This is a genomic window from Nocardia sp. NPDC004415, assembly GCF_053602435.1.
Genome location: NZ_JBSGDP010000053.1, coordinates 1 through 43737, shown reverse-complemented (window position 1 = coordinate 43737; position 43737 = coordinate 1). Strand labels below are relative to the sequence as shown.

General features: G+C 68.7%; 38 protein-coding genes. 27 read left to right on the top strand and 11 right to left on the bottom strand.

The features are described 5' to 3' along the window. The first annotated feature begins 114 nt into the window (after positions 1 to 114). From ACWEMY_RS22410 to ACWEMY_RS22385, 6 genes are all read left to right on the top strand, one after another. Complete coding sequence (locus ACWEMY_RS22410) at positions 115 to 1398, top strand: ABC transporter substrate-binding protein (RefSeq protein ID WP_375931716.1); 1284 nt, start codon at positions 115 to 117, stop codon at positions 1396 to 1398. 43 nt (positions 1399 to 1441) lie between these two features. Further along, positions 1442 to 2419 carry a carbohydrate ABC transporter permease gene (locus ACWEMY_RS22405; RefSeq protein WP_452391575.1) on the top strand — a complete coding sequence of 326 codons (978 nt, stop codon included), beginning with the start codon at positions 1442 to 1444 and terminating at the stop codon, positions 2417 to 2419. Positions 2420 to 2511: 92 nt separating this feature from the next. Beyond that, on the top strand, positions 2512 to 3318 hold the full coding sequence (locus ACWEMY_RS22400; protein ID WP_375935555.1) for a carbohydrate ABC transporter permease: 807 nt from the start codon (positions 2512 to 2514) through the stop codon (positions 3316 to 3318). Positions 3319 to 3436: 118 nt separating this feature from the next. Further along, positions 3437 to 5740 carry a transglycosylase domain-containing protein gene (locus ACWEMY_RS22395; protein ID WP_452391574.1) on the top strand — a complete coding sequence of 768 codons (2304 nt, stop codon included), beginning with the start codon at positions 3437 to 3439 and terminating at the stop codon, positions 5738 to 5740. 152 nt (positions 5741 to 5892) lie between these two features. Next, on the top strand, positions 5893 to 6354 hold the full coding sequence (locus tag ACWEMY_RS22390) for a GyrI-like domain-containing protein (RefSeq protein ID WP_375931725.1): 462 nt from the start codon (positions 5893 to 5895) through the stop codon (positions 6352 to 6354). 2 nt (positions 6355 to 6356) lie between these two features. Beyond that, positions 6357 to 6788, top strand: coding sequence for a GyrI-like domain-containing protein (locus ACWEMY_RS22385; RefSeq protein ID WP_375931728.1), 432 nt, complete (start codon positions 6357 to 6359; stop codon positions 6786 to 6788). A gap of 61 nt (positions 6789 to 6849) precedes the next feature. On the opposite strand, the gene ACWEMY_RS22380 is transcribed toward ACWEMY_RS22385, so the two are convergent. Then, the gene (locus ACWEMY_RS22380) at positions 6850 to 7959 is read right to left on the bottom strand and encodes an inositol-3-phosphate synthase (protein ID WP_452391573.1); all 1110 of its coding nucleotides are present in this window, start codon (positions 7957 to 7959) and stop codon (positions 6850 to 6852) included. Then, entirely contained in the window at positions 7952 to 8509 is a 558-nt protein-coding gene (locus ACWEMY_RS22375) for a PadR family transcriptional regulator (protein ID WP_278261035.1), read from the bottom strand. Before ACWEMY_RS22375 ends, ACWEMY_RS22380 begins: the two co-directional genes overlap by 8 nt. Positions 8510 to 8892: 383 nt before the next feature. On the opposite strand from ACWEMY_RS22375, the gene ACWEMY_RS22370 reads away from it, so the two are divergent. From ACWEMY_RS22370 to ACWEMY_RS22360, 3 genes are all read left to right on the top strand, one after another. Next, positions 8893 to 9312: a DUF5318 domain-containing protein gene (locus ACWEMY_RS22370; RefSeq protein WP_375931734.1), complete on the top strand. Its 420-nt coding sequence runs from the start codon at positions 8893 to 8895 to the stop codon at positions 9310 to 9312. A 480-nt stretch (positions 9313 to 9792) separates the two neighbouring features. Then, the gene (locus ACWEMY_RS22365; RefSeq protein WP_452391579.1) at positions 9793 to 12414 is read left to right on the top strand and encodes a transglycosylase domain-containing protein; all 2622 of its coding nucleotides are present in this window, start codon (positions 9793 to 9795) and stop codon (positions 12412 to 12414) included. Between the two features lie 81 nt (positions 12415 to 12495). Further along, complete coding sequence (locus ACWEMY_RS22360) at positions 12496 to 14175, top strand: glycosyltransferase family 87 protein (protein ID WP_452391578.1); 1680 nt, start codon at positions 12496 to 12498, stop codon at positions 14173 to 14175. 17 nt (positions 14176 to 14192) lie between these two features. On the opposite strand, the gene ACWEMY_RS22355 is transcribed toward ACWEMY_RS22360, so the two are convergent. Continuing rightward, positions 14193 to 15719 (bottom strand): TerD family protein, encoded by a 1527-nt coding sequence (locus ACWEMY_RS22355; protein WP_452391572.1) that lies wholly within the window; start codon positions 15717 to 15719, stop codon positions 14193 to 14195. A gap of 6 nt (positions 15720 to 15725) precedes the next feature. Then, positions 15726 to 17087, bottom strand: a complete 1362-nt coding sequence (locus ACWEMY_RS22350) for a TerD family protein (RefSeq protein ID WP_452391571.1) — start codon at positions 17085 to 17087, stop codon at positions 15726 to 15728. A 158-nt stretch (positions 17088 to 17245) separates the two neighbouring features. Between ACWEMY_RS22350 and ACWEMY_RS22345 the strand changes: the two genes are divergently transcribed. The 4 genes from ACWEMY_RS22345 (at position 17246) to ACWEMY_RS22330 (ending at position 20503) form a co-directional block, all read left to right on the top strand. Beyond that, on the top strand, positions 17246 to 17869 hold the full coding sequence (locus ACWEMY_RS22345) for an AIM24 family protein (RefSeq protein ID WP_278261031.1): 624 nt from the start codon (positions 17246 to 17248) through the stop codon (positions 17867 to 17869). 7 nt (positions 17870 to 17876) lie between these two features. Further along, the gene (locus ACWEMY_RS22340; RefSeq protein WP_375931746.1) at positions 17877 to 18575 is read left to right on the top strand and encodes an AIM24 family protein; all 699 of its coding nucleotides are present in this window, start codon (positions 17877 to 17879) and stop codon (positions 18573 to 18575) included. A 4-nt stretch (positions 18576 to 18579) separates the two neighbouring features. Continuing rightward, positions 18580 to 19344, top strand: coding sequence for an AIM24 family protein (locus ACWEMY_RS22335; RefSeq protein ID WP_375931749.1), 765 nt, complete (start codon positions 18580 to 18582; stop codon positions 19342 to 19344). A gap of 109 nt (positions 19345 to 19453) precedes the next feature. Then, positions 19454 to 20503 (top strand): alpha/beta hydrolase, encoded by a 1050-nt coding sequence (locus ACWEMY_RS22330; protein ID WP_452391570.1) that lies wholly within the window; start codon positions 19454 to 19456, stop codon positions 20501 to 20503. 29 nt (positions 20504 to 20532) lie between these two features. Here the strand turns inward: ACWEMY_RS22330 and ACWEMY_RS22325 are convergent, their stop codons facing one another. Genes ACWEMY_RS22325 through ACWEMY_RS22310 form a run of 4 tightly spaced genes read right to left on the bottom strand, consistent with a single transcriptional unit; the run spans position 20533 to position 26236 of the window. Beyond that, a complete protein-coding gene (locus tag ACWEMY_RS22325; protein WP_452391577.1) occupies positions 20533 to 21339 on the bottom strand; it encodes an HAD family hydrolase in 807 nt (268 codons plus the stop codon). A gap of 38 nt (positions 21340 to 21377) precedes the next feature. Continuing rightward, positions 21378 to 23870, bottom strand: coding sequence for a phosphoribosyltransferase (locus ACWEMY_RS22320; protein WP_452391569.1), 2493 nt, complete (start codon positions 23868 to 23870; stop codon positions 21378 to 21380). Beyond that, the gene (locus tag ACWEMY_RS22315; protein WP_452391568.1) at positions 23867 to 25078 is read right to left on the bottom strand and encodes an HpcH/HpaI aldolase/citrate lyase family protein; all 1212 of its coding nucleotides are present in this window, start codon (positions 25076 to 25078) and stop codon (positions 23867 to 23869) included. Before ACWEMY_RS22315 ends, ACWEMY_RS22320 begins: the two co-directional genes overlap by 4 nt. Positions 25079 to 25120: 42 nt before the next feature. Then, positions 25121 to 26236: a hypothetical protein gene (locus tag ACWEMY_RS22310; protein ID WP_452391567.1), complete on the bottom strand. Its 1116-nt coding sequence runs from the start codon at positions 26234 to 26236 to the stop codon at positions 25121 to 25123. Between the two features lie 284 nt (positions 26237 to 26520). On the opposite strand from ACWEMY_RS22310, the gene ACWEMY_RS22305 reads away from it, so the two are divergent. Next, positions 26521 to 27096: a TerD family protein gene (locus ACWEMY_RS22305; RefSeq protein ID WP_019049996.1), complete on the top strand. Its 576-nt coding sequence runs from the start codon at positions 26521 to 26523 to the stop codon at positions 27094 to 27096. 70 nt (positions 27097 to 27166) lie between these two features. Further along, positions 27167 to 28276 (top strand): DUF475 domain-containing protein, encoded by a 1110-nt coding sequence (locus tag ACWEMY_RS22300; protein ID WP_452391566.1) that lies wholly within the window; start codon positions 27167 to 27169, stop codon positions 28274 to 28276. A 60-nt stretch (positions 28277 to 28336) separates the two neighbouring features. On the opposite strand, the gene ACWEMY_RS22295 is transcribed toward ACWEMY_RS22300, so the two are convergent. After that, complete coding sequence (locus ACWEMY_RS22295; RefSeq protein ID WP_452391565.1) at positions 28337 to 29704, bottom strand: hypothetical protein; 1368 nt, start codon at positions 29702 to 29704, stop codon at positions 28337 to 28339. Between the two features lie 171 nt (positions 29705 to 29875). Here ACWEMY_RS22295 and rpsF point away from each other — a divergent pair, with 171 nt between their 5' ends. From rpsF to ACWEMY_RS22260, 7 genes are all read left to right on the top strand, one after another. Continuing rightward, positions 29876 to 30163 carry a 30S ribosomal protein S6 gene (rpsF, locus tag ACWEMY_RS22290; RefSeq protein ID WP_375931770.1) on the top strand — a complete coding sequence of 96 codons (288 nt, stop codon included), beginning with the start codon at positions 29876 to 29878 and terminating at the stop codon, positions 30161 to 30163. Between the two features lie 96 nt (positions 30164 to 30259). Next, entirely contained in the window at positions 30260 to 30820 is a 561-nt protein-coding gene (locus tag ACWEMY_RS22285; RefSeq protein ID WP_218718404.1) for a single-stranded DNA-binding protein, read from the top strand. Positions 30821 to 30851: 31 nt separating this feature from the next. After that, a complete protein-coding gene (gene rpsR, locus ACWEMY_RS22280; protein WP_056823934.1) occupies positions 30852 to 31103 on the top strand; it encodes a 30S ribosomal protein S18 in 252 nt (83 codons plus the stop codon). Positions 31104 to 31120: 17 nt separating this feature from the next. After that, a complete protein-coding gene (rplI, locus tag ACWEMY_RS22275) occupies positions 31121 to 31573 on the top strand; it encodes a 50S ribosomal protein L9 (RefSeq protein ID WP_375931775.1) in 453 nt (150 codons plus the stop codon). Positions 31574 to 32198: 625 nt separating this feature from the next. Further along, entirely contained in the window at positions 32199 to 33581 is a 1383-nt protein-coding gene (gene dnaB / locus ACWEMY_RS22270) for a replicative DNA helicase (RefSeq protein ID WP_452391564.1), read from the top strand. A gap of 235 nt (positions 33582 to 33816) precedes the next feature. Further along, positions 33817 to 34518 (top strand): hypothetical protein, encoded by a 702-nt coding sequence (locus ACWEMY_RS22265; RefSeq protein ID WP_452391563.1) that lies wholly within the window; start codon positions 33817 to 33819, stop codon positions 34516 to 34518. A gap of 178 nt (positions 34519 to 34696) precedes the next feature. Beyond that, complete coding sequence (locus tag ACWEMY_RS22260; RefSeq protein WP_452391562.1) at positions 34697 to 35221, top strand: hypothetical protein; 525 nt, start codon at positions 34697 to 34699, stop codon at positions 35219 to 35221. 4 nt (positions 35222 to 35225) lie between these two features. Here ACWEMY_RS22260 and ACWEMY_RS22255 read toward each other — a convergent pair whose 3' ends face one another. Further along, entirely contained in the window at positions 35226 to 35999 is a 774-nt protein-coding gene (locus ACWEMY_RS22255; RefSeq protein WP_452391561.1) for a class I SAM-dependent methyltransferase, read from the bottom strand. A gap of 208 nt (positions 36000 to 36207) precedes the next feature. Between ACWEMY_RS22255 and ACWEMY_RS22250 the strand changes: the two genes are divergently transcribed. Then, a complete protein-coding gene (locus ACWEMY_RS22250; RefSeq protein ID WP_452391576.1) occupies positions 36208 to 36969 on the top strand; it encodes an alpha/beta hydrolase in 762 nt (253 codons plus the stop codon). A gap of 2 nt (positions 36970 to 36971) precedes the next feature. Here ACWEMY_RS22250 and ACWEMY_RS22245 read toward each other — a convergent pair whose 3' ends face one another. Next, the gene (locus tag ACWEMY_RS22245; RefSeq protein ID WP_452391560.1) at positions 36972 to 38093 is read right to left on the bottom strand and encodes a TerD family protein; all 1122 of its coding nucleotides are present in this window, start codon (positions 38091 to 38093) and stop codon (positions 36972 to 36974) included. 159 nt (positions 38094 to 38252) lie between these two features. On the opposite strand from ACWEMY_RS22245, the gene ACWEMY_RS22240 reads away from it, so the two are divergent. The 4 genes from ACWEMY_RS22240 to ACWEMY_RS22225 all read left to right on the top strand — a co-directional run bounded on the left by ACWEMY_RS22240 (position 38253) and on the right by ACWEMY_RS22225 (position 43634). Next, entirely contained in the window at positions 38253 to 39974 is a 1722-nt protein-coding gene (locus tag ACWEMY_RS22240; protein ID WP_452391559.1) for a cutinase family protein, read from the top strand. A gap of 163 nt (positions 39975 to 40137) precedes the next feature. Next, complete coding sequence (locus ACWEMY_RS22235; protein ID WP_452391558.1) at positions 40138 to 40974, top strand: hypothetical protein; 837 nt, start codon at positions 40138 to 40140, stop codon at positions 40972 to 40974. A 145-nt stretch (positions 40975 to 41119) separates the two neighbouring features. Then, positions 41120 to 42472: a WS/DGAT/MGAT family O-acyltransferase gene (locus ACWEMY_RS22230; protein WP_452391557.1), complete on the top strand. Its 1353-nt coding sequence runs from the start codon at positions 41120 to 41122 to the stop codon at positions 42470 to 42472. A 43-nt stretch (positions 42473 to 42515) separates the two neighbouring features. Beyond that, positions 42516 to 43634 (top strand): NAD(P)H-dependent flavin oxidoreductase, encoded by a 1119-nt coding sequence (locus ACWEMY_RS22225; RefSeq protein WP_452391556.1) that lies wholly within the window; start codon positions 42516 to 42518, stop codon positions 43632 to 43634. Positions 43635 to 43737 lie beyond the last annotated feature (103 nt).

Here is a 43737-nt window from a genome sequence, read left to right as displayed (position 1 = left end):
GGCCCCCCAGGGGCCGCGAACAACGCGGCGCCCGCGCCGCCACAAATACTGTATGTTGCCTGTTGCACCGCATGGTGTGCTGCTGCTCACTGTCTCTACCCTGGAGTGTCTGCGATGGCCTTGAAGTTTGTCCCCCGAGCGGCGATGGCTGCTGCCTCGATCGCCTTGCTGACCGCGTCGTTCGCGACGGCCTGCTCCAGCGACGACGGGGGCAACGCGCTGGGCCAGAATCTGACCGGCCGTGGCCCGATCACGTATGTGGAGGGCAAGGACACCACCGAGACCGGTGTGGTCCGCCAGCTCATCGATCGCTGGAATGCCGCGCATCCGGACGAGCAGGTGACCTTCAAGGAGCAGTCGGCCGACGGCACCCAGCAGCACGATGATCTGGCCGAGCACTTCCGCGCCAAGCAGGACGGCTACGACGTGGTCGCCCTCGATGTGCCGAACACCGCCGAGTTCGCGGCGAAGGGCTGGATCCAGCCGCTCGAGGACAGCTTCGCGATCGACACCGCGCCGCTGCTCGCGCCGACCGTGGCCAGCGCCACCTACAACGGCAAGCTGTACGCGGCGCCGAAGAACACCAACGGTGGCCTGCTGTACTACCGCAAGGACCTGGTGCCCACCCCGCCGAAGACCTGGAGCGAGATGCTCGGTCAGTGCCCGGTGGCCAAGGAGAACAACATCGGCTGCTACGCCGGTCAGCTGTTCCCCTACGAGGGTCTGACGGTGAACACCGCCGAGATCATCAACGCCTACGGCGGCAGCTTCGTCGGCGCCGACGGCAAGACCCCGACCGTGAACAGCCCGGAGTCGAAGGCGGGCCTGAAGGTCCTCGTCGACGCCTACAAGAACGGTGACATCCCCAAGGAAGCCATCACCTTCAAGGAGGGTGAGAGCGCCAGCGCGTTCGAGTCCGGCAAGCTGCTGTTCCTGCGCAACTGGCCTTACCTCTACGGCCAGGCCAACGCCGATTCCTCGGTGGTGAAGGACAAGTTCGGCGTGGCCCCGCTGCCCGGCAACACCGGTGTCGGCGCCTCGACCCTGGGCGGCTACAACGCCGCGATCAGCGCGTTCTCCAAGAACAAGGCCACCGCCGCCGATTTCGTGCGCTTCCTGATCAGCGAAGAGGCCCAGCAGATCATCGCCTCCGGCGCCCTGCCGCCGGTGCGCGCCTCGCTCTACGACGACCCGGCCCTGATCGCCAAGATGCCGTACCTGCCCGCGCTCAAGGAATCCATCGCCAGCGCGGTGCCGCGTCCGGTGACTCCGTTCTATCCCGCGGTGTCGAAGGCCATCCAGGACAACGCCTATGCTGCCCTGAACGGCACGAAGTCGGTCGACGACGCGGTGGCCGGAATGCAAAAGGGAATCGAGACCGCAGGTTCCGGTTCGTAGCGCAGGCAGCGGACCCGACCAGACCGTAGGAGAGTAGTTAACGGTGTCGGATCCTTCGGGAGCCAAGCAGCGCGGGCTTGCGCTGGAACTGCGACGATCCGGCAAGGCATGGCTGTTCGTCGCGCCGGTGCTCGTGGCACTGGCGGTGGTCATCGGATATCCGGTGTTCCAGGCGCTCTGGATGTCCTTTCAGAAGGACGCCGGAATCGACCCGGCCACCGGCATGTTCGTCGAGGGCGGCAGCGCCGGGCTGAGCAACTACACGCACTGGCTGCTGCAGCAGTGCTCGACGCTCTCGGGCACCGAGTCGTGCCCGACCGGCACGCTGGGTTCGCAGTTCTGGGCGGCGGTCGGGGTCACTCTGTTCTTCACGGTGGTGACCGTGTCGCTGGAGGCCGTGCTCGGCCTCGGCATGGCCATCGTGATGGGCAAGACCTTCCGCGGCAGGGCGCTGCTGCGCGCGGCGGTGCTGATCCCGTGGGCGATCCCGACGGCCGTCACCGCGCGGCTGTGGGAGTTCATGTTCCAGTACGACGGTGTGGTGAACCGGATTCTCGGCACCCACATCCTGTGGACCTCGGACCCGTGGGCCGCGCGGTTCGCGGTGATCTTCGCCGATGTCTGGAAGACCACCCCGTTCATGGCGCTGCTGATCCTGGCCGGCCTGCAGGTGATCCCCAATGACGTGTACGAGGCGGCCAAGGTCGACGGCGCGTCGGCGTGGCAGCGGTTCGTGCACATCACGCTGCCGCTGCTCAAGCCCGCGCTGCTGGTCGCGGTGCTGTTCCGCACCATGGACGCGCTGCGCATGTACGACCTGCCCGCGATCATGACCGGCGCCAACCCGGCCACGAGCACGCTGTCGATCCTGGTGGTCGATCAGGTGCGTCAGGGTCCCAACAGCGCGGCGGCGCTGTCGACGATCACCTTCCTGCTGGTCTTCGCCATCGCGTTCGTGCTGGTGAAGGTGCTGGGCGCCAACGCTGTTCGCACCCAGGAAGAACAGCGGAAGGCGAACTGATGAGCATCTCGATGACCAAAGAGCCGTCCGTGCGGCCCGAAGCGCCCGCCGTGCAACCGGTGTCGTGGCGCAAGCGCCTCGGGACCGTCCGGATGTATCTGGGCGTGCTGATCGTGCTGGTGTGGGGCCTCGGCCCGTTCTACTGGATGACCGTGGTGGCCTTCCGCGACCCGGCGCACACCTTCGACTCCACGCCCTGGCCCACGCATCTGACGCTGGAGAACTTCCGCAACGCGTTCGATACCAGTCGCGGCAACGACTTCGGCAAGGCGCTGCTGAACTCCGTCATCATCGGGTCGGCGACCACGGTGATCGCGCTGGTGCTCGGTGTGCTGGCGGCCTACGCGCTGGCGCGGATGACCTTCGCGGGCAAGTACCTGGTGTCGGGGCTGATCCTGTCGGCGTCGATGTTCCCGGCCGTGGTGCTGGTGACGCCGCTGTTCCAGCTGTTCACCGATCTGGGCTGGATCGGCGAGTACCAGGCGATGATCATCCCGAACATCTCCTTCGTGCTGCCGATGACGGTCTACATCCTGGCCTCGTTCTTCGCCGAACTGCCGTGGGAGCTCGAGGAGGCCGCGCGGATCGACGGGGCGAGCAAGGCGCAGGCGTTCCGGCTGATCATGCTGCCGCTGGCCGCGCCCGCGGTGTTCACCACCGCGATCCTGGCGTTCATCGCCGCGGTCAACGAGTACCTGCTGGCCCGGCTGCTCTCGGGTGAGGACACCCGGCCGGTGACCGTGGCCATCGCCAGTTTCTCCGGCAACGACCCGCTGGTGCAGCCGTACGCGGCGATCATGGCGGCAGGCGTGATCGTCACGGTGCCGCTGGTGATCATGGTGCTGATCTTCCAGCGCCGGATCATCTCCGGGCTCACCGCGGGCGGCGTCAAGAGCTGACGGCCGGGGGCGGCACGGTCGCCGCCCCCCTCGCGGTTCCCGGGTTCGGCGGTGCGCGCCGGGTAGAGTCGCCTGCATTGCTGGACAGGTGTTCTCCTCGCGCGGGAAGGGGATGGTCGTGGCCTCCGACGGTGCAGCACGCGGCCAGCCACGCAAAGGGGCCGCCCGGCGCGCGCAGGCCGCCCGATTGGCCTCCGTCGATCCCTCCGACGACGATCCGCGGCCCGTCGTGCGACCGCGACGGACCAGGGCGCAACGCATCCGGCGGTTGCTGCTGGCGCTGTTCATCATCTTCTTCTGCGTGCCGACGCTGCTGTTCGCGGCGATCTACTGGAGTGCGGAGATCCCGGAACCGGCCGAGGTCGCCGTGGAGCAACCGGCCACCGTGCTGGCCTCCGACGGCACCACCGAGCTCACCAAGTTCATTCCGCCCAAGGGCAACCGGATACCGATTCCGCTGACCGACGTGCCGATTCCGGTGCGTGACGCGGTGCTCGCCGCCGAGGACCGCAATTTCTACACCAACCCCGGCTACTCCACCAGCGGCTTCCTGCGCGCGGCCCGCGACAATGTGCTGGGCAACGACAACGCGGGCGGTGGTTCCACCATCACCCAGCAGTACGTGAAGAACGCCTTCCTGAGTTCCGAGCGCACCGTCACCCGCAAGATGCGCGAGCTGATCATCGCGGCGAAGATGGCGCGGCAGTGGAGCAAGGAAGACATCCTCGCCGCCTACCTCAACACCATCTACTTCGGGCGCGGCGCCTACGGCATCGCCGCGGCGGCCAAGGCGTACTTCGGCAAACCGGTGCCGGAACTGAGTCTCGGTGAGGGCGCGGTGCTGGCCGCGGTGATCCGCTCGCCCTCGGTGCTCGACCCGGAAACCCACTTCGACCAGCTGCGGGCGCGCTGGCAGTACGTCCTCGACGGCATGGTGGAGATGAATGTGCTCGCCCCCGGCGACCGCGACGCCACCGAGTTCCCGACGATCCTGCCGCTGGCCGACCTGCCCGCCGAACCCACCGCGCTCGGGCCCGAGGGCCACATCCGCACCCAGGTGCTGCGCGAACTGCGCGCCGCGGGCCTCACCGACTCCGACATCAACACCGGTGCCCTCCAGATCACCACCACCATCGACGCCGCCGCCCAGGCCGGCGCGGTGGACTCGGTGCGCGAGCGATTGTCCTGGCAGCCACCGCAACTGCGCGCCGCGGTGGTCTCGATCGATCCGCGCAGCGGCGCGGTGCGCGCCTATTACGGCGGCGAGGACGGCACCGGCTTCGATTTCGCGAACGCGCCGCTGCAAACCGGTTCCTCGTTCAAGGTTTTCGCGCTCGTGGCCGCCCAGCAGCAGGGCATCCCGGTGACCAGGGCGATCGACAGTTCCCCGATTCGCGACCGCGGCACCGAGATCACCAACGACAGCGGCGATTCCTGCGGGCAGTGCCCGCTGACCGAGGCGCTCAAGCGCTCGCTGAACACCAGTTTCTACCGGCTCACCATGACCATGGCCGACGGGCCGCGCTCGATCGCCCAGGCCGCCCACCTGGCCGGCATCCCGGAGAACATTCCGGGACTCGAGCACGAGACGCTCACCGAGGCGGGTGGTCCGCCGCTGAACGGGATCGTGCTGGGCCAGTACCTGGTCCGTCCGATCGACATGGCCTCCGCGTACGCGACGCTGGCCGATCGCGGCGTCTACCGGCAGCCGTATTTCGTCGAGCGGGTCACCAAGGGTGACGGCACGGTGCTGCTGGATCGCGGGGCGGACTACGGGGTCGGGCGCGGGGTGCCCGAGCCCGAGCAGCGCATCCCCGCGAGCATCGCCGACAACACCACCCAGGCCATGCTGCCCATCGCCAACTACTCCAACGGGCACGGCCTGGCCGAGGGCAGGCCGTCCGCGGCCAAGACCGGCACCACTCAGCTCGGCGAGAGCAAGGACAACAAGGACGCCTGGATGATCGGCTACACGCCCTCGCTGTCGACGGCGGTGTGGGTGGGCACCGAGCAGCCGCAGCCGCTGCGCACCGGCGGTGGCGGTGCGATCTACGGCTCCGGCCTGCCCTCCGACATCTGGAAACAGGTGATGGACACCGCCCTGGCCGGGACACCGGTCGAGCAGTTCGAGGTGCCGCCGCTGGGGAATCCGACCGGCCCGGTGCCCTCGCGCACCGGCGGCGACTACGACATCCTGAATCCGCCGACCAGCAGGCGCAGCCCGCCGCCACTGATCATCACCCCACCGGCGGCCGTGCCCGGCATCACCGACCCGGTGACCCCGCCGACCTCGACGCCCGGCCTGTTCGACCCGCCCACCTCCGTGCCGCGTACCGCGCCACCAGTGATCATCATTCCGCCCGCGCCGCAGCCGGAACAGCAAGGAGAACTCTTCCCCGGCCTCGGCGGCGGGGGTCGGTAGATCACGGATTGGCCACCGGGACCCCGCGCTCGAGCGGACATGGCAACATCGTTGGCCAGAGCGCGAACGAGCCCGGCGCGGAACCTGTCGTAGCGATGCGGGAAGATGGACGCGCTCGAGCGACGACGAGACTAGACATAGGGGCTACGCAGGTGGATTTCAATGTCGTTGACCGTCCCGAGACGCTGATCGCGGGCACGGTGCTCCGCAGTCCGGCGCTCGCCGTCGAGGGTCCGCGGCGAGCCAAAGTGGTGGAGGCGTGGAGGCATCTGCTGGCGCGGCCGCAGTTACCGGGACCGGTCGCGACCGGGTACGTCGACTTCGCCGCGGAGATCAACTCCTACCTGACCCATATCGTCGGCTACGAGTGCAAGACCCTCGCCGATCTCCAGGTCGGTGACGTGCTCGCCCGTATCCCCGGGGGCCGCTATGCCCGTTTCGCCGCCAGCGGTGAGAACCGGGGCGACGTCATCGTCGCGCTGTGGCGCCAGATCTGGGATGCCGAGGCGGCCGGGGAGTTCGACCGCGCCTACGCCGGTGACTACGAGCTGTACCCGGACGATCACTCGGTGGAGATCTTCGTGTCGCTGAACGGCGAGAAGGGCGGCGAATAACCATGGCTGTCGATTTCGAGATCGTCACCCTCGACGACGGGCTGATCGCGGGACTCACCGTGCCGCTGACCGGTCGCGAGGTGACCGCCCGCGACCTGGACCTGGTGAACTTCACCTGGGACCGCTACCTCTCGCGGGAGAAGACGGTGCCGCGCGCCGCCGCCTACATCGGCCAGAACGACCACGCCGTCGCGGTGCTGGGCTACGAGGTCGAGGGCCTCGACGACATCGACGAGGGCGACGTGCTCACCCGCGTCCCCGCGGGCCGATACGCCAAGTTCGTCGTCTCCGACAAGCCCTACGACCTGCTGCGCACCGCCTGGGCCCAGGTGATCAAGGCCGAGAACGCGGGCACCATCACCCGCTCCCACACCGCCGAACTCGAGCGCTACACCGGCCCGACCAGCGTCGAGGTGTACGTCTCCCTGGACTGAGCGACCGAAAAGGGCCGGGCCCCACGGATTTCCGTGGGGCCCGGCCCTTTTTCCCTGTGTCCTACTCGGCGCCGATGATGAAGGCTTCGAGCTGGGTGCGGGCGACGTCGTCGGCGATCTGCTCCGGCGGGGACTTCATCAGGTAGGCCGAGGCCGGGATGACGGGTCCGCCGATGCCGCGGTCCTTGGCGATCTTGGCCGCGCGGACGGCGTCGATGATGATGCCTGCCGAGTTGGGCGAGTCCCACACCTCGAGCTTGTACTCCAGGTTCAGCGGGGCGTCACCGAAGGCGCGGCCCTCGAGGCGCACGTAGGCCCACTTGCGGTCGTCGAGCCACTCCACGTAGTCCGAGGGACCGATGTGGACGTTGCGGTCGTGCACCTTGCCCGCCAGCGAACCGGTGAGGTTCGAGGTGACGGCCTGGGTCTTGGAGACCTTCTTGGACTCCAGGCGATCACGCTCGAGCATGTTCTTGAAGTCCATGTTGCCGCCGACATTGAGCTGGTAGGTGCGGTCGAGCACCACGCCGCGGTCCTCGAACAGCTTGGCCATCACGCGGTGGGTGATGGTCGCGCCGACCTGGGACTTGATGTCGTCACCGACGATCGGCACGCCCGCGTCGACGAACTTCTGCGCCCAGACCGGGTCGGAGGCGATGAACACCGGCAGCGCGTTGACGAAGGCGACACCCGCGTCGATGGCGCACTGGGCGTAGAACTTGTCGGCCTCTTCGGAGCCCACCGGCAGGTAGGAGACCAGCACGTCGACCTGGGCATCCTCGAGCGCCTTGACGACGTCGACCGCCGGGGCCTCGGACTGCTCGATGGTCAGCGCGTAGTACTTGCCGATGCCGTCGAGGGTCGGGCCACGCTGGACCGTCACGTCGGTCGGCGGCACGTCCGAGATCTTGATGGTGTTGTTCTCGCTGGCGAAGATGGCCTCGGCCAGGTCGAAGCCGACCTTCTTGGCGTCGACGTCGAACGCGGCGACGAACTTCACGTCCTTGACGTGATAGGGACCGAACTTGACGTGCATGAGGCCGGGAACGGTCGAGTTCTCGTCGGCGTCCTTGTAGTACTGCACGCCCTGCACCAGCGACGACGCGCAGTTGCCCACACCGACGATCGCGACGCGAACTTCGCCGGACCCAACCTTGTTGACATCACTCATGGCCGCTCTTTCCCTCTTTCTGTGGTGCCGCCTTCGTCGATTGCTCCGCCGCAATCAACTCGTTGAGCCAGCGCACTTCGCGCTCGCTTGATTCCAATCCGAGCTGGTGGAGCTGGCTCGTGTAGCGATCCAGCGAGCCGGAAGCCCGTTTGATCGCCTCGCGCAGTCCCTCTCGGCGCTCCTCGACCTGGCGCCGCCTGCCCTCCAGAATCCGCATCCTCGCCTCGGCAGGGGTGCGGCTGAAGAAGGCGAGGTGAACGCCGAAGCCGTCATCGGTGTAGTTCTGCGGACCGGTGTCGGCGAGGAGTTCGTTGAACCGTTCCCGCCCGACCGGCGTCAGCCGGTAGACGCGGCGCGCACGGCGCGCGGTCGCGCCCTCCGGAATCTCCTCGGCGATCAACCCGTCGGACTGCATCCTGCGCAGCGTGGGGTAGAGCGACCCGTAGGAGAAGGCCCGGAACGCACCGAGCAGGCCGGTGAGCCGTTTACGCAGCTCGTAGCCGTGCATGGGCGCGTCCAGGAGCAGGCCGAGAATCGCCAATTCGAGCACTGCCGACCTCACTCCCTGCACTATGTCGGCCCGACAGACCGAACAGACCTAACCGATGGATGCGAGTACCAACTATATCGGGCCGATATAACAACGCATAGCCGAATGACGCACATCACTCCGTTGTCGCTGGTGAGGAGTCCGCGCGCGGTACCGATGCCGTCTCCCGCGTCAAGCACGGTCGACATCCGCGCGCGATCGATCTCACGCGCCCGTCACGCCGGGCGGGCGGTGACCGGGGACCGGCCGGAATCGGCCGTTGCGCTGGTGCACTTCCCCTGCGAAAACACCCGGACGCGAACCGGTGAGCGGTAGACCGGGTGGCCCGACCGATGATGCGGTGCCCACGACGGCCCGATTCAAACCCCGCTACTCTGGTGATCGTGCGAATTCAGCGGCAGGTGGTCGACTATGCGCTCCGGCGCCGGTCGCTGCTGGCCGACGTCTACGCGGGCCGGGTGGGCGTCGCCGAGGTGTGCGACGCGAATCCGTACCTGCTCCGGGCCGCCAAGTTCCACGGCCGGGGCAGTGAGGTCACCTGCCCGATCTGCCGGAAAGAGCAGCTGACCTTGGTTTCCTGGGTGTTCGGCGACGGGCTCGGCCAAGCGGCCGGCTCGGCTCGGACCCCGGAGGAACTGATCAGGATGGCGGAGTCGAACGAGGAGTTCTCGGTGCATGTCGTCGAGGTGTGCCGCTCGTGCAGCTGGAACCACCTGGTGCAGTCGTATGTGCTCGGATCGGCGCCCGCGCCGGCCCGGCGCCGGACGAATTCGCGAGCGGGGCGGCGCTCTGTCGCCGAGTGACAGCGCCACCCCCGTGAGGCACTGCTGTTCAGGGTGCAAGGTATCCGCGCCGGTCCTCCGGCGCGGATGTCGTGTGCCGGTTGAACCTTACGAGTTATGGAGATCTGGTCAGTGAGTTCGCCCTACGAGCCCTCCCCCTTCGGTGACGATCCGCGCGGTGGTCAGCCGCCGCGCAGGCCGGTGCCGCCGAACGGGCCGCGCCAGGGCGGACCCGGCCAGGGCGCTCCCGGACCGGGCGGACGCGGGCCGGTGCCCGGTGGCCGCGGTCCGCAGGGCGGGCCGCCGCCGAATCGTCAACAGGGACCGCCGCCGGGTGGCATGCCGCCACGTCGGCCGGGACCGCCGCCACAGCGTCCCGGCGGCCCGCAGGGCGGTCCGGGCCAGCGGGCGGGCGGGGGCGACCCCACTCAGCGCGCCGGTGGTCCGGGGAACGGGCCCACCCAGCGCGTCAACGGGCCGCAGAGCGGGCCGACGCAGCGCGTGGGCGGGCCGCGTCCGAACGGTCCGCAGGGCGGGCCGGGCAGGCCGCCGCAGCCGGGTCGTCCCGGTGGCGTGCCCGCGGCCGGGGCCACGCAGAAACTTCCGCGTCCGGGAACGCCCGACGAACCGACCGTGCGCGCCGGGCAGACCGGCGCCGGACGCACCGTGCGCGACGGCGCCGACGATGTGAACCGCACCACCCGCGCGGGTGCCGCGGCGGCGGGCGCGCGGCCCGGTGCCGGACGCCGTCCCGGCGGCCCGACCACCGGTGAACGCCGCGCGACGGGCACCGGCGGCACCCCGCCGCCGACCGGTCCGCGCAACCGCCGCGACGGTGGCGGGGGCGACGACGGCTCCGGTAGTGATGGTTCGGTGACCAAGAAGAAGTTCCCCTGGCGGGCGATCCGCCGGACCATGTACGTGCTGATGGCGCTGGCCGTCGTCGTGCCGAGCGCGGTGTTCCTGGTCGCCTACACGGCCGTGTCGGTGCCCAAGCCCGGTGACCTCGAGACCAACCAGGTCGCCATGATCTACGCCGCCGACGGCACCACCGAGATCAGCAAAGTGGTTCCGCCACAGGGCAACCGGACCGAGGTCTCGATCGATCAGATCCCGCCGCACGTGCGCAATGCCGTGATCGCCGCCGAGGACCGCGACTTCTACACCAATCCCGGTTTCTCGGTGTCCGGCTTCGCCCGCGCCGCCCGTGACAACGTCCTCGGCAAGGAAAGCGCCGGTGGTGGTTCCACGATCACCCAGCAGTACGTGAAGAACGCGCTGGTCGGTGACGAGCGGTCGATGACGCGCAAGATGCACGAGCTGGTCATCTCGGCCAAGATGGCCCGGCAGTGGAGCAAGGAAGACATCCTCGCCGCCTACCTCAACACCATCTACTTCGGCCGCGGCGCCTACGGCATCGACGCCGCCGCCAAGGCGTACTTCGGCAAGCCGGTGCAGGAACTGACCGTGGCCGAGGGCGCGGTGCTGGCCGCGACCATCCAGCTGCCCTCGCTGCTTGACCCGGAGAAGAACCCCGAGGGCGCCAAGTCGCGCTGGAACTACGTGCTCGACGGCATGGTCAGCGGCAACAACCTGCCCGCCGCCGAACGCGCCTCGATGCAGTACCCGCAGGTGGTGACGCTGGCCTCGCTCAACGAGGGCGACGAGGACGAGGGCCCGGGCGGCCTGGTGAAGAACCAGGTGCTCAAGGAGCTCTCGGCCGCGGGCATCAGCGAGCAGCAGCTCAACACCGAGGGCCTGCAGATCACCACCACCATCGACCCGAAGGCGCAGGAGGCGGCGGTCAACGCGGCCCAGAAGAACCTCGACGGTGAGCCGGAGAACCTGCGCACCGCGGTGGTCTCGGTCGACCCGCGCAGCGGCGCAGTGCGTGCCTACTACGGCGGCAACGACGGCCAGGGCTTCGACTTCGCCAACGCCGGCCTGCCGACCGGTTCCTCGTTCAAGGTGATCGGCCTGGCCGCCAACCTCGAGCAGGGCATCCCGCTCTCGCAGCTCTACGACAGCTCGCCGATCACCGTCAACGGCATCGAGATCGGCAATGTCGAGGGCGAGTCGTGTGGCATGTGCACCATCGCCGAGGCGCTCAAGCGCTCGCTGAACACCAGCTTCTACCGCATGCAGCTCGACATGCAGGGCGGCCCGCAGAAGATCCGCGAGATGGCCTACAAGCTGGGCATTCCCGAGGAACTGCCGGGCATCGGCGAGACGCTGACCGAGCCCGGTGGCGCCGGTCCGAACAACGGCATCGTGCTGGGCCAGTACCAGACCCGGCCGCTGGACATGGCCTCCGCCTACGCCACGCTGGCCGCCTCGGGCGTCTACCACGCCCCGCACTTCGTGCAGCGCGTCGTCACCGCCGACGGGCAGGTGCTGCTCGACCGCGGCGAGCCCGCCGGTGAGCAGCGGGTGAGTGCGGCCGTGGCCGACAACGTCACCGCGGCGATGAAGCCGATCGCGGCCTACTCGCGCAACCACAACCTGGCCGGTGGCCGGGAGTCGGCGGCCAAGACCGGTACCCACCAGCTCGGCGACACCGGCAACAACCGCGACGCCTGGATGGTCGGCTACACGCCGTCGCTGTCCACCGCGGTGTGGGTCGGTACCGAGCAGGGCGATCCGCTGCGCAACTACGGTGGCGGCAGCATCTACGGTTCGGGTCTGCCGTCGGATATCTGGAAGTCCACGATGGACGGCGCGCTGTCGGGCACGAGCAACGAGTCGTTCCCCAAGCCCGCCCCGATCAAGGGCCAGGCCGGTGTGCCCGAGTGGTCGGCGCCCTACACCGCGCCCTCCACCACCGCCCCGACCTTCGCCCCGCCGGTGATCGTGCCCTCGGAGGTGGAGATCTTCCCCGGCGTGCGCATCCCGGTGCCCGGAGTGCAGCAGCAGCCCGCCACGCCGCAGTCGCAGCAGACACCGGAGACGACCGGCGCGGGCCCGCTGCCCGGTCAGCCGGTGGCGCCGCCGGACGGCGGCTCGCCCGGCAACGGCGGAACCGGCGGCAACAACGGCGCCGCCCCGACCACCAGGCCGGGCGCCGGCGGCGGCAACGACGACGAGAGCAGCGGCGCGGGAGCCACACCGACCCGTTCGCGATAGTCACCGGTAGCCTCGAATGTCGTGACCGATCAGCAACTCACGGACCCGCCGGCGTCGAGTGGTAACCGGCCGGGCCGTGCGGTGCAGTACGTCGCGCCCGCCACGCTCGCCGCCGACCTGCGTTCGGCCGATGCGCGCGACCGGCCCAGCCGCAACGATTCGCTGACAGCGCAGCTGTCGAGCGTGGTCGGCGGGCCGGTCGGTGAGCACGCGCTGATCGGCCGGGTGCGGTTCTGGACGCCGCTGCGGGTGATGTTCGCCTTCACCGTGGTGTTCCTGGCGCTGGGCTGGTTCGCCAAGGCGGGCTGCATCCAGCAGACCGACGACGGCGCGGGCGGGCTGATGCTCGACTGGAACAACGGCCGCCAGTACGTGGCCATGTGCTACTCGGACACGGTGCCGCTCTACGGCGCCGAACGCCTCGACGAGGGCGCCTTCCCGTACAAGAAGTTCTGGATCGAGAAGACTCCCGACGGCGGCACCGAGACCAGGTACATGGAGTATCCGGTGCTCTCGGGCCTCTACCAGTACGCGGCGGCGCAGATCGCCAATGCCTGGGACCATCTGCCGCTGCCGGGCGCGCTGTCGGTGGTGGTGTACTTCAACATCGTCGCGCTCGGGCTGTCGATGGGCTGGCTGATCACCGTGTGGGCCTCCTCGCGACTAGCCGGGCGCCGGGTCTGGGACGCCGCGCTGATCGCGGTCTCGCCGCTGGTGATCGTGCACGCCTTCACCAATTTCGACGCGCTGGCCACGGCGTTCGCGGCCACCGGCCTGCTGGCCTGGGCCCGGCGCAAACCGGTGCTGGCCGGCATCCTGCTCGGTCTCGGCGGCGCCGCGAAGCTGTATCCGCTGCTGCTGCTCGGCCCGATCGTGGTGCTGTGTCTGCGCGCGGACCCGATGCAGCGTCAGCCCGCCGCGCGTGCCGGGCTGCGGCTGCGCGATATCGACAGCCTGGACGCGCTGAGCGTCTACCTGCGCGAAACCCCCGCGCGGACCCATCTTTTCGCGTTGCGCCCGCTCGGGGCCGCCACGCTGACCGTGTGCGCCGCGGTGGGCACCTGGATCGCGGTGAACCTGCCGATCGCGCTGCTCTACCCCGAGGGCTGGCGGGAGTTCTTCCGCCTCAACACCACCCGCCACGCCGACCCCGACTCGATCTACAACGTGATCACCTCGTTCACCAGCTGGGGCGGTTTCGACGGACAGCTCGAACACGGCCAGCCGCCGACGGTGCTGAACTCCGTCTCGCTGCTGCTGTTCGCGCTGGCCTGCGCGGGCATCGCCTACCTGGCGCTCACCGCGGCCCGGCGCCCACGCGTGGCGCAACTGTGTTTCCTGGTGGTGGCCGCGTTCCTGCTGACCAACAAGGTGTGGAGCCCGCAGTACTCGCTGTGGCTGGTGCCGCTGGCCGTGCTCGCGCTGCCGCATCGGCGCATCCTGCTGGCCTGGATGACGATCGACGCGCTCGTCTGGGCCCCGCGCATGTACTACTACCTCGGCGAGGACGCCAAGGGCCTGCCCGAACAGTGGTTCACCGGCACCGTGGTGCTGCGCGACCTGGCGGTGCTGGGCTTGTGCGCGCTGATCGTGCACCAGATCCTGCAACCCGGCGACGACCTGGTCCGCCGCGAATTCGTCGACGACCCGGCCGGGGGCATCCTCGACCGCGCCCCCGACCCGCTGCTGGCCTGGCTGCCGGAATTCCTGCGCCCCCGCCACGCCTGCACCAGCTCGCGTCCGGCCTCGATGCTGGAGTAGCCAGGCCGGTGCGCCGGCTACATCCGCAGGTAGCGCGCCTGTAGTTCGGGTTCGGCCGGGAGCATGTCCAGGTCGAGTTCCCACGGGTTGCCCGTCCACGGATCGAACAGCGGCGTGCCGGGAATGGTCGGCAGATGACGGCAGGACTGGGCCAGCAGCGCCAGCGCGCCGTCGGCGAACTCGGTGCCGCCGCTGCCGACGACCACCAGCGACAGCCCGATCAGGTCGCCGCGCACCATCAGCTGACCCAGGTGCACCACATCGCTGGTCTGGTACCCGTGCGGGAAATCGGCGGCCACCAGGATGCGGTGTTCGGCCGGTGGCACGGCTTGTCCACTGTGGTAAGCGATTTCGGCGAGTTCGGCGGCGTGCGCGAGTTCGCCGAGCCGGGCGGAGATGTCGCTGTGGTCGCTGATCACCGGACCCGCCAGCAGCGGGGCCAGCGGTGCGGCCAGCCCGCGCAGACCACCGGAGAGGTCGATCAGGTCCACCTTGGTCGGCTTGTCCGGCAGCGCGGCGACCAGCCGGGCCAGCAGCGCGCCGACCACCCGGGACGCGGCGGCGCTGGACTCGGTGTCCACCCACAGCGGCCGGTTCAACGGCACCGGAACGCAATACGGCACGCGCAGCGCGCCACGGTCCAGCGCGTAGAGCTCGCCGAGCCGGATGCCGTCGGCCCGCTGGGCGCGGGTGGTCCAGGCCGGTGCCAGCCACGACGCCAGTGCGGCGGGCATGACGGCGTCGGCCTCGGCGATCTCGAGCCCGAGCTGATCGCTGTCGCGCCGGTGATCGGCGTCGGCCAGGGCGACCAGCTCGTCGTAGCGGCGCTGGGCGGCGGCCCTGGCGGCGTCGGCGGCCGGGGTGTTGCGGGTCGCCGGATTCGACACCGCCTCCGACATCTCCTGGTCGAGACGCTTGGTGGCGTAGTCGCGGGCCGAGACCAGCGCGGCGGCCGAGCGGGCGGCGTCCTCGAAAATCATCCACATGCGCTGCAGGCCGTGATCGATCTCGAGCGGGATACCCGACGCGGGCGGGGCGGCCGGACGCGGCGCGGTCTGGGTCGGCGCGCTGGCCTGCGCGGGCACCGGCACCGGCACCCCGTGCGTGCTCAGCAACTGCGCGCTGCCACCGGCATAGCCCTGGCCCAGCGCACGCAGCTTCCAGCCGCCACCGCGCCGATACACCTCGAGGCAGATCAGCGCGCTCTCCCCCGCGCTGGGGGTGATGGCGAATTCGGCTGCCGGACTGCCGTTCTCGGCCAGCGCCGCGGTGACGGCGCCGAGCACCTGCCCGGCGACGACATAGAGCAGCACGGCATGGGTGTCGGCCCCGACCTGCGAGAGCGTCAGTTCGACCGCGTCGCCCGCGTAGCGCACGCCGGGCGCCGCGGGCCGGGCCGCGCTCACGTGGCCGAGTTCGTCACGAACCCGCAGATCCTCGCCGACCGCGAGCGCGCCGAGTTCGACAGCGCCCGCGGTCCGCGCGGTGAAGCGCACGATATCGGCGGTGAGCCCGATGTTCTGCCCCGCCTCGAGCTGGATCACGATCGTTCAGTTCCCGCCCAGGAACCGGCCGAGCTGCGGGACGGCCTCACCGGGGTGCTTGGCGTGGAAGCCCTCGCCGAGCGCCTGCATCTTCCAGTCGCCACCCACCCGGTACACCTTGGCCATCGCCATCGCGGTGAACGGCATGCCGCCCGCGAGGGTGTAGCGGGCCAGCTCGCCGTTGTTGCCACCGTCGATCAGGCGGCAGAAGGCGTTCTGCACCTGCTCGAAGGTGTGCCCCTTGTAGGAGGTGACGATGAACAGCAGCGTGGAGATGTGCGCGGGGATGCGGGTGAGATCGACGAGGATCATCTCGTCGTCGCCGTCGCCCTCGCCGGTGAGGTTGTCGCCCTGGTGGCGCACCGAACCGTCCTTCGACGACAGCTGGCCGTAGTAGGCCACGTCGACGAGGTTGTTGTCGGCGAACAGGCACACCGAGGCGTCGAGATCGATGTCGACGGTGCGGTTGCCGAACATGCCGCGGGTCTGCACCGGGTCCCAGCCCAGGCCCATCTTCACGAAGGTCAGCGCGGCGCCGCCCTCCTTGCGCAGCGTGACCCGCTGGCCCTTCTGCAGGCTGACCGGCCCGTTCTTGCTCAGGCTGATCTCGCCGGACGGCTGCTGCGGCGGCGGGGGCGCGGCCTGGGTGGTCGGCGGGTACCCGGCACCGGGCGGCGGCGGGTAGCCACCACCGGTGGGCGGCTGCTGCGGGGGCGCGGGCGGCGGATAGCCACCACCGGGCGGGGCGTAGGCGGGCGCGGCCTGCTGCGGATAGCTCGGCGCGGCCTGCTGCGGATAGGCGGGCGGTGCCTGCGGCGGAGGCGGCGGCGCGACCGGCTGCGCGGCGGCGGCGGGCGCGGGCGAATCATCCACCTGCACACCGTGATCGGTGACCAGCGCGGCGAACCCCCCGGCGTACCCCTGACCGACCGCGCGCACCTTCCAGCTGCCCTGACGCCGGTACAGCTCGAGCGCGATGACGATCGACTCGGCGTTCAGCCCCTCGATCCGGTACTCGAACAACTGATTTCCGGCGGCGTCGGACACGATCGCCGTGGGCGGCGCGGAGCGGCCGAAGTTGCTGGTGGCGTCGTCGAGGGTGATGACGGCGCGGATCTGATCGATGTCGGCGGGCACCGACGGCAGCGAAACGGCAAGGGAGGCGGGCTGACCCGCCGGACCCGGCCGCAGATCCACACCCGGCCCGCTGGGCTGGTTGTAGAAGACGAAATCTGCGTCGGTCCTGACCTTGCCCTGCTCGGTGACGAGGAGTGCGGACAGATCGGCCGGAGCCGTGAGCTGGAGCGAGATCACGACGTCACTGACGGCCAGTGGTCCGTTCTGGCCCTTGGCGAGTGTTGCGGACAAGGTTGACCCTTCGCTTGTCGTTATGGCTTGCCGGTGGTCTTGCTAGTCACTCTACGAGAAAGCGGCGGGTGGCGTCCCCGCTCCGTGGCCACCGCAGGTTCGGCCGGAATCGGTTAGGGTGACCTCGCACTAGCGGAGAAGGGGCATCAGGGCCGGTCATGGCGCAATTGTTCGAACAGTCGAAGAAGGTGATCGAGGCGCATCTCGCGGGGACGAGCATCCGCGCGATCGCCGGCTCGATGGTGGCCTACGAAGGCAATGTCCAGTTCAAATCGGCCGGGTTCGGCGGCGGTGAGGGCGTGCTCGCCGGGCTCAAGCGCCGCGCCACCGGCGAGAAGCTGTCGCTGATGGAGTGCGCGGGCAACGGCCGGGTGTTCTTCGCGGTCAACGGCCAGAACGTCACGGTGGTGAACCTGAACAACGAGACGTTGCAGGTGGAGTCGCAGCAGTTGCTCGCCTTCGCGGGCAATCTGCGCACCGATGTGCGCTTCGCCGGGGTCGGCGGGATGTCCTCGGGCAACGGGCTGTTCACCACCACGGTGTCGGGTCAGGGCCAGGTGGCGCTGCTGTCGGCCGGTGGGCCGCTGATCCATCTGGAGGTCTCGCCGCAGTATCCGCTGATCGTGGACCCGGACGCGTTCGTCGCCGCGCGCGGCAATCTGAACCAGTCCTTCGTCACCGATGTGTCGTGGCGGACGGTGGTCGGGCAGGACGCCGGCGAGGCGTTCTCGCTGCGATGGGACGGCCAGGGCGTGGTGCTGATCCAGCCGGCGGAACGGTAGGCGGGCGATGTTCGAGAAGGTCAACGGCAAGGTCGTCAAGGTCGACGTCGGGCAGGCGGGCGGCGTGGTCGCGCGCACCGGCGCGATGCTGTTCTACACCGGTCAGGTCGCGTTCGCACCGCACCAGATCCCCGGCGCCGGTCCCGGCGCGGGTGGTGGCGGGTTGATGCGGATGGCCGGGGCGATGATGGCCGGTGAGCACGAGCGCACCATGCTCGCGCGCGGAAACGGCGTCGTCCATTACGGTTTCGCCGGGCTCGAGGTGCACGTGGTGCAGATGCAGCCGGGTGCGGTGCTGCGCGCGGAGGCCTCGCGGCTGCTGGCCAACACCGCCGGGTTGCAGGCCTCGGTGGTCTCGGTGGCCAGTTCCGGCGGTGGCGGGGGCGGTGGCGGTCTGATGGGCGCCCTGCGCGGCGCGGCCGCCGGCGTGGCGACCGGCCAGGGCATGTTCACCACCCAGCTCAGCGGCCACGGCGCGGCGGTGCTGCTGGCGCACGGCGGATTCCTGGAATTGCAGGTGGGCGGGCCGAATCCGGTGGTCGTCGACCCGCAGGCGTTCGTGGCCGCTTACGGCAATGTGCAGACCGAGCTCAAGGCCGCGATGAGCTGGCGCGACGCGGTGGGCCGCGGCGCGGGCGAGGCGATGCAGCTGCATTGCCACGGCCAGGGTGTGGTGTACGTGCAGGCCTCCGAAGAGAAGTTGTGAACCGATGAGCCAAATCCTGTCCCCGATGAATCTCGGTGCCAGCGACAACATTCCGGGCAACGACTACGCCTACTGCATCGACCTGACCGGTCCGTGGTTCATGCGCAAGGGCGCGATGATCGCCTACTACGGGCAGATCCAGTTCCAGCTGCTCACCCACAATCTGCAGGGCCACCTGATGAACATGGTGAGCAGCCAGTTCTCCGCGCCGCTGTTCACCGGTGACTACGTGGTGGCCGAGGGCCACGGCAAGCTGATCATCGGCGACCGCGGCTACGACATCAATTCCTTCGATCTCGACGACGGCAACCTCACCATCCGCGCCGCCAACCTGCTCGCCTTCGAGCCCGGCCTGGCGCTCAAGCAGTCGATCGTGCCCGGCTTCCTCACCCTGATCGGCACCGGCAAGTTCCTGGCCTCCTCCAACGGCCCGGTGATCTTCGCCGAGCCGCCGCTGCGGGTGGACCCGGAGTCGCTGGTCGGCTGGGCCGACTGCCCCTCGCCCAGCCACCACTACGACCAGGGCTGGATCAGTGGGTTCCTGGCGGCGGGCGCGGCCAGGATGGGCGCCAACTCCGGCGAGGAGCGCCAGTTCGATTTCACCGGCGCCGGGACGGTGCTGATCCAGTCGACCGAGAAGATCATGAGCGACAACGCGCTGGTCCGCACGATCGAGGGCCAGTTGCAGAGCGGGATCAGCGTGGGCGGCCTGCAGCGCATCCACGGCGTGATCACCCAGCAGTTGGCTGGTCAGCAGCACCAGTACTGATGTGAAACGAGAACGCGCCAAAATCTGACGCCAGCGGTGCCGGTACCGCTACGGTGAGCTCCGCCGGGAGAACCACGCCGGTGGGAGTTCGATCAGAGGAGTGGGCGCAGTGCAGCGTCGCAGCATCCGACGGATCGTGGCGGCCGCGCTGTGCGCCGTCACGGTGTCCTTCGTCAGCGGGACCGCCGCGTTCGCGGTCCCGGCCACCGCGCCGGGCGTGGACATCACCGCCGCCACCGCGCCCGACGGGTCCTACATCGAGAGGATCGAGGTCACCGACGCCCGGCACCTGCGCCTGTACGTGCACTCCGCGGCCATGGACAAGACCTTCCCCGTGGACGTGCAGCGCCCCGCCGACACCAGCGCGTCCAAGCCCGCGCTGTATCTGCTCAACGGCGCGGGCGGCGGGATGGACCGCGCGTCCTGGCAGCTGCGCACCGACGCCTTGGACTTCCTGGCCGACAAGGACGTCAATGTAGTGCAGATCATCGGCGGCGCGTGGAGCTTCTACACCGACTGGGAAAAACCCGACCCGGTGCTCGGGGTGAACAAATGGCAGACCTACATCGGCGAGGAACTGCCGCCGCTGATCGACGCGGCCCTGGGCACCAATGGCGTCAATGCCATTGCCGGACTGTCGATGTCGGGCGTGCCGGTGCTGAACCTGGCCATCGCCCATCCCGGACTGTTCCGCAGCGCGGCGGTGTACAGCGGGCTCACCCAGGTCAGCGATCCCGCCGGGCGACAGGCGGTGAAGATGACCGTGGAGATGTACGGCGGTGGCGACGTGCGCAACATGTGGGGCCCGCTCGACGGACCCGGCTGGCCCGCCAACGATCCGCTGGTCAACGCCGAGAAGCTGCGCGGCACACATCTTTTCGTGTCGACCGGCAATGGCATTCCCGGCATCCACGACCAGCCGGGCGGGCCGTTCCGGATGGAGAAGCCCGCCGACACCCCCAAGACCGTCGCACTGGGCGCGCTGATCGAGGGCGCGGTGTGGCTCTCGGCGCAGAATCTGCGCGCGCGTCTCGACCAGCTCGGCATCCCCGGCACCTTCGTCTTCCGCGACAGCGGCACCCACTCGTGGGGCTACTGGCAGGACGACTTCAAGGCGTCCTGGCCGGTCCTGGCCGAGGGCCTGTTCCCCCGGGAGTGACCGTATGCCGTGCCGGGTTTTCCCGATCGTCAGGCCGGATCGGCGACCGGCAGGGCGGCGCGCTCGGCGGCGGTGTGGAACCAGTCCAGGATCTCGACGCCTGCCAGGATGCCCGCCGTCTCGGTGACCGTGAGCGCGGGGGCGGTGAAGCCCAGTTCCTCCAGCTCGCCGTGCCGGGGGCGGATCGCGGCGTCGGCGATCTCGAGCATGGGCGCGTCTAGGGCACCGTCACCGGCGGTGAAAAGCGCCGCGCCCTCGGTCAATTCGCCCGCGTCGACCAGGCGCCGGCGCACCTCGGTGACGGCCAGGCTCTTACAGACCGCGTCGGGCATGGTGTAGATCTTGCGGCCCTGCTGGGAGGCCGACCAGCCGTGCGCGCGGCACCAGGTGTCCCACTCGGCCAGGAAGCCGGTGGGCACCGCGTCGATGCGCACCACCAGGTAGCAGAACAGCTCGTCGGCCTCGCGGTACTTGGTGACCCAGGAATCGTCGATGCGGGCGCGTAATTCGGCGCCCACCTCGGCGAGAGTGGCGCCCGAGGCGCGCACCTGGTCGTCGATCCCCAGGCGCCAGGCCGGATCGGGGATACCGTCGACCAGGATATTGCCGCCGTTGCTGATGATGGCGTAGCGCCAGGGCGCGCCCGGCAGGGTGATCCGCTGGAACTGCTCGATGGTGCGGGTGGTCGTCGGGATCACCGGCGCGCGACCCGCCAGCGTGCGCAGGCTCGCGACGGCGGTGGTGGTCATGTACGACAGGGGCTCGCCCTCGTAGTACTCGACGCATTCCTTCTCGACCTCCTCCGCGCCACCGAAGGCGTTGCGCGAGAAGATCATCGTGCGATCCAGATCGGTGGCGAACAGTGCCGTTGCGGTCACCGGGGTAACTCCTTGATCAGGCCCATGCAGGAGTAGGCCAGGTCGGGTACCACTTCCACCGGGACATTGCGCGCCGCGGCGAGCAGGCGGATGTGGGCGTGCTCCGGCGCGTCCGCGTCCCGAACCAGCACCCGCCACGGTACGCGGCGCAACAGCACCCGGGTCGTCTCGCCGACCCCGGGCTTCACGAAATTGACTGTGCTGATGCCGTATTCGGCCCGCACCCGCTCCACCGACGCCCAGCCCGACCAGTCCGGGGTGCGATCGGATTCCCGGATGGCGGCGACCGCCGCGGGCACCTTCTCGCCGATGGCGCCGAACGCGGCGGTGACGGCATCGATCAGCTGATTGGAGACGTCGGCGTGGGCGAGTTCGCGATAGAACTTGGCGCCGTGGAACTCACCGGGACCGATGAGCGTGTCGTTGAGCACGGTGCGCGAAACCAGTCCGGAGACAGTGGAATTCAGGCACGCCGAGGCGATGAGGAAATCGTCACGGGTGCCGTAGGTGCGCACACAGTTGCCGGGGTCGGCCAGCACGGCGAGCTCGTCGTCGAACCTCGCGCCGCCCGCCGCGTGGTAGGCGTCGAGGGCTTCGGTGAGCTCGCGGGTGATGGCACCCTTGCCGGTCCAGCCGTCCACGAACACGATCGAGGACGGATCATGATGCTGGGCGAGGTAATCGAGCGCCGCCGCGTCGATCCCCCGGTCGCGCACGATCGACACCGCGTAGTGCGGCACCTCCAGCGCGGGGCGGCCGATGCCACTGGCCAGCCACCGGCGCATGAGCACACCGACCGGGGTGCCCGCCCTGGCCAGCGACACCAGCACGATGTCCGTACCGCGTTCGGCGACAACGAGTTCGGCGACGGTCGCCACTGCCAGCGCCAGTCGCTCGGCGCTCTCGGCGAGCACCTGGTCGAACAGCTCGCGGTACTCGGCGTCGGGCTGGAACTCCACCGGCAGCGATTCGGCATAGTGCGCGAGACCGGCCTGGATGCGCTGCTCCCGTTCGGCCACATCGGCTTCCAGGTCGACATCGGAGAGGTCCTTGAGCAGCCAGGAGACGTCTTCGGCGGCGTAAGAACCGAATTCGGGGCCGTGCAGCGGGGGAAGGGAGGTCGACGGGGCAGCCGCGATCGGCGCGGTGTCGCTGCTGGCAGAGTTCGACCCGGCACTTTCGACCGGCATGGCCGGGGCGGTGCGGTAGGCGTCCAGCGCGCGGGGGTCGGCGCCGGGGACGACGGCGAGCAGGACATCGGCGCCGGAGGCGGTGAGGACGTCGACCAGGCCGCCCGGGGCGACCAGTTCGGGGGTGTCGGCGGGTGGGTCGAGGACGAACAGCAGCAGTGGCGGCTCGGTGCTGTCGGGCCACTGGGCGTTGTAGAGGTAGCGGGCGGCAGTGGGGTCGGGTTCGGGGGCGGTGAAGCGGAAGCCGCGGCGCAGGGGGTAGCCGGGTTCGTCGAGGACGTAGGCCGGGGAGCGGGTGGTGGTCTGGAAGCGGGTGGGGGTGCCCGCGGCGGCGAGTTCGGCGGCCAGGCGCAGCGGGAGGTACATGAGTTCTTCGTGGCCGAGCACGATCACCGGGCGGCCGGGGAATTCCGCGTCCAGGCGGGCGCCGAGTTCGGCGGTGGCCGACTTCAGGGCCAGGTCGAAGGCGCCGGAGTCCGAGCGCAGGGTGCCGTGCCTGCCGCCCTCGGGGACCTCCGAAGGCCAGGTCAGCTCGATGCGGCCCGACGAACCACGCTGGGCGGCAACCGGATTGAGCTGCGGGTCGGGCAGGGCGGTGACCGTGCCGATCAGGCCGTCGGGCAGATCGGTGCGGCCCGCCGCCAGGCAGACGGTGTCGATGCGGGCACCGAGCTCGGCGGCGACGGCCTCGAACTTGGCGTGATCGGCGGGGGCGCGCATGTCGACCAGGGAGGCCAGGACGTAGTGCGCGCGCGGGGCGAAGGCGTGCAGGGCGCGCACGGCGTCGATGGCGGTGTCACCGGTGGAGATCTCGTCGTCGACGAGCACCAGCGGCTGGTCGTTGACGAAGATGCTCGCCGGCGCGGGCTGGAGCAGATGCGAGGTGGCGTGCGAATGCCCCTCCTCGAAGCCGGTCAGCGTGGTGGCGCGCGGCTCGTGCCTGCGGGTGGAGTGCAGGTAGCAGGCGGCATCGAGGCGCGCGGCGACGCAGTGGCCCAGACTCGTCGCGGTCTCGGCGAACCCGAGCACCACCGGTTCGCGCTCACCGAGCTTCTCGCGCACGAGATCGGCCAGCCGCTCCCCCGCGCCGATCACCACGCGCGGATCGGTCGGCAGATGCTTGCCCAGCACCGTCGACACCAGCAGATGCGCGCGGCGCGGATTGCGCCGCAGGCCGGGGACGACCAGCCCGCCGATCGTCAGCTCGCCGGGCAGCCCGTCACCCTCCGTGAAGGACTCGGTGTGGTGCAGTTCGATGCCCAGATGGGCAGTGGCCCAAGGGGTTTCGACGGCGCTCATTCGGCGATCATCGCTGTCAGCAGATCCACGAAGGACACTCCCTTGTTCGCGACTCCGAACGCGCGGGCCCGGACCAGGGTCTGGCGGGCCCAGCTGCGGTGCGGGCGCATCTCGTTCATCTTGTTGCGGTATTCCGAGGCGGCGACGCCACCGACGTCGGCCTCCATGATGTGCAGCGCGTCGGCGTATTCCTCGTGGGTCACCACCGACAGCGCGTGCACGGCGGCCACGTGCGAGGGGTGGATCACCGTCTTGCCCTGGATGCCGTTGGCGCGGTCCAGGGTGATCTCGCGCAGCAGGCCGTCGAGATCGCGGCTGACCAGGTACTGCCGGAACGGCACCGCGTCGGACTCCTCGAACGGCGCGGTGCGCAGCAGCGGCCGGAACATCCGCTCGTGATCGGCGAAGTACTCCCACACCGGTCCGGTGATGATGAAGCCGGTGCCGTCGGCGCGGCCGAGGTAGTTGACGATGTCGGCGATCACGTCGGCGACCACGCGCACGTCGTAGATGGTGAGGTCGCGGTCGCGGCGGATGCCGAAGGTCGAGCACATGTCGGTGGCGCCGATGCGCACGGCCAGCAGCCGCTCCCGGTGCGCGGCCAGCAGTTCGGCGATGGCGGCCAGCTGCTCGTCGCGGGTCTGGCGGTGCACCAGGTTCGCCGACTCGAGCACCGGCATGCCGTAGACGCGGCGGCCGAGCACCCGGCTCGCGCGGTCGAGCGCGTCGAGGTAGGCGGGCCCGGTCACGGCGTCGAACTTGGGGAAGACGAAGCCGGTGAGCACCTCGCCGCCGCGGCCGAGCCGCTCGGCCAGCTCCACGACGGTCCGTGGCTCGCGCACCCGCACGAACAGCAGCGGATTGGGGTCGCGGCTGTGCGCGAGCAGGTCGAGGGTGTCCACCGCGTGTTGTTCGGCGGCCTCGACCTGGTGATCGGCGACGGCGTCCTCGAGGTCGATGACCATCGAACACACGCCGCGCGCGGCCCGTCTGCGGATCGTGGCGGCCAGGTCGGGCCTGGTCGCGGGGACGTACAGGGTCGCGCCGAGCGCGGTGGCCAGTAGTTCGCGGTCGTCGGAGCCGACCAGCGGCTCGGGTTCCACCAGGAACAGTTCCCGGCTGCGTGGGCCCTGTAGCTGACGGAAATGTCGCAGCGGCACCTGCTTGTGCAGGCAAACCTCTGTCGCTACGGCGTACCCCGCGGTCATTCCCCCCACCTCATTCGTGCCAAGTCATCTCTGCTGAAGGTCCTATGTGCTGTCGTGTTTTCTCATGCGGTCGACCACTCCGGCGATGAACGTCGCGACGGTATCCAGTTCCGTCACGTACGCCCAATAGTCTGGATGACGACCCGTCAGTCCGGAAGCTATGCGATCGAGGCGTTCGGCTTGCGCGTCGAGCACCGAACCCCACTCGGCGACCAGTCCTCGGTCGACCGCGAGCATCTGCGCGTCCCGCAGCCGGAATCGTACGGTGCGGGCCTTCGCGTCGGGGTCGGCACGCACCCCGCGCAGCAGATCCAGCCGTCGGGTGACGGCGTCGACGAGCTGCTCGGCCTCGGCGAGGTGCTCACGCGCGGTGGCGGTCAGGTCAAGGGCGGTCTCCGGGTCGTGGTCGGCGGCCGCGACCCGCGCTCCGGCCAGCGCAACGTCTGCGGCGTCGATGTCGCGGCGGCTGTCTCGCTCATTGTTGGTCAGATCCGCCGAACTCGCAGCGTTGAACTCACGCAGTAACGCCGAGTACGCCGGGCCCAACGCCGCCCCGCGATTGCGCACCGCGGCCAGCCGGGTGGTCACCGAGGCGACCGCCTTGCTCGCCGCCTCGGCGCGAGAAGGGGCCTGCGCCAACGCATCCGAGAGATCCTTGGTGGCCTGCTGCACCCCCGCCGCGGCCTCGCGCGCGGCCGCGACCGCGCTCAGCGGGTCTACCGCCGAGGCTGTGACCAGCGCCTCATTCAGCCGGGCGACACCGGCCACGATCGACGGATACGCCGCGAACCCCGAGGACTGCGCCGCCGCCAGCGCCCGCTCGCCGTCCTGGCGGACCTGCTGGAGCAACTGCGGCACCGAGCTGCGCACGCTCGCCGCGTGCTCGAGCCCCGCGCGCTGAGCGTGATAGAAGTCGTCGACCCCGCGCGCGGCCTCGGTGAGCTGACGGACCAGCGCGTCGGCCCTGGCGGGACCGTCGGGGATCGGCGTCCCCGCGGCCTCGGCGGCGTCGAGTTCGTCGGTGAAGCTCAGGTAGGCGCCCGCGGCCGCGTAACAGCGCGCCCGCACCGGCTCCCACAGCGCCTCGACCCGGCGTTCCGGGAAGACCTGCTCGCTGGCCACCACACCCGCCTCCGCCGCCGTCTGTCTGCGATCCATGTCGAGGAACGCCGCCGACGTCGCGGCTCGCGCACCACTGATCCAGCCATGATCCGCCCCGGACCTGAACCAGCCGCGTCTGCGAGGTGTCACCGTCACGTCCTTTCCCCAACCGTGCGCCGTCGCCGGGCGCACACTGCCCGATGGTAGGAGATTCCCCCGCTTCACCTGGGCTGCAGACGGTTCCTACGCAAGATCCGCGAAACCTATTACTGTCGTAGCCGTACCCGGCGATTCGGACATGCTGGGAAACGACACACCGGACTAACCGAAGGGATTCCCGCATGGGTGTCAGTCTGTCCAAGGGCGGCAATGTTTCGCTGACCAAAGAGGCCCCGAACCTGACCGCGGTCGCGGTCGGCCTCGGCTGGGACGTGCGCACCACCACCGGCACCGACTTCGACCTCGACGCGAGCGCGATCGCCACCGGCGCCGACAAGAAGGTCGTCTCCGACAAGCACTTCGTGTTCTTCAACAACCTGAAGTCCCCGGAGGGTGCCATCGAGCACGCCGGTGACAACACCACCGGTGAGGGCGAGGGCGACGACGAGGTCATCAACGTCGACCTGGCCAACACCCCGCCGACCATCGAGAGCATCTTCTTCCCGGTCTCGATCTACGACGCCGAGACCCGCTCGCAGTCGTTCGGCCAGGTGCGCAACGCCTACATCCGCGTCGTGGACCGGGCCAACGGCACCGAGCTGGCACGCTACGACCTGTCCGAGGACGCCTCGACCGAGACCGCTATGGTCTTCGGCGAGCTGTACCGCAACGGCGCCGAGTGGAAGTTCCGCGCCATCGGGCAGGGTTACGCCTCCGGTCTGGCCGGCATCGCCCGCGACTACGGCGTCAACGTCTAGTCACCATCGCGGATAGGGGGCTCGACATTTTCGGGCCCCCTGTTCGTGTGACACAGAAAGGTCCCTCCGCGTGATTACGCGCATCTTCGGCCTGTCCATCGTCATCACGGTGGTCTCGCTGGTCGTCGCCTACCTCTACGGTGGCGCGACCGCCCTGGCACTGTGTGCGATCCTCGGCATTCTCGAGGTGTCGCTGTCGTTCGACAACGCTGTCATCAACGCCACCGTCCTCGAGCGGATGAGCGAGTTCTGGCAGCGGATCTTCCTGACCATCGGCGTCGTCATCGCCGTGTTCGGCATGCGACTGGTCTTCCCGCTGGCGATCGTGTGGATCACCGCCGGACTCAACCCGGTCCAGGCGTTCGATCTGGCCCTCAACCCGCCCGCAGACGACGCGGCGTACTTCCCCGACGGCAGCCCCAGCTACGAGACCCTGCTCACCGACGCGCACCCGCAGATCGCGGCGTTCGGTGGCATGTTCCTCGCGCTGCTGTTCCTGAACTTCATCTTCGAAGAGCGTGAGATCACCTGGCTGAGCTGGCTGGAGAAGCCGCTGGCCAAGGCGGGCAAGCTCGACATGCTCTCGGTGGTCGTCGCCGGTACCGGCCTGGTGCTGGTGGCGGAGTTCCTCGCCGCCGACGACGACCGCTCGACCGTGCTGGTCGCCGGTCTGCTCGGCATGATCGTCTACATCCTGGTCGACGGTCTGGGCTCGATGTTCCACACCGAGGAGCTCGAAGAGGGCCCGCAGGGTGGACCGTCCACGCTGGTCAAGGCGACCGGTAAGGCCGCGTTCTTCCTGTTCCTCTACCTCGAGGTGCTCGACGCGTCGTTCTCCTTCGACGGCGTGATCGGCGCGTTCGCCATCACCTCCGACCCGATCATCATCGCGCTGGGCCTCGGCCTGATCGGCGCGATGTTCGTCCGGTCGATCACGGTGTACCTGGTGCGCCAGGGCACGCTCTCGGAGTACGTGTACCTCGAGCACGGCGCGCACTGGGCGATCGGCGCGCTGGCGACGATCCTGCTGGTGTCGATCGGCGTGCACGTCGACGAGCTGATCACCGGCCTGGTCGGCGTGGCGTTCATCGGCGCGGCGCTCATCACGAGCATCGTGCGCAATCGCAAGGCCGAGCCCGACGAGGTCGACGAGGCCAAGGCGACCGCGCCGGTCAGCTGATCGGTTCGTGCTCGACGACGGCGGCGGCTCCCTTCGGGGAACCGCCGCCGTCGTCGTCTGTCAGGCCACCGGTTCCAGCACGCGCGGCGGTGCGGCGGCCTGGACCGCGCCGCGCAGCCGGGCCCGCAGGAACACGAACAACAGCGCCAGCAGCAGCGCGCTGCGCAGCCAGACGCCGAACTGCACGACCCCTTCGAGGGCCTCCCAGCCCTCGCCCTGGCCCATCGACCAGAAGTAGCGGAACACCCCGATGCCCACCGCCGCGTCGGCCACCAGATACGCCGCGACCATCGACCAGGGCACCTCGAGCAGCACCAGGAACGGGATTATCCACAGGGTGTACTGGGGTGAGTGCACCTTGTGGAAAAGCAGGAAACCGGCCAGCATCGCCGCGCTCACACCCACCCACGGGAACGGCGCGGCCGGGGTCCAGCGGCGCCACCCCAGCCACAGCGCCAGCGCGAACGCCCCGGCCATCAGCCCGGGCGAGGCCACCGCGACGAAGTCGTGCCAGGTCTGGGTGGTCTCGGCGTCGCGCCCGAAGATCGCCTGGTGACCCCAGTACCAGATGGAATTGGTGGTGATGTCGGCCTGGCGCAGCCGCTGGAAGGTCACCGAGGCCCGCCAGCCCTCCACCCCGGCCAGCACGAACGGCAGATTCACCGCGGCCACCGTGGCCATCGCGGCCAGCAGGGTCTGCGCCGCGCCCGCCACATCGAGTTCGCACAGCCGCCGCCCGTCGCGCGGGGCGCCCTCGGTGAGCACGTAGATCGCCAGCGGGATCACGAAGATGCCCGGGTAGATCTTCAGGCAGAAACCCAGCGCCAGCAGCACCGCGGCGATGATCCCCCGGGTGCGCACATTCATTCGCGACGGCAGTGCGAGCACCGCCACCGCCGCCACCGACATGGCCACCACCGGCAGTTCCCAGTTGTGGAAGGCGTAGAACACCAGCGGTGGTCCGGTCGCCCAGAGCAGGGCGGCGGGGCCAGCCATCCGGGCCAGCAGCCAGGCGGTCAGCAGCGCGAAGGGCGCGAGCAGCAGCGCCGAGTGCCAGAGGAAGTCGGCGTCGTTGTCGACCCCGATCGCCCCCAGCCACATGAGCATCCCGCTGAGCACCGGATACTCCACCGCGCCACCGACGAGCACGCCGTCGTCGGTGATGGCGCCGTCGACGTAGGGGAACACGTGATTGTCGATTTCGCGTCCCTGCCACAGGAATTGGATGTCGGAATAACAGACATCCCTGTCCTTGCGCACATCGAATACCAGACTGCGACCGTATTCATCGACCGGTCCACCGGCACAGCGCGCCTTGTTGGCATAGGCCATGGTGAGCGTGAGCCCGCACAACAGCAGAACGACGAAAGCCAGCACCGTGGCCCGCGCCGCGCGCGGTGCCGCGCGGTGCTGCGGGTCGGTCGTCATGGCGACCACCCTATGCGTGGCGGCGGCGAGCACCGGGGGACAACCCGCGCGCAAGATCGATTTCGTCGCGGCCGGGGCGCTCAGGTAGCCTTGGCGGGTTGCTGACGCAACGAACCCTCCTGCCATGGAAAGTCCATGGCCGTTTCCTAGTCCACAGGAGGTGATTGGTCCGTGCGTCAATATGAAGTGATGGTCATCCTCGACCCCAGCCTGGACGAGCGCATCGTCGGGCAGTCCCTGGATAACCTGCTCAACGTCGTCAAGACCGAGGGCGGCAAGGTCGACAAGGTCGACATCTGGGGCCGTCGCCGGCTCGCCTACGAGATCGCCAAGCAGGCCGAAGGCATCTACGCCGTCGTCGAACTGACCGCGACCCCGGCCACCGTGAACGAGCTCGATCGCCAGCTGGGCCTGAACGAGACGGTGCTGCGCACCAAGGTTCTGCGCAACGACAAGTAGTCCGCAACCACTTCTCGAATTTCGTGTCAGAGCCTAGCTTTAGGCTCGAGCGCAAAATCCCGAGATGCGGACTGCACCCCGAGCAGGAGGAACCCCATGGCAGGCGACACGGTCATCACCGTCATCGGCAATTTGACGGCAGACCCCGAGCTTCGTTTCACGCCCGCGGGCGCAGCGGTGGCGAATTTCACCGTCGCTTCGACTCCCCGCGTGTTCGATCGCAATTCGAACGAATGGAAAGACGGCGAGGCCCTGTTCCTGCGCTGCAACATCTGGCGTGAGGCAGCGGAGAATGTCGCCGAGAGCCTGACCCGAGGCGCTCGCGTGATCGTGAGCGGACGGCTCAAGCAGCGCTCCTACGAAACCCGCGAGGGTGAGAAGCGCACAGTCGTCGAACTCGAGGTCGACGAGGTCGGCCCCTCGCTGCGCTACGCGACGGCCAAGGTCTCCAAGGCCGGTCGCGGCGGCGGAGGCGGCGGCTTCGGTGGTGGTTCCGGTAATGCCGGTGGTGGTGCGAGCGCAGGCGGCTACAACGCCAACAACGGCGGCGGACAGTCGGGCGGCGGCAACGCAGGCAACGACGATCCGTGGGGTAGCGCGCCCGCGGCCGGCTCCTTCGGGGGCGGCGGCCGCATGGATGACGAACCGCCGTTCTGAGGAACGGCACTCATAGTACGGAGAGAAGACCATGCCTAAAGCGCCCGCGCGCGAAAAGGTACTGAAGAAGAAGGCCTGCGCTTTCTGCAAGGAAGCGAAGTCCGGAATCGTCAATATCGATTACAAGGACACCACGCTGCTGCGCAAGTACGTCAGCGACCGCGGCAAGATCCGCGCTCGCCGCGTCACCGGCAACTGCGTGCAGCATCAGCGTGACATCGCTGTGGCCGTCAAGAACTCGCGTGAGGTGGCCCTGCTGCCTTACGTGTCGACCGCTCGCTGAGAAAGGGAGTCAGACAGATGAAGCTCATCCTCACCGCTGATGTCGACAACCTCGGTGCGCCGGGCGACCTCGTCGAGGTCAAGGACGGTTACGGCCGCAACTTCCTGCTGCCCCGCGGCCTGGCCATCGTGGCCACCCGTGGCGCCCAGAAGCAGGTCGAGGGCATCCGTCGCGCCCAGGACGCCCGCAAGGTGCGCGACCTGGATCACGCCAACGAGCTGAAGCAGGCCATCGAGGGCCTGGAGTCGGTGTCGCTGGCCGTGAAGACCGCCGACAGCGGCAAGCTGTTCGGTTCGGTCACCACCGCCGATGTGGCCGGCGCCATCAAGGCCGCCGGTGGCCCCGTGGTGGACAAGCGCAGCATCGAGCTGCCGAAGTCGCACATCAAGGCGACCGGCAAGCACGGCATCGTGGTGCACCTGCACCCCGATGTGGCTGCCAAGTTCAACCTCGAGGTTGCTGCGAACTGAGTGTTCGCGTGGTGGGCCGAGAACCGCGGCGCCAGCCGCGATGACACAGCTCGCTGGGAAACCACCCCTGTGTTCACATGGGGGTGGTTTCCCTTGCCTTCAGCGGTGTTAGCTGACCGGTAACCGCCCGTCAGGGCGTTGTGAGCCACCCCAGGTGGCCCTCGGTCGGCAACTCGCTGACCTCCTGTTATTCCGCCTGTGGATTACCGTGGAAACCGACCGGCACATTTGTGACTCCGGTCATACCGTGCACGACCGCTGTTTACCCAACACGCCCGGCTGTTCACCTTTACCGACACGCCGGAACTTCTTTCATCCACAGGTCGAGAGTTGGGTATTACCGGGCCTAGCAGGGCATTCCACCGCACTGACCTGGGTTTTCCCCATGTTTTCCACAGGAGCTGCACAACTCTGGGTGAACTACCCCCAAGTTATCCACAGTTGTGTGCACAGGTCGGCTTGGCGCATCCCGAAAACGTCGCCTAGGTTCGTCGCATCGCCCTGCGCGCGACCCCGGGAATCACGCAGGCAACCGATTGCTGACTTCGTGTCGGAGCCCGGGAGTACAACGAGTTCATCGATGTGAAACCCCCGGTTCTGTGGGCAGAGAGGACGGTCGATTCTGGTGACTACCACCGGTGACCGCGCGCATACCGACTTCCCGCCCGAGCCCCCCGGCGAGGACTTCGGCAGGCAGCCACCCCACGACATGGCGGCCGAGCAGTCGGTGCTCGGCGGCATGCTGCTGAGCAAGGACGCCATCGCCGACGTGGTCGAGGTGCTGCGCCCCGGCGACTTCTACCGTCCCGCGCACCAGGCCGTCTACGACACCATCCTCGACCTGTACGGCCGCGGCGAGCCCGCCGACCCCGTCACCGTCGCCGCGGGCCTGGACCGGCGCGGCGAACTCAAGCGCATCGGCGGCGCCCCCTACCTGGTGACCCTCACCCAGACCGTCCCCACCGCCGCCAACGCCGGCTTCTACGCCGAGATCGTCGCCGAGAAGGCCATCCTGCGCCGCCTCGTCGAGGCGGGCACCCGCATCGTCCAGTTCGGCTACGCGGGCGCCGACGGCCAGGATGTCGCCGAGGTCGTCGACCGCGCCCAGGCCGAGATCTACGAGGTCACCGAGCGCCGCACCACCGAGGACTTCACCCCGCTGGAAGAACTCCTCCAGCCCACCATGGACGAAATCGACTCCATCGCCTCCCGCGGCGGCATCTCCCTCGGCGTCCCCACCGGCTTCACCGAACTCGACGAACTCACCAACGGCCTCCACGCAGGCCAGATGATCATCGTCGCCGCCCGACCTGGAGTTGGCAAGTCGACCCTGGGAATGGATTTCATGCGGAGTTGCTCGATCAAGCATGGAATGGCCAGCGTCATTTTCTCGCTCGAGATGAGCCGGACCGAGATCGTGATGCGTCTGCTCTCGGCCGAGGCGAAGATCAAGCTCGGAGACATGCGCTCTGGGCGCATGAGCGATGACGACTGGACCAAGCTGGCTCGGCGGATGAGTGAGATCAGCGAGGCGCCGTTGTTCGTCGACGATTCGCCGAACCTGACGATGATGGAGATCCGGGCCAAGGCGCGGCGGCTCAAGCAGCGCCACGATCTGAAACTCGTTGTGGTGGACTACCTCCAGCTGATGAGCTCGGGTAAGAAAGTCGAATCCCGGCAGCAGGAAGTCTCGGAATTCTCGCGCCATCTGAAACTGCTCGCCAAGGAACTCGAGGTTCCGGTGATCGCGATCTCGCAGCTGAACCGTGGTCCGGAACAGCGAACGGACAAGCGGCCCATGGTCTCCGACCTTCGCGAGAGTGGATCGCTCGAGCAGGACGCCGACATGGTCATCCTGCTGCACCGGCCCGATGCGTTCGAGCGTGACGACCCGCGTGGCGGCGAGGCCGACCTGATCGTCGGCAAACACCGTAACGGCCCCACCGCGACCATTACCGTGGCGCATCAGCTGCATCTGAGCCGGTTCGTGGATATGGCCAGAGGCTGAGTTTCGTACCTCGGTCCGATAACTGAATCTTGTAGATATACGCCGAGGCCCTGGCCGGAAGCGGAGCTACCAGCAAGAGCCTCGGTGCAGTCTTGGCGGACGCCCCGATGGTACGTCACACCTGTATCGACTGTGCGCATGTCAGGCAGGTGCGACTTCTCGAAACTGCTCCGCTCGACCGATTGCTTCGGTAATCGCTGTCCAGCACGACCCACGGGTCTGAACGGAGTTGAGCGTGAATCGAGGCAAGTCGGTCCGTCCCGAAGACGCGGCGAGAGCGGCAGCGTTGGCTGATGCGTATCGCCGAGGGAAAGGACCTGTCGCGTTCCTCGACGAGTCCTATCAGATCGCCGACGGCACAGTGCGGCAGAACGAGACCTTCTACGTGCTCACTGCGGTAATCGTTCGAATTCCTGACATGGACGAGTTGCGTGAGAACTTGCTCGCCATCGTCGGCAGTTCGTACTGGCATTCCACCGAAGCCCTTCGGGACGGCGGCAGCGGCCCGGACATCATGCGTGCCATGCTCGAGTATCTCAGCGAGGGCGTCGAGCCCGTTATGATCGCCCATCGTGTTTCGGTCGCGGAAGGTGACAAGGACGGCGAAGCCGCGCGGAGGGATTGCTACCGGAGTCTGGCGGTCGAGCTCAGCCGTGGAGGAACAGGACGCGACCCAGTCGAGCTGCTGGTACTCGAAGAGCGCAACCAGTCGAACCTCCGCAATCGAGACAAGCGGAACCACCGCGACCTGGTCTCTGAACAATTGATCGGTCGGAACAGCCGGCTGGTGCAAACGTCACCGCGATACGAGACGCTCTTGTGGCTGCCTGACGTGGTTTCCTCGGCCTACCGACGTAGTTTGACCCACCGGGACGAGACATCAACGATGTTCGACATCGTTCGCGACTACGTCGAGTTCGTCACGCCGCAGGCTTGAACCCCCATCCGAGGGGGCAGAAACGAAGCAGCCCCCGGCTGCCGTAGCTACACCGAGGGCCAGACCGACTGTCGAGGGATCACCCTGGAGGGCCGGTACCTTTGCTGTCGTCAATCTAGCACGGCAACGTTGCCATGTCGATGTCGGTGCGTCGCCGTCTGGAAGGGAACTGGTTCGGGTGGGGAAGACGAAGTTGCTGGTCAATCCGGTGGTGTTCGGGTATTGGGTGGTGTCGGCGGTGGCGGCGGTGGGGTATTTCTCGGTGGTGTTGCGGGGGGTGGTGTGGGTGGGGCAGCGGGATGGTGGGGCGTTGATCGGGGTGGCGCTCATTGTCGGGTTGGTGTTCGGGTTGGTGAGTTGGCCGTTCGTGTTGGGGGTGGTGTGGTGGGGTCGGCGGGCTTATCTGCGCAGGAATGGTGAGGCGGTCGTCGCTACGGTGGTCGGGGCCGGGCGGCGGGTGACGCGGTCGTCGAACAATCCGTTGTCGACGCATCGGGTTCGGCTCGAGGTGCGGTTCACGCATCCGGCGACCGGGGCGGAACACGAGATGAAGAAGGAGTTCGCCTTCAACGAGCTGCGGAAGTCCACGGCCTCGGCGTTGATGGATCGGTTTCCGGTGGGGGCGGAGTTGCCGATGTTGGTGCGGGGGCGGGCGGCTGGGTTCGATGTGGCGGCACGGCCGCAGTGGGTTGATATCTGGTGAGGGGCTATTCGGTGCGTGATAGTTCGGCGCGGAGCTGGAGGAATCGGAACAGTCCTGGTGTGCCGGTGACGGATTCGTAGCGATCTACCACCTCGGCGACGAAGGGCGGGATTTCGGTGGGGGTCAGGTGGGCGGTCCAATCGGTGAATCCGACTGTGCACCACTGGGTGAAGGCTTCTCGGGAGCCGAAGTCCCATGTGCGGTCGGTTACCGATTGCGCGAGGACCACGAGGTTCGCGGCGGCGGTGATCGTGGGCAGGGTGGCGGGGTCGAGGTGGAGGTAGGGGCGGGGGAAGTCGGTGAAGGCCGGTGACCAGCGCGGGTCGGCGGTGACGGCCATGGCGGTGTCCTCGATGCTCGGGCGCGGGCCGGCGCAGACGTACTGCACCAGTGCCCGGCCGTGGGGTGCCAGGGCCGCCGCGATGTGCTGGTAGGCGGTGGTCTGGTCGATCACCCAGTGCAGGGCGTTGAAGGAGACGATGAGGTCGAACTCGCCGGCGAAGGTCATCGTCGTGACATCGCCGACCTGGAAGTCGACATTGCGGAGCTGATCGTCGGCGGCGCGGGCGGTCTCGATCATGCGTGGTGACGGGTCGAGGCCGAGTACCGAACCGGTGGGTACGCGTGCCGCGAGCAGGCGGGTCACGAAGCCGTCGCCACAACCCACGTCGAGTACACGCTCGGTGCCCGCGACCGGGACCGCGGACACGGCGTCGGTGGCCATCGCGCGTTGGAGTCCGCTGATGTGCGCGTAGCCCGCGCCGTCCCAGTCGGCCATCGCCTCACCTTCCTGGCATTCGACTGTCCCGGAATTCGCCGGTACACGCATCGCTCGAACAGCTGATTCCGGGTGTCAGCGGGCATCAGGGATGTGTCAGGGCGGTGTCAGGTGCGGGCGCGACAGTGGTCTCGATCAACGAACACGACCGAGAGGGGTGGTCATCATGACCGCGCGACACATCGAACCGACCAGCACGTGGACTGGGATGGTGAGCGTCGACGATACGGCGTTGACCGTCACCGATACCGGGGGTGACGGGGTTCCGGTGATTTATCTGAACGGGCAGTTCGCCACGCAGGGGTACTGGCGCAGGACGATCGCCGAGTTGGGGGACGGGTTCCGGCACATCACCTTCGATGAGCGGGCTCGGGGACGGAAGTCGGGGTTGTCGTCGGACTATTCGTTCGAGGCGGCGGTGCGGGATGTCGACGCGGTGCTGGCGGCGCGGGGTGTGGAGCGGGCAGTGCTGGTGGGGTGGTCCTACGGGGCCGTCGTGGGAGCGCACTGGGCGGCGCGGAATCCGGAGCGCACGATCGGCACGGTGCTCGTGGACGGCGCCTTCCCCTACGACTGGCTCGACGACGCCATGGAGGAGCGCATCCGCACCCTGTTCAAGCGGCTGAGCTGGTTCATGCCGCTGCTACGGCCGACGGGGCTGGCACCGCGGATGACCGCGGCGCAGCAGGCCGAGAGCAATATCGAGCTGGGCAGGTACTCGCGTACCGATGAGCTGGGTCCGGTGCTGGACGCGATCAGCACGCCGGTGCGCTATGTGGTGGCCTCGGGTGCCTCCTTCGGCAGCAAGGGCGACGAGCAGGAAAAGATCCGTGGCGGGCTCGACGCGGTGACCTCGCGCAATCCGAACATCCGCGTGGCCGCGAAGGTGCCGAGCAATCACGGTGCCATCCTGCGCAAGGACTTCCTGGCCATCGCGGATTCGGTGCGGGAGGTGGCCGGGATCGGGTGAGCTCAGCGCAGCAGGAACTGGCCCAACTGTGGGATGGCGTCGCCGGGGGTGCGGGCCTGGAAGGGTTCGCCGATGGCGCGCATGGTCCATTCGCGGCCGGAGCGGGAGACCTTCGCCATGGCGATGGCGGTGTAGGGCATGCCGCCGGTGAGGGCGTAGCGGGCCAGTTCGCGGTCGGTGGTGTTGTCGACGAGGCGGCAGAAGGCGTTGGTGACCTGCTCGAAGGTGTGGCCCTGGTAGGAGGTGACGAAGAAGAGCAGGGTGGTGACGTGCACGGGGACGCGCACCAGGTCGACCAGGATCACCTCGTCGTCGCCGTCGCCCTCGCCGGTGAGGTTGTCGCCCTGGTGGCGGATGGCGCCGTCCCTGGAGGTGAGCTGGCCGAAGCAGACGAGGTCGACGAGGGTGTGCTCGGCGAACATGGCGACCGAGGCGTCGAGGTCGATCTCGATCGGGCGGCGGCCGAACAGGCGGCCACGCATGACCGGGTCCCAGCCGAGGCCCATGCGGACGAAGGTGAGGGCGGCGCCGCCGTCTTTGCGCAGGGTGACCTGCTGGCCCTTGGCCAGGCTGACGGGCCGATGGCGGGGCAGGCCCGGCGTGGCAGCCGGATGCTGCGGGACCGCTGGACGCGGGGCCTCGATCAATCGTCCGCCGTGATCACTGACCAGCGCTCCGAACCCGCCTGCGTATCCCGCCCCGAGCGCCCGGACTTTCCAGGCGCCTTGACGTCGATAGAACTCGACCGCCAGCACCGCCGACTCCGTACTCAATCCGTCGATGCGGAAGTCGTAGAGGGCCGTCCCGTCGGCCCCGGCGACGAGCACCGAGGGCGGTGCGATCCGGCCGAAACCGCCGGTGGGACCGGCGAGTGCGATCACCGTCCTGACCTGGGCGATCTCGGCAGGAACCTGGGACAACGTGATCGTGATCGTCGCGCCCTGCAATCGCACACCGGGCGCGAACGGCTGGTACTCGCACACGAGATCGCCGTCGGAGCGCACCCGGCCCTGCTCGGTGACGAGCAGCGCCGCGACCGTCACCGGTGCGTTCACCCGCGCCGAGACGACCACCACATCGGTGCCGACCGGCCCGTTCTGGCCCTTCACGAATGCCGCTGACATGCGCGTTTCCCCCCTGCCCACTGCCGTGCCCCCGGAATCGGGGGCACGTGACTGCTCTTCGCGGTAGTAACGATCCGCAGGTGGCCCACGACAGAGTTCGTGACATGCGGCCCGTCGGGGGGCCTGCCCACCTGTAGGTCATTCGAACGGGATCATGACATGAATCTGCGTGAGTTCCTTGCGAAACATCGCATCGCATCGGCTGTCGCCGCGCCGGCGACCCTGGGTGTCGCGGCGATCGTCGCGGCGATCGTCGCGGCGGCGTTCGCGGTGACGTCGCAGCAACCCGAGTCCCCCAGCTACGAGCTCACCACCTCGGTGACCGAGTGCCGCGAGATGGTGACCATCTCGGTGGCCGGGCGCAACGACACCCCGGTCGAGGGCACCACGGCCATGCTGCTCGACGCCAACGGCAACCCGCTGCCCGCGGCGCTGTCGGGTGACCACAGCAGCGTCTGGGTGGACCCGGTGGTGAACGCGCCCGCCAGCGCGGTGGCCGACGGCCAGTACGCGGCGGTCTACATCGCCTACCCGGCCGACATGCGGACCTACGAGGACGCCGTGAACACCGGCGTCGCCAACACCCAGCAGGTGATGCGGGAGATCTCGGCGGCCTGCCCGGACACCAAGTTCTCCATCGTCGGCTACAGCGAGGGCGCCGATGTGGTGCGTCGGGTGGCCGAGGGCATCGGCAACGACGACCCGGCCGACGGCTACTCCGTCGTCGACCCCGACGACGTGCTGGGCGTGGTGATGTTCGCCGACGCCGGGCGCGCGGCCGGGGACGGCCCGTTCATCGGCGCGGAGGACCCCTTCGCCAACCCGGACGGCTTCGACCAGAAGTACCAGAACGGCGTCGACCCGATCTCGGGCAAGGGCGTGACCACCGGCGGCGACTTCGGCGCGCTCAACGGCAAGATCGCCTCCTTCTGCTCCGAGGGCGACCTGACCTGCGCGGCGCCGGAGAACATCTCGCTGCTGCAGCTGGCCGCGAACGTGGGCCGCCAGATCAATATCGACGACCTGCAGCGCGACGGCCTGACCCCGGCCACCGGCCAGGACATGGCGTTCACGCTGGGCCGCATCGCGATGGCCGCCTTCTCCGATATCGCCGCCAACCCGAACTGGATGGCCAGCGACGAGACCTTCCTCGAGGTGCTGCTCAAGGTCTCCGATCCGGACTACAAGCCGGGCGAGACCAAGGCGCCCTCGCAGGCGGACACGATCGCGGCCGAGCAGGTCTCGCCGCTGGCATATCTGCCGCAGAAGGTGTTCAACGAGATCGTCGGGCTGATCGTGACCAACCAGAACACCATTCCGGTGGCGATGAGCGATCCGTACCAGCTGACCCTCGGCCCGAACGGCACCGGTCACCACTTCGACTACTGGCGTGATTCCGACGCGGCCAACGGCAAACCGCTGACCTCGGCGGAGTACGCGGCGGCCTGGCTGACCCACCTGGCCAAGCAGGCCCAGGCCGGTGAGCCGGTGGACAAGAAGTCCGCGCCCGCCGACGAGGACGTGACCGCCGCGCTGGCCGCGCCGACCAAGCCCGCCACGACCACCACCGCGGCGCCGACCTCGACCACGACGAAGAAGTCGACCACGACCAGCAAGACCACCACCACCGCGCCGTCGACCACCAGCAAGACGACCACCACGACGCCGCCGACCACCACCTCGACCACGGGCACGACGACCACGCCGTCGACCACCACGGCCGAGCCGACCACCACCACCCCGGCCCCGGCACCGGAGCCCGCGACCAACCAGGCCGCCGCTCCCGCGCCGACGACCACCACCACGACCCCGGCCCCCACCACCACGGCGGCCCCGACCACCACCACCGGCGAGCCGACCACCACGACTCCGGCGAACTGACAACAGCGAGAACGAAAGTCCCCGGCGCGACGACCGAACTGGTTGCCGCACCGGGGACTTCGTCGCTTCCGGACGGCGTCGGCGAGGGCGACACCCCGGTGCGATCTTCGGGCAACGCGCCGATCATGGTGACTGATGCTTGTCGCGATGCAATGATCGGCGGGTGACTCAGTGGCTCCCTCTCCTCGGCTCGCTCCCCGTCGCCGGCGCTGTACTGGTCGGCGTATTCGTCAACAACCGCACGCACCGCGAGGGCATCGCGGCCGCCGACGAGCGGGGCAGGCAGGCGCTCGACGCCGCGCAGCGTCATGTCGAGCTGTCGAACATGGTGGGTGACCAGCGCGATCACGAGGCGTGGCGACGCGAGGCGGTGCTCGCGGCGGTGGCCTCGATCCTGGAGACCTCGGCCTCGGTGCGCGGCGATCTGGCCAGTTGCGGCGAGTGGGATCTGGTCACCGCCGAGGAGATCGACGGGGTGGGCGCGCAGATCCACAAGGTGATCTGGGATCGCCCGGGCGGCATACTCACCCGGCTGCGCGTGGTGGCGCACCGCCGCATCCCGAACAAGTGCGAAGACCTGCTGCGCACGCTGACTGCCGCCCAGCACATCACCATGCAGCGGCTCAAGCTGCACATCGATGTGGAGGCCACCGTCGAGGAGCTCGAGGAGATGGCCTCGCTGTGGCAGAAGGCCATGCGCCACGCCGCCGAGCAGGAGCGCGCGCTGGTGGAGATCACCCGGCTGGAGCTGGGGATCGAGATCGCCTCGAAAGGTCCTGCGGCGCCGCCGGTTCCGGCCGCGCAGGCGCCCGTCGCCGAGCCGGTCGCCGAAACACCCACGGCCGCGCCCGAACCGGCGCTCGCTCCCGAGGAGCACCACACCGCGGTGTTGCGGGTCGTCACCGCCGACACCGAGCCGCCCGCCCCGGGAACGCCCGAGACCGCGCCCGTGGCCGATGAGCCGGTGGCGCAGCGGCAGGCGGAACCCGCGCAGGTGTGAGCCCTCACCGTGTCGTTCGGCTGACGTGAGCGCGACCGGCGGGTAACTTGGAAAGTGGCATGCGCGAGTTCGCGTGCCGACCCGACAGCGTGGTCGATCGTCTACAGACTTGCACCGAACCACTCTCGTCAGGGGGCGATCTGTCATGGAATTCATCGCACCGTTGGATGCGCTGTTCCTGCTCGCGGAGTCGCGCGAGCATCCGATGCATGTGGGCTCACTGCAATTGTTCGAGCCGCCCGAAGACGCCGGGCCGGACTATCTGCGCGAGTTCCGCGACATCCTGCTGGCCGACAGGAACTTCCGGCCCACCTTCCGCAAGCGCCCGGCCACCTGGCTCGGCGCACCCCAGCTGGCCTGGACCCAGGACGAGGAGATCGACCTGGACTTCCACGTCCAGCGCAGTGCCCTGCCCGCGCCGGGCACCATGGGTCAGCTGCTCGATCACGCCTCCACCCTGCACAGCGCGCTGCTGGACCGGCATCGTCCGCTGTGGGAACTGCATTTCGTGGAGGGCCTGGCCGACGGCCGGTTCGCGCTGTACTCGAAGATGCACCACGCGCTGATCGACGGGGTCTCCGCGCAACGGTTGCTGCGCCGGACGCTGAGCACCGATCCGGACTCGGCGGTGGCCGTGCCGTGGAACCTCCCGCGCAAGCCGCGCTCCGAGAACCGGCCCGGCCGTTCCCGGATGGGCGGGGTGCTGGGCGGGCTGTCGGCGGCGAGTTCGTCGACCGCGGCGCTGATGCGCGCGGCCCGAACGGGTCTGCTCGAACAGCAGTTGACGCTGCCGTTCGCGGCGCCGAACACGCTGTTCAACGTGCCGATCGGCGGGGCGCGCAAATGCGCGGTGCGCACCTGGTCGATGGACCGGATCAAGCAGGTGAAGAAGGCGACCGGGACCACGGTCAACGATGTGGTGCTGACCATGTCGGCGGGGGCGCTGCGCGCGTACCTGCTCGAGCGCGACGCGCTGCCGGACAAGCCGATGATCGCGATGGTGCCGATGTCGCTGCGCGATGCCGACGACACCGACACCCAGGGTGTGAAGATCGCGGCGCTGCTGTGCAATCTGGGCACCGATATCGCCGATCCGCTGGAGCGGCTGCGGGTGGTGAGCGAGTCGACGCGCCGGAGCAAGGACGTGTACCGCTCGCTGAGCCCGGCGCAGACGCTGGCGGTGGCGGGGCTGATGCTGAGCCCGATGGCCGCGCTGCTGCTGCCGGGTTTCGCCGCGCTGGGGACGCCGCCGTTCAATATCGTCATCTCGAATGTGCCGGGGTCGCGCGAGCCGATGTACTGGAACGGGGCCCGGCTCGACGCGGGCTATCCGTTGTCCATCCCGCTGGACGGCCAGGCCGTGAACATCACCCTCACCTCGCACGGCGACAATCTCGATTTCGGCTTGGTCGGATGCCGCCGCACCCTGCCCGACCTGCACCGATTGCTCGACCATCTGGAGGATTCGCTGGCCGCGCTGGAGGACGCGGCGACCTGAAATCGACCATTCTCGAATAAACTAGAACGTGTTACAGTTCGGTATGCGTACCGAATTCTGCGAACAGCTCGGCATCGAGTTCCCCCTCTTCGCCTTCACCCACTGCCGCGACGTGGTGGCCGCGGTGAGCAACGCGGGCGGGCTCGGTGTGCTCGGCGCGGTCGGCTTCACCGCCGAGCAGCTCGAGGTGGAACTGGCCTGGCTCGACGAGCACGTCAACGGCATCTACGGCGTCGACCTGGTGATCCCGTCCAAGTACGAGGGCAAGGGCGTCGAGGGGCTCAGTCCCGAACAGCTGGAAAAGCAGCTGGCGCAGATGGTTCCGCAGGGGCACCGCGACTTCGCCCAGCAGATCCTGGCCGACCACGATGTGCCCGCGCTGCCCGAGGGCGAGCACCACAACGAGCTGCTGGGCTGGACCGCGACCACCGCGGGACCACAGGTCGACGTGATCCTGAACCACCCCAAGGCCAAGCTGGTCGCCAACGCGCTGGGCACCCCGCCCGAGGACGTGGTGCGTCGCATCCAGGAGTCGGGGCGGGTGATCGGCGCGCTGTGCGGCTCGGTCAAGCACGCGATGAACCACAAGGCGGCCGGGCTGGACTTCGTGGTGTGCCAGGGCACCGAAGGCGGCGGGCACTGCGGTGAGGTGTCCTCGCTGGTGCTGTGGCCGCAGGTCATCGAGGCCATCGGGGACACCCCGGTGCTGGCCGCCGGTGGCATCGGCAACGGCGCGCAGGTCGCGGCGGCGCTGGCCATGGGCGCGCAAGGCGCCTGGACCGGGTCGCTGTGGCTCACCGTCGAGGAGGCCAATGTGCCGCCCGCGCAGATGTCGACCTACATCGAGGCCACCAGCCACGACACCATCCGCTCGCGCTCCTGGACCGGCAAGCCCTGCCGCATGCTGCGCAACGACTGGACCGACGCGTGGGAGTCGGCCGAGACGCCCGACCCGCTGCCCATGCCGTTGCAGATGATGGTCGCCCTCGACGGTGTGAAACGCGGACACCGTTACCCCGAGGCCGCCAAGGACGTGAACTTCAATCCGGTCGGCCAGGTGGTCGGCATGATGAACAAGGTCGAGCGCAGTGCCGATGTGATCAACCGGCTGGTCGAGGAGTACGTCACGGCCTACGACCGCCTGACAAAACTCAACAGCTGAAGTTTGGAGCGCTGGCGCGCTCGAGTTCGCGCCCTTTGGGCGGTCCCGTGGTTTAAGGCAACAGGGGGTAAGGCAGCTAATGGTAACAACCCCCCACGAAACA

Coding starts and splice junctions, on each gene's coding strand:
- ACWEMY_RS22345 (WP_278261031.1), top strand. CDS start 17,246: ATGGCGCAATTGTTCGAACAGTCGAAGAAGGTGATCGAGGCGCATCTC.
- ACWEMY_RS22380 (WP_452391573.1), bottom strand. CDS start 7,959: ATGAGTGATGTCAACAAGGTTGGGTCCGGCGAAGTTCGCGTCGCGATC.
- ACWEMY_RS22245 (WP_452391560.1), bottom strand. CDS start 38,093: ATGTCAGCGGCATTCGTGAAGGGCCAGAACGGGCCGGTCGGCACCGAT.
- ACWEMY_RS22255 (WP_452391561.1), bottom strand. CDS start 35,999: ATGGCCGACTGGGACGGCGCGGGCTACGCGCACATCAGCGGACTCCAA.
- ACWEMY_RS22310 (WP_452391567.1), bottom strand. CDS start 26,236: ATGGATCGCAGACAGACGGCGGCGGAGGCGGGTGTGGTGGCCAGCGAG.
- ACWEMY_RS22340 (WP_375931746.1), top strand. CDS start 17,877: ATGTTCGAGAAGGTCAACGGCAAGGTCGTCAAGGTCGACGTCGGGCAG.
- ACWEMY_RS22225 (WP_452391556.1), top strand. CDS start 42,516: ATGCGTACCGAATTCTGCGAACAGCTCGGCATCGAGTTCCCCCTCTTC.
- ACWEMY_RS22335 (WP_375931749.1), top strand. CDS start 18,580: ATGAGCCAAATCCTGTCCCCGATGAATCTCGGTGCCAGCGACAACATT.
- ACWEMY_RS22325 (WP_452391577.1), bottom strand. CDS start 21,339: ATGATCTTCTCGCGCAACGCCTTCGGTGGCGCGGAGGAGGTCGAGAAG.
- ACWEMY_RS22250 (WP_452391576.1), top strand. CDS start 36,208: ATGGTGAGCGTCGACGATACGGCGTTGACCGTCACCGATACCGGGGGT.
- ACWEMY_RS22285 (WP_218718404.1), top strand. CDS start 30,260: ATGGCAGGCGACACGGTCATCACCGTCATCGGCAATTTGACGGCAGAC.
- ACWEMY_RS22240 (WP_452391559.1), top strand. CDS start 38,253: ATGAATCTGCGTGAGTTCCTTGCGAAACATCGCATCGCATCGGCTGTC.
- ACWEMY_RS22230 (WP_452391557.1), top strand. CDS start 41,120: ATGGAATTCATCGCACCGTTGGATGCGCTGTTCCTGCTCGCGGAGTCG.
- ACWEMY_RS22320 (WP_452391569.1), bottom strand. CDS start 23,870: ATGAGCGCCGTCGAAACCCCTTGGGCCACTGCCCATCTGGGCATCGAA.
- rpsR (WP_056823934.1), top strand. CDS start 30,852: ATGCCTAAAGCGCCCGCGCGCGAAAAGGTACTGAAGAAGAAGGCCTGC.
- ACWEMY_RS22410 (WP_375931716.1), top strand. CDS start 115: ATGGCCTTGAAGTTTGTCCCCCGAGCGGCGATGGCTGCTGCCTCGATC.
- ACWEMY_RS22400 (WP_375935555.1), top strand. CDS start 2,512: ATGTATCTGGGCGTGCTGATCGTGCTGGTGTGGGGCCTCGGCCCGTTC.
- ACWEMY_RS22315 (WP_452391568.1), bottom strand. CDS start 25,078: ATGACCGCGGGGTACGCCGTAGCGACAGAGGTTTGCCTGCACAAGCAG.
- ACWEMY_RS22305 (WP_019049996.1), top strand. CDS start 26,521: ATGGGTGTCAGTCTGTCCAAGGGCGGCAATGTTTCGCTGACCAAAGAG.
- rplI (WP_375931775.1), top strand. CDS start 31,121: ATGAAGCTCATCCTCACCGCTGATGTCGACAACCTCGGTGCGCCGGGC.
- ACWEMY_RS22295 (WP_452391565.1), bottom strand. CDS start 29,704: ATGACGACCGACCCGCAGCACCGCGCGGCACCGCGCGCGGCGCGGGCC.
- ACWEMY_RS22385 (WP_375931728.1), top strand. CDS start 6,357: ATGGCTGTCGATTTCGAGATCGTCACCCTCGACGACGGGCTGATCGCG.